Here is a 57671-nt window from a genome sequence, read left to right as displayed (position 1 = left end):
AAAATTATCGGAGAAAAGCAACTGCCAATGCCTAAAGTTTTATCGTATACACAAATTAAACGGGATAGTATGATGGAAGGTTAAATAAAAAAATTAATATAAAGAGTGCGAAAAAATTCGCACTCTTATTTTTTAAAATAGGTTGACACTTAATGATGGTGATGATGTCCATGATGATGCCCATGGCTATGAGTATGGCCCTTGTGATTCGCGAATATTTTTTCTATATCACGTTTATGCAAATCGTGTGCTTCACAAGAAGAATCAATTTCAATCGTGACATTATAAACTTGATGGTGTTCTAATAAATGACGAATGTCATGTTTTGTTTCTTCTATCAATTGAGTATCATCGACACAAATATGTAAAGTGGCATTGTTTTCAAGACCATCCATCGACCAAAGATTTATTTGATTAATGGATCGGATATTATCATGTTGAGCTATTTCATTTTCTAATGTATTTAAGCAGATATCTTCAGGAACAGCATCAAGAAATATTTTCAAATTGGTCCAAAATTGTGGCAAAGCTCGGCTTAAAATAAAGATTGAAATCATGAGTGAAAGCAAGGGGTCTAAGAAATACCAATTAGTAAAACGTAAGATAATTGAAACTGCTATAATAGCTAACCAGCCTAAGATATCTTCTAGGAAATGTAAACTAAGGATCGCTTCGTTTTTGGTTTGTCCACGGCTGACGACATAACTAGCGATAAAATTGATGATAATGGCAATGATACCTAAAATTAACATTCCGTTATAATTGACGGGTTCAGGATGAATTAATTTAGGGATATTATTAAGGGTAACAAAAAAAGAACCGATAATTAAAATAAGGGCTGTAATCATCGCACCCAGTAAACTGAATCGTTTATAACCAAGAGAAAATTGATGATCTTCCTTACGGTTAGAAAAATTTTCTAAGAAAGCCGCAATCCCAATCGCTATTGCATCACCGGTATCGTGCACAGCGTCCGCTAGTATAGCGCTAGAATTAAAAATTCCTCCATAGATAAATTCAATTATCGCAAAGCTTAAATTCAAAATAAAGGCAATCAGTGTATTAATATTTGATTTCATCATGAATCCTCCTAGTAAGCTGATGTTTATATTAATAGTGTAAACCATCCCTTAATAGGAGAGTCAAGACTTTTGTTTATCATCTCACATTTATACAGTATAATAGGAAGTGGGCAAGAAGTAGAAAATCGATTGATCTTCGCTGCGTTTGTTCACCCCTGCAAAGTTGGGAGTAGACCAGAAGTAGAAAATCGAATGATTTTCGCTTCGTTGGCCTACCCCCGCACAGTTGGGAGTGGACTAAAAGTAGAAAATCAAATGATTTTCGCTTTGTCTGTCCACCCCCGCACAGTTGAGTAGGTCTCAAGCAAGTCATTAAGACGCAGATTGAGACCACTCAACCACTGCGCTTTTAATTTAATAACAATACCTTGATTGAGTTTACCAAATTTATCTTTAACCTCATTAAGACGCAGATTGAGACCACTCAACCACTGCGCTTTTAATTAACGCACAATAACGTGATTGAATTTTTCAAGATTAATCTCAGCTAAATTATGACGCCATTTGAGGACACTCAACCACTGCGCTACTAATTAACGAACCATAAACTTGACTAAATTTAACAAGTTTATGCCCAGCCTCGCTAAAACATTATCAAACAGTAGAAATGAGGAAAATCATGGAAGGATTATCGAAAAAATTAAGTGATATCAACGTTGAAATAATCGGCGTAAAAGAGTATCACGATAAGTATCAATACCTTATGGAAGATAACCATTTTTTTAATTTTAATAAGCCTGTTAAACACACCAAAATATATGATATGTCTCATTATGCATATGGAGCCCTTTTTTTACCAAAGATTCAGCAACGTAGCGAACAATCTTGTTATTTTTATTTAGATGATGCGAGATTCATCATTATTGAAGAGCATGATTGGATGAAAGACTTGCTTAATCAAATAGCGAATGAAATAAATACTATTGAGCTTACGAAACCGATTCAAGTATTATTAATGATTATTGAAAAAATGATTTATTCACAAGAAAAGTATTTGGATGAAATTGAAGAAAAGTTAGATCAGCAAGAAGAAGCTATGTTAAATAATGATGGTGAATATCAGCCCGATTTAGATCATGAATTTCATAAATATGGCAGAGATTTATTAGCATTTAAACGTTATTACCAACAATTATCTGAATTTTGCGATTTGTTAGATGAGTATTTTCAAGAAATTGTGAAGCCAATCAGTCGAAAGAAATTACAATATTTAAGCCTGTATGCGAAAAGATTAAAAGATGATGCATTGGATTTAAGAGAGTATGTGATGCAATTGCGTGAAATCTATAACGCAGATGTTTCTAATAAGCAAAATCGGACAATGCAAATATTGACAGTGGTGACGACGGTTTTTGCACCGTTAACCTTATTGACAGGATGGTATGGCATGAATTTTAAACACATCCCTGAATTAGAACCTCCTATATCCTATCCGATACTCATTATGGTCGTCATTGGAATCGTGATATTTGAAGTGTATATGATTAAGAAGAAGAAATGGCTCAATTAATTCGCTAAAACACGAATTATCAATAGCGTTTTCATAGGTATTTTTCTAAATTTTTCTAAATATAAAAGATTTTCTTTTCTATCTTTCGTTTTTAGTGTATGATGTATCTGGACAATGAATAAGAGAACAAATGTTATAATCGTTCTATCAACGTCTAAATTCATAATGGAAAGTGTGAAAAGCTTATGGCAAGAAATGTTGGAACAGTTGCTCGTGGTATCCGTTGCCCGATTATTCGACAAGGAGACGATTTAGCAAAAATCGTTGTAGATAGTGTATTAGAGGCAGCTGCTAGTGATCATTTTGAAATTGGTGATCGTGATGTCATCGCAATGACTGAATCTATCGTTGCACGCAGTCAAGGTAATTACGCATCAGTTGAAGCAATTAGTAAAGATGTCCGTCAAAAATTAGGTGGCGAAACAGTTGGGGTTATTTTCCCAATTCTTTCACGTAACCGTTTTTCAATGATTTTAAAAGGAATTGCATTAGGTGCTAAAAAAGTTGTTTTAATGTTATCTTATCCAAGAGATGAAGTAGGAAACCAATTATTAACGGAAGATCAATTAGAAGAACATAATATTGATCCTTATGCTACCGTAATGAATTTAGAAGAATATCGTCGTTTATTTGGCGAAAACTTGCATCCATTCACTGGTGTAGATTATGTCGAGTATTATGCAGAAATTGTGACAGCAGCTGGAGCAGAGGTAGAATTTGTATTTGCGAATCATGCGAAAGAAATTTTGAACTATACTAATAAAGTTATTAACTGTGATGTGCATACCCGTCAACGCACTAAGCGTATTTTAAAAGCACAAGGTGCAACCGTTTATGGATTGGATGATTTATTAACCGAATCCATTGATGGTAGTGGTTATAACGCTGAATTTGGCTTATTAGGATCAAATAAAAGTACAGATGATAGTGTCAAGCTATTCCCACATGAATGTACCGATTTAGTTAAAGATGTTCAAGCACAAATCCTTGATAAATTAGGTAAACATGTAGAAGTGATGGTTTACGGTGATGGTGCCTTTAAAGATCCAGTAGGACAAATCTGGGAACTAGCTGATCCGGTTGTTTCACCAGCCTTTACCGATGGTTTAGAAGGTACGCCAAATGAATTAAAATTAAAATATTTAGCTGATAATGAATTCAGTGAATTATCAGGTCAAGATTTAAAAGATGCGATTGCGTCGCGTATCAAAGAAAAGGATCAAAGTCTAGTAGGTCAAATGGATTCAGAAGGAACAACACCTCGTCGCATTACTGACTTATTAGGTTCTTTATGTGATTTAACGAGTGGTTCAGGCGACAAAGGAACACCGATTGTATTAGTTCAAGGATATTTTGATAATTATACACATGATTAATTGTTTTATTCTTAAATAAGAGATTAAAAGGCTCGAAAGACCCAGTGGTTTTACGAGTCTTTTTTTGCGTAATTGAGCCATATTTGAAGAACCACGGATTAAATATTCCTGATAGATAGCTTTATTTTTTTAGTTTTCACAATAGATGATTTATAATAGTTTAAGAAAGATTGTGGGGTGGTAACATGCGATATTTAGATAGTCTCGTACAAAAACAATTTATTCCTTCTTTAGCACTTAAGTTTGGTTTTAAAAAAACAGGACCTGAAACATTTGAAATCAATCTTCCTTTAAAAACACCCGATTTTGAAGTTCAAATTATGATCGATCATAATGAGATAAAGTTAAAGGTGTTTGAATTACCAGAAAGACTAGAGTACTTACCTTTCAATTTAAACGAGGATGAGGGAGGTAGTTTTGTTAATCAAATTCGTTCTGATGTGGATGAAGTGGTGTATCAAGTTATCGAATCATGTTATCAACTAAAGGATTATCGAGAAAGAGTATTTGATTTTGTTAGGGCTGAATTGAATACAAAGTTAGAGACGCCTTGGGCTAAGCATCCAGAATTTTATGTAATGAAGACAGCTAATCGTCAAAAATGGTATGGATTGATGATGCGTATTTCATATCAATTATTGGATCCACAGCAGTCAGGTATAGTAGATGTATTAAATCTTAAAGCCCCGCCTTTGAAAATCGTTGATTTAATAGATTATCAGACTTTTTATCCAGCATATCATATGAATAAGAAGCATTGGGTGACTGTGGTAGTGGATGAAAAGATTAATCTAAAGCAATTACAGGCATTAATCCGACAAAGTTATCAATTGGTGGAAGGTTGAGTAAATATAACTAAAAATATTATGAATTCGTTTGAAAATAGGTCGGATTTGTGTTGATACAACTGAATCGGATAACTTACCGACCAATAGACAGTACTATCTTATTTTTTTATGTCGAAAGGTGATATTTTTGTTAATAGTCTCAAATATATTTATAATAAAAGGTAGAACGTTAATATTGAGGAGAATCTAAGATGCTAAAACAATATAAGTTTGACGGTAGCGAAAAATTAAATAAAAAAAGATTCCAACCAATGCGGCAGAGGATAAAGTAGAACGCGAAGAAATTGAGGCGAAATTTTCCGAAAATTTATTGAAAATGGAAGAACTCCAAGAAAAACTATATGCGGATGGTCGTGAAGGTGTCATTGTGGTGATTCAGGCTTTAGACGCTGCCGGTAAAGATTCAACCATTAAACATGTGATGACGGGGTTTAACCCACAAGGCGTTTACGTGGAAAGTTTTAAAGTTCCGAGTGAAGAAGAAGCAGCTCATGATTTCTTATGGCGTATTCACCGACATGTGCCGGAGCGTGGCGATATTGTAATCTTCAATCGAAGCCATTATGAAGAGGTCTTAACTGTGCAAATTAATGATATTCATAAAGGCTATCGTTTAGCTGAACGTGTGAAAAATGATAGTGATCAGGAATTCTTCAAAAAACGTTATCGTCAAATTCGAGATTTTGAAGAATATTTATATGAAAATAGCTATCGAATCGTCAAAGTTTATTTAAATATTTCAAAATCAGAGCAAAAAGAACGCTTTTTAGAACGGATTGAACGCCAAGAGAAGAACTGGAAGTTTAATGCAGGTGATTTAGATGTGCGTGATCAATTTGATACTTATTTAGAAACTTATGAAAAGGTGATAAATGAAACAGCTACAAAACATAGCCCATGGTATGTTATTCCCGCCGATCAAAAGTGGTATACGCGTTACTTAGTGTCTGAAATTATGCTCGATTTATTAAAAGAAATAGATCCACAATTTCCAGAGGTGTCAAAAGAACAAATTGAAGCCATGGAAGAAAGTAAAAAACGTTTATTAGAAGAAAAATAAAGAGAAAAATTGTTACCCAAAATAGAAGAGGGGTAGGTATAGGAAGCGAAAATCATGGGTTTTCTTCTTCTTACCTACTCCTCTTGTTTTTCGTATCAAAAATAGTACTGGTGAGTGTTTTGTTAACAAGCTTAATCATTATACCATTAGGATGAACGAGCCATAATGTGGATGAATGTATCAATTTTTAACCCACTCGCCAATTGTTTAATAAAGCATTGATTAACCCAATTAAAAATCAGTTTTTCTCTAATAATGAATGTTGCGTGCGATCAATTAATAAAGCCCCAAGAGGTGCGGTAATGGTGATACCAATGACCGCCACTGATAGGATAAGTGGCCCTGTATTTAAGCCAACGGCTAAAGGAATAGCACCAATTGCTGCTTGCACCGTTGCTTTTGGTAAATAGGCAAAAATACAAAATATTTTCTCTTTAGCCGACAGTTTAGTGCCAAGTAAACTAAGGTAAACGCCCAAACTTCTAAAGATTAAGGCTGATAAAATAGTTAGTACAGCTTTAAATCCAACAATACTTAAATAGCGAATATCAACGGCTGCGCCCACTAACACAAATAACAATAATTCTGAAGCAATCCATATATTACCAAATTGTTTAGATAATTTTGTCGATTGAGGTATCGGACCACGCATTTTTATTACGCTCGCCATACTCATGACGGCCAGAAGACCCGAAATCGCGATGGAGTTAGATAACCATTTTTCAATCGCTACGAGTATAAATGAAATAGCAAGCATTATAATGACTTTTTGAATCTCAGTTAAGCCAATGTGTGCATGAGCCCATTTGAAGAAAAGAAGTAACAGCCAACCTGTTAAAACACCTAAGCCAACGCCGGCGATAATTGAGATAGGAATATTAAAAATATCTTGATAATGGATGGTGCCACCTTGTGCCATGCTTAAAAAAGCAGTAAATAATATAATCACCACAATGTCATCACATGAAGCACCCGCTAAAATGAGTTGAGGAATTTTCTGATTCGTACCGATTTTTTGTTCAATCAAATGTATCATTCTAGGTACGACCACGGCAGGAGATACAGCTGCCATGACAGCGCCCATGACAGCTGCATCAATAAGAGGAATACCTAATAACCAAGGGGCTATCAGTAAATAGCCAATAATTTCAATTGTTGCAGGCAAGAAACTCATCAGAACGGCAGGGCGTCCGACTTGTTTTAAATCCGATAAATCTAAGGTGAGCCCAGCTTTAAGTAAAATAATGATTAATGCCATTTTTCTTAAATCTGCTGAATTTTCGAGCAAAGCAGGTTCAAATGCGTTCAGTAGATAGGGTCCGAGTAAGACACCGGCAAGTAACATACCAATAATACGCGGCAAACCAATTTTTTCAGCAATCGTTGCCATTAATAAGCCGCCTAGAAAGACGAAAGCTAAAGATGTTAACATAAATTAAGCTCCTTCATTTATAAATTTGTTTCACGAAGGTATCCATAAAAAAGATGACCCCCGTGACATGCCAAATAAAGCGTCACAGAAGTCATCAGCAAATAACTGCGGTTTAGGTAACTTACCTAGGGAGAACCTCATTCCCTTTTGTTAATTAAGTATAGCAAAATCACGGTGGATGTCAATATCGGGTATCGTATAATGAATGCTCATTAAAAGTTAGACGATGATAATGAAAAAACAAGCTTTCAACGGACCTGAGTATATAAGATAGCTTTTTTAGAGGAATAGGAAACTTTTTTTAAAAATAGAAAGCGAAATATTATAACGCTATTTATTGTAAGGGATTACACTTGCTATTGTATTGGGGATTTGATATCTTTTTCTTGAATGGAAAACTTTAGGGAGGTTTATCATGGAAAAGTTTAAAGCATATGTGGTTAGAGAAACAAATGGCGAGGTTACCTATAAAGTAGAGGAACTGAACCGTCAATTTTTATATCAAGGCAATACCTTAATTAAGGCGGAATATTCTTCATTAAATTATAAGGATATGTTGGGTTTTAAAACTAAGGGAGGCGTTATTCGGCATTATCCAATGATACCTGGGATAGATGTAGCGGGTGAAATAGTCGAAGATCAATCGGGGAAATATCAAAAAGGTGATAAAGTCATCGTGATGGGAAGTAATATGGGAGTATCGACGACCGGTGGTTATTCAGAATATGTATCAGTTGATAGTGATTGGGCGGTGAAAGTGCCAGAGGGCATGACGACTAAAGAGGCCATGATTTATGGAACAGCTGGCTTTACTGCCGCTTATGCCTTGTTGTCACTGATTAACCATGGGATGGATGTGAATAAACAACCTCATATTTTAGTCACGGGAGCGACAGGCGGAGTGGGCTCCGTTTCTTTAGCAATCTTGAAAAAGTTAGGTTTTGACAAGATAACAGCTCTAGTAAGGAAAGATTATCAAGAAGAAATTGCCTTAAAATTAGGAGCCACTGAAGTAATTTGGCCAGAAGATTTAGGAACTGTTAAACCTTTAGCTTCAGCAAAATGGGATTATGTTGTAGATAATGTAGGGGGTGAACCGGCAGCAATTGCTTTAACTCAAATTGCCAATAATGGTGCGATGTCGATGTGTGGCAATGCGGCAGGTATTCAATTTAACACATCTGTTTTACCGATGATTTTAAGAGGAGTTACGATATTTGGAATTGATTCACTAGCAAGACCGGTGGCATTACGTAATCAAATTTGGGAGTTGTTAGCGAATGAATGGAATGTCATTGACTCATTATTAGTCAATGAAGTGCCGTTTGATAAGTTAGACGAACCTTTATCGAAAATACGTGAGGGACAGCATTTAGGACGAACCTTAGTTGCGTTTTAAAACTTAGGAAAAATGACTCATAGCTTTCCGTAATGATACGTACTTAAAAAGTAGGTTATAGTATAGGTCATAGCAAAAATTTTGTTGTCGAAGCTATAGGTTTCAAAGGGTGTTTGATAAAATTCCATACAGTTTCTTTCTACTTTTTAGATAGACAATATACGGAGCTGATATATAATATATGTACCTATTATTTTAGACAGGATGATCGTAAATGAGTTATTTATATAAAAGTACCTTTGAGACGCCCATTGGTACCATGACTAGTTTGGTGGCAGAAGACGGAATCTACTTTTTGCAGTTCGCTGATAGCCTGACATCAAAACAAATCGAGCGAGTTCAAAAGCATTTTCAACGGAAGATTATTGAAAAAGATCATTCGATGAATTTGAAAGTAAAACAAGAGCTATGCGAATACCTAGAAGGAACAAGAACTGAGTTTACAATTCCGACAATCATGAAGGGGACGGTTTTTCAAACAAAGGTATGGCAAGCATTAAAAAATATTCCTTACGGTACAACCTTAGATTATCAAGGGTTAGGTAAAGAAATTGGATATCCAAATGCTAGCAGAGCCATTGGTAATGCCAATAGTAGTAACCTAATTATGATTCTCATTCCTTGCCACCGTGTAATAAGGTCCGATGGCTCAATAGGCGGATATGCCGGTGGAGTGAGTAGGAAGCAATACTTATTAACTTTAGAAGAAAACTATATCGTATCAAAGAACCATTAACCATTATAAAGTAAATTAAATAAAGAGGACAATAGTAACACCGGTTGGTGATTGACTATTGTCCTTTTTGACTGTAGACAAAACTCATTTCATTCACTTGAGGATTTCGTTCCTGAGGAGCTTCCTTTAAGAAAAATTGAGACATTGTTTATGAATTATGACTGTATTTAGATGAAAACAATAGGTCTATCATTGACAACAACGAATTGCAAGGGGGGTACCAAGAGGGTAGAGAATCAAATGAAGAAAGAAACGAGTATAAGGGATGATGAATTTTAACACTTTTCAAGATAAGTTTAATTAATTTATTAAAAAAACTTCTTATATTATATTAAAGATACCTGCATAATGATTTTTATAACTAATATGGCTTGTGTTACTAGTGTGTCATAAGGTATTACAGATGAAATTAGTCCGATTCATGTTTATTTCCTTTTTGAAAAAGTATATTATTTTCAGTAGAATCTATGTTAAACAAACTATTTAATATTTTATTCCAAGGTATAAATCTAAGGATTATAAAGACAAGGTATGGGAATAAAATGTTACCAAAAGTTAAGTTCCTAAATTTAAAAAATAGAAAGTCAAGAGTATCGATAACACCAATAGTTAAAAAAAAGTATGCAATTTTATTTTTCATAATTTGGTACCCTCCTGTTCTTTAATGAAATAATTATAACAAAAAGAGTAAGCGTTTGCAAACGTCTATTTCTTAATATATTTTGAATTATAAAATTAAGTTAGACTTTTTATCTTAAACACAACAAAGCTTTTTTCTTACTTAAACATAAAGACACAGGCAAATATGTTGGTGTTGAGAAGCTAGAAAGGCTTCGTCTTATATTATCAGGGATGTTTAATAAAAATAAAGAGCCTATTTGTTTGAAGTTAACTTAAATTGGTTTGTATTCAATTTAAAAGGACAATAGTAACACCGGTTGGTGATTGACTATTGTCCTTTTAACTATTTTTTTGGGACAAAACTTTTGCGAATGATTAATTCAGAATTAAGTAAAACGGTTTTAGTTGTTTTTCGGTTATAGACAATTTGATCAACTAACATATCAATGGTAGTCTTTGCTATCTCTTCAGCCTCAATTCTGAAAGTAGTTAATGGGGGGAGACAAATTTTGAGATATCATTATCGTTAATGCTAATGATTTCAATATTATCCGGAATATTGATTTGCAATTCATTAAAAGCTTGTAAACAGCCGATTGCAATCGTATCAGATGCAATAAAAATCGCTTCGGGTAGATCATCTTTCCATTTTGAAATATTATTATTTACTAGATTATAACCTTGTTCTACAGAAAAGCGTCCTTCGCTCAAAATATATTTTTCATTAAGTAGTCCCAAAGTTGAAAGATAATGACGAAAAGTTACCTCACGACTATCCATGTCAATCGTATCATTAAAATGATTGTAATATTTTCCACCGATAAAACCAATTTTTTGATAGCCTTTTTCTCTAAAATAATCAATCGCTTTGACTGTCATCCGATCGGTATCGGGCTTCACAGTATCAAAATAATCGGGTTCGGGATTAATTTCTAAAAAGACGCCATTAGTATAGCTATTTTTTAATTTTTGTATTTCTTTTTCAGAAAAAGAACCCAAAGCAATAAAACCAGAAATATTTTTGGGAATAGAATCTAGACCTTTGTCTTGCTTGATTGTAAATATTTCCATATTATTTAATTTTGCATATTTCTCTAAATTAATTTTCAGATTGCGAAAATAAACGTCTTGCAATTCTTCCTCATCACTTATCCAAGATAGTACTGCAATTTTTTCAAGTGTCGTTTTAATCTTAGAGCGATCATATCCTAAAGTTAGGGCAGTATGGATTATTTTTTGTCTGGTCTCTTCGGTTATGGATAAGTTTTCGTCTCCTTTAAGTAGGCGAGAGACTGTCGCTGAAGAATACCCAGAATGGTATGCTATATCCTTAATTGTTGTCATTTGTTACCTCAATAAAAATTATTTTTATATTAGTTAGTAAAACTATTTATTAGAATTATAACGTTTTTATCATGGTTATGCAACTATATCCAAGATAATTGGTAAAAATATTTACTAAATAAATTAAATTCTTTAAATAAAACTATTTACAAATAAAACGTTTTCTTATATACTTAGGATAATAATAGTAATAAAGGAGCCAGACAGATGAAAAAAATATCAAGTTTATTGCTTAGCAGTTTAGTCGTTTTAGGGTTAGCAGGATGTGGACCAAAAGAGAATGATGCAACAGTAACTTCAAACGATCTAAGTACAACAGAAAATTCTGAACCAACAGAACTTTTAGTTTGGGAAGATCAAGCCAAAGGTGTAGGGATTGAAGATGCAATTAAAAAATTTGAAGAAGAAAATAATGTAAAAATCACGATGGTAGAAAAATCTTACGCAGACCATATAGAGGATTTACGTTTGGACGGACCAGCAGGAACAGGCCCAGATGTGATTACTATTCCGAGTGATCAAGTAGGGACTGCTGTGACAGAAGGATTACTGAAAGAATTAACCGTAGATGATGAATTAAAAGGAATTTATACTGAAGCAGCTATGCAATCGCAAACTGTTGATGGAAAAGTATACGGACTGCCAAAAGCGGTAGAAACACAAATTTTATTTTACAATAAAGACTTAATTTCAGAAGAAGAACTACCGAATACTACTGACGAATGGTTTGAGTTTTCTAAGAACTATTCTGATGGTGAAAAATATGGTTTATTAGCACTATGGGATACACTTTACTATGCTCAAGGGGTAATGGGAGGATTTGGATCTTATGTATTCGGCGAGAAGGACGGAGAGCTTAACCCAGAAGATTTAGGTCTTGCTAACGAGGGTGCTATCGAAGGAGCTGAATATATCAAAAAGTTCTATGACGAAAAAGTATTCCCATCAGGGATTATCGGCGAACAAGGTATCAATGTGTTAGATTCATTATTTACTGAAGGAAAAGCTGTAGCGGTAATCTCTGGTCCTTGGAACGTTGAACCTTATAAAGAAGCAGGCATTAATTATGGAGTTAAAGAATTACCAATGTTACCTAATGGCGAACATATGGGCTCATTCATTGGTGTCAAAAGTTATAATGTAAGTAGTTATACAAAACACCCAGAATTAGCAGAAGCATTTGTTAAATTTATTGCGAATGAAGAAAATTCAAAAGTTCGCTATGAAAAAACAAAAGAAGTTCCAGCTGTGCTAGCGCTAGCTGAAGACCCAAGTGTTCAAGAAAGTGAAGCGGCAGCCGCGATTGCTTTACAATCACAATATGCTGAATTGATGCCAGGTATCACTGCAATGAACTCTGTATGGATACCAATTGATCAAGCACTTCAAACAATTGCAACAGGAAAAGCTGAGCCAAAAGATGCATTAGAGCAAGCAGTAGAACAAATTGCTAACGATATAGAAGCAACGACTCAACAATAATCAGAGAAATTCATGGGCGACGAATCTTTCGTCGCCTTTAATAAAGGTAGGTGTAATGATTATGAGTGATCAATCTTACTCATCAAAAAATGCAAAAAATGCCACAATTCTATCAGTAGTTCCTGGATTGGGGCAGATTTATAATCGACAATATATTAAAGGGCTTATTTTTCTCGTTATTACAGTTTCTTACTTCTTTGTATTCAAAGATTTATTGAATATGGGTATTTGGGGATTATTTACCTTAGGAACAGAGTTACCTCGTGATAATTCAATTTTCCTTTTAGCTGAAGGTTTGGTTGCGTTGATAGTCCTAATATTCGGTTTAGGATTTTATTATTTAAATTTAAAAGATGCTTTTCGTAATGGACGCAAGATAGATGAAGGCAATGCGGTGAACAACATTGTGGAGAGTTACCAGGCATTATTAAGTGAGGGATATCCTTATTTAATGAGTAGTCCCGCTTTTTTCTTATTAGTATTTTCTGTAATTTTTCCAATTTTATTTAGTATTGCATTGGCTTTTACTAATTACGATTTATATCACTCAGCGCCAGCGAATCTAGCTGATTGGGTGGGGCTTGAAACATTTGCTAAAATCTTTACTGTTGATATTTGGCGAGAGACATTTTTTAATGTATTGGGTTGGACGGTTATATGGACTTTAGTCGCTTCAACTTTACAAGTTTCAATTGGTATTTTGTTAGCCATTGTCGTTCACCAAAAGGAGTTAAAATTTAAAAAATTATTCCGAACCATACTTGTTTTACCATGGGCTGTTCCAGGTTTTGTCACGATTATGGTGTTTTCCGGAATGTTTAATGATACTTTTGGAGCGATTAATAATTCCATTTTAAGTTTAATTGGAGTTTCCCCAATCCCATGGTTGACCGATGCAAATTGGACTAAAATTGCATTATTAATGATACAAGGATGGTTAGGATTTCCATACATCTTCATTGTGACGACCGGAACGTTACAATCTATTCCAAACGATTTGTATGAAGCTGCCACCATCGATGGAGCAAATGGTTTTCAAAAATTTAGAAAAATTACCTTACCATTAATTTTATATTCGATGGCACCAATCATTATTACGCAGTATACTTTTAATTTTAATAACTTTAATATTATTTATCTATTTAATTCTGGAGGACCAGCTGTTCCAGGATCAACAGCTGGTGGTACCGATATCCTTGTATCGTGGATTTATAAATTAACGATGCAAAAGAGTCAGTATGCGTTGGCAGCAGCTTTAACTATTTTACTCTCAATCTTTGTAATTGCGATTGCTTTATGGCAATTTAGAAGAACGAATTCATTTAAAGAAGGAGGTAGATCGTAGTGGAAAAAACACATTCCTTAACAAAACAACGTCGTACACGACTTCTGTCAACTTATTTATTATTAATCATTGTTTGTGTGGTTATTATTTATCCATTATTATGGACTGTTGGTGCTAGCTTTAACCCAGGAAATAGTTTAATCTCAACGAGTTTAATACCTAAAAATGCTTCATTAACCCATTATAAAAGATTGTTTGCTAATGAAGGAACTCTTTTATATGGTCGTTGGTATTTGAATTCTTTGAAAATAAGTTTCTTTACAATGATTTTGTCGTTAATTTTTGTTTCAATGACTGCGTATTCTTTTTCGAGATTTCGTTTTAAAGGTAGAAAAAATGGATTAATGCTCTTTTTACTATTACAAATGATACCCCAATTCTCAGCCCTAATTGCTATCTTTGTTTTAGCACAAATGTTAGGGTTAATAAACAGTCATTGGTTATTGATACTAATTTATGTAGGTGGACAAATTCCTATGAATACCTATTTAATGAAAGGCTATTTTGATTCGATACCAATCGATTTAGATGAGAGTGCAAAAATTGATGGCGCTAAAAATACGCGAATATTTTTACAGATTTTATTACCATTATCGCGTCCGATGTTAGCAGTAGTAGCGATGAATGGCTTTACTGGACCATTAGGTGATTTCGCATTATCATCGGTTTTACTAAGACAACCAGAATATTATACCTTACCAATAGGCTTATATAAATTGGTTACTGATAAGATGGGAGCAAGTTATACAACTTTTGCTGCTGGAGCTATTTTGATTAGTATTCCAATCGCATTAGTGTTCTTGTCATTACAAAAACATTTTGTTTCTGGGTTAACAACTGGAGGAACAAAAGGATAGGAGAATGAAATGAATAAATATATGAGTGAGAAAAGGTTTTTACATGGTGGAGACTACAATCCCGATCAATGGTTAAATTATCCAGAGATATTAGAAAAAGATATTGAATTGATGCAAAAAGCGAATACCAATACATTTTCGATAGGAATGTTTTCATGGGCGACACTTGAGCCTGAAGAAGGTCAATTTAATTTTGAATGGTTAGATAAGATTATGGATGATATTGCGGGAATAGGTGGCAATGTTATTTTATCAACTCCTAGTGGGGCTAGACCAGCTTGGATGTCGCATAAATATCCTGAGGTGTTGCGTACAAATGAACGACGTGAAAAAATGTTACATGGTGGACGTCATAATCATTGCTTTTCTTCACCGGTATATCGAGAAAAAATAGCGATTATCAATAAACTTCTAGCAGAGCGATATAAGAACCATCCGGCTCTATTAATGTGGCATATTTCAAATGAATATTCTGGTGAGTGTCACTGTGATTATTGTCAAGCGAATTTTAGACAATGGGTTAAAGATAAGTATAAAACTTTAGATGAAGTTAATTATGCTTGGTGGGGACCGTTTTGGAGTCATACAATAACAGATTGGGATCAAATAGAGTCTCCTTCACCTATTGGTGAGAATGCAGTGCATGGTTTAAATTTAGACTGGAAAAGATTTGTGACCGATCAAACAATTGATTTCTATGAACATGAGATTAAAGATATTCGTCAGATTACCCCGGATATTCCGATTACCACTAATTTTATGGCGGATACAGATGATCTTATTCCTTTCCAAAGTCTAGATTATGCTAAATTTTCTCAGCATGTCGATATTATCAGTTGGGATTGTTATCCAGCTTGGCATAATGATTGGGGAACTACTGCAGATTTAGCAAGTAAAGTTGGTTTTATTAATGATCAATATCGCAGTTTGAAACAAAAACCTTTCTTAATTATGGAGTCAACTCCAAGCGGTGTTAATTGGCATAAAGTTAATAAAACAAAGAGACCGGGAATGCATCTGTTGTCCTCTTTACAATTTATTGCACATGGTTCTGATAGTAATCTTTATTTCCAATGGCGTAAATCGCGCGGTTCAAGTGAAAAATTTCATGGCGCAGTCGTCGATCATGATAATTCTGAAAATAATCGTGTGTTCCGAGAAGTCAGTCTTGTAGGCGAAGTGCTTGAAAAAATACAAGAGGTTAAGACAAGTGATAAGCATGCAAAAGTTGCGATGATTTATGATTGGGAAAACAAATGGGCATTAGATGATGCACAAGGTTTTGGATTAGAAACAAAACGCTATCCACATACATTACAAGATCATTATCGCTATTTCTGGGATCGTGATATTGAAGTGGATGTTGTGACTAAAGAACACGATTTATCGAAATATAAGTTGGTAATCATACCAATGCTATATATGATAGATGAAAGTACTATGATCAAGTTGCAAGAATATGTGCATTCGGGCGGTATTTTAGTTTCTACTTACTTGACAGGATTAGTAAATGAATCGGATTTAACTTATTTAGGTGGTTGGCCTGAGCCTTTACAAGAATTATTTGGCATTTCTGTTCTTGAAACGGATACGTATTATCCAAGTCAATATAATCAAATAACATTTTTAGATGGAACCACTGTTGAGACTAAAGACTATCAATCAGTGATTGACTTATTATCAGCTAAGACTTTGGCAAGTTATGAAAAAGATTTCTATGCAGGTACTCCAGCTGTTACTGTAAATACATTTGGAAAAGGTCAAGCGTACTTCATCGGGGCGAGAACGGAAGTATCATCTTTAAATACTATCTATGATGCGATCATCGAGGAGTTTGATTTAAGTAATCCCTTTGTTGTTAATGGAAATCCAGTTGTATCTGTTCAATCTAGAACAAAAAATAATCAAGATTATTACTTTGTGATGAACTTTTCTGAACACCCACAATCTATTACCGTAAAGGAGGAGACAGTGGATATTATTTCTGGTGAAACCCAAGGTAAAAATATTTCACTACCAGTCTATGGAGTTAAGGTCTTAAAAAGACGTTAAACACAAAGAAATCATAACAGTCTGAGCAAAAATATTAAAAATTCAATCAAGTTATGGCTCATTAATTATACGCGCAGTGGTTGAGTGGTCTCAAACAGTGCAGGAGTGGGTAGACGAAGCGAAAATTTTTCAATTTTCTACTTCCTACCCACCTACTATTCGAACGAAATGTAAGCGGTAACTCAACGTGAAAGGAGCGTGAAATATTAATTTTGAGGTAATCGCAATGACAAAAATAAGAAGGAGGCCGATGAAATAATGAGAATGAATGCAAAAAAGCTTTTATACATGTTAGGAACATCTTTAATGATTGCAATGCCAAATGCGACGGTTTCTGCACAAGAGGTTGATAGTAACAATCAAGTTATCTCAAATGAATTAATTAATTTAGAATCTAGGACAAGTATAGAACTAGCAATGGAAGAGAAAGTTGATGAAGATAGTAAGGAAGTGGTAAGGGAAACTAATCATGAGGAAGCAATCGTTAGTACTCTAATAGAAAATATACCGCCTGCAGAACAAACTGAAGAAAAGAATAATGAAGAGGTTATTGAGGAACTTACAGAAAACTCTATGAATGAAGTAGATAATATTGAAAATAATGGAGTTGAGGATGAAGATATGGCAAGTAGTTCTACAAAAGTAGTTAATGAAAGCAGTTTGGCTGAGGAAAAAATCACCGAAAATACTTTAATTGAAACAATAGCAAATGAGACACCTGATGGTGAAGAGTCAGGAGAAACGAAGGAGACCGACTTAGAAAAAGAAAATAACGAAACGACTCCAGCAGTTACTATGAATGATGAACAAATTTCAGACGAACTAAGTGATGTTTTACCAACTGATTTTTATGTTGAAAAGGTAGAAGACTTACCGGATGATTTCATAAAGGGAGTTGATATATCAACTTTGATAGCTCAAGAGCAAAGTGGTGTAAGATATTATGACTTAAATGGAAAAGAAGTGGATTTGATTGATTATTTAGCACAAAACAGTGTCAATTATATTCGCATAAGAGTATGGAATAATCCTTATGATAGTGATGGTAATGGTTATGGTGGAGGCAATAATGATTTAGATAAAGCGATTGAAATTGGAAAACGTGCAACTGAGGCAGGGTTAAATGTTTTAGTTGATTTTCATTACTCAGATTTTTGGGCGGACCCAGGGCGTCAGTTGGCTCCAAAGGCTTGGCAAGAGATGACCGTTGATGAAAAAGCCACGGCTCTTTATGAATATACTAAGGATAGTTTGTTGAAGCTGAAAAAAGCGGGTGTCAATGTGACGATGGTGCAAGTAGGAAATGAAACGACAGGTAGTGGTATTGCGGGTGAAAAAGGTACTGAAAAATATCAATTATTTAAAGAAGGATCAAGAGCCATTCGAGAAATTGATCCAGGAATCCAAATTGCCCTTCATTTTACTAATCCTGAGAAAACAGACACTATACTTAATTTTGCTAAAGAATTGTCTGATTATGCTATTGATTATGATGTATTTGCAACAAGTTATTATTCATATTGGCACGGAAAACTAGAAAATTTAACGAATGTTTTACAACAAATTAGTCAAGATTATAATAAGAAAACATTAATTGCCGAAACGAGTTATGCTTATACTCTTGAAGACGGTGATGGTCATGGGAATGTTATCGGGTCTACGTCAGATACTGATTTGGGAGGCTATGAAGCAACGGTTCAGGGCCAAACCAATAATATTCGAGACGTCATTGATGCAGCGAATAAAGCCGGTGCGTTGGGTATTTTTTATTGGGAACCAGCTTGGGTCCCCGTAGGCAAACCAAATTGGGAACAGAATCTTCCTATTTGGGAAAAATATGGGTCAGGATGGGCTTCTTCTCATGCGATAGAATATGATTCGAATGTAACAGAATCAACGTATGGTGGTTCTGCTTGGGATAACCAGGCGCTATTTGATTTTAATGGTAAAGCATTACCTTCTATAAAAGTCTTTGAATTAGTAAATAATGGCTATGGTGAGGTACCAGAAAGAGAAATAATAGAAGAACCAAAAGAACAATTTGAGAGTTTATTAGATAACCCTAGCTTTGAGGAAGAAAATCTTAATAGTTATACAATTAGTGAAGGATATGTTTCGCGTTTAAATGATACACCAAAAGATGGCGAATATGCTCTGCACTTTTGGTCTGAGCAAGCGATTGATTTTGATGTTGAACAAAAAGTATTTTTAGCACCGGGAATGTATCAGTTTAATTTATTGATGCAAGGAGATCAAACGGGGCAGAGTGAAAATATTTATGCATTCATTAAATATCCTGATGGTATGTTGTTAACTTCAACGATTAATTTAAAAGGCTATGCGAATTGGCAGGAAGCTAATATTGAGTTTACACTTAAAGAGTCTACTGAACTAATTTTTGGATTACACGTGACTGCTGATGCTGAAGCCTGGGGAACGACTGATAATTGGTTATTAAAGAAAACAGGCGATATTGCTCAAGAACCTTCCGAAAAGGACAATGAAGAAAGTCCAATTGATGAAAACTTGGCTGAAGAGGAACCAAATGAAGAAAATCCAAGCGAGGAAAACTCAATTGAGGATGAAATAACAACCGATAATGAGAATATTGAAATAGAACAAGAGGCATCAGAAAATGAATCTAATTCAGAAAGCACCGTAGATTCTACTTTAAAACCAGACTTATCAGCCAATGATCTAATCTATTCTAGTATGTTACCTAATACCGGATCGAAAAAACCTGTTTGTCTGATGTTATTGAGTTATATATTATTAACATTAGGAACATTTTTGGTTTTTAACAAAAAAAGTTCCTAAAAATAGTTTTGGTAAATTGAGAATGTCAAAGGAAGAGCAAATTGATAAAAAAGTGTCCATCAATTATATTGATGCAGTGGTTAGGAGACGAAAATTAGATGAATTTCGCTTTGTTTCCCCCTACCTTTGCGAAAGTATCAAATTAGTCTTAAAATATAGATTGATGTCTCAATCACTTGACTGAATTTATCATGTTTAGCCCCATTTCCATTAAAACAATAATAGAAGTCATGTAGAAATATTCCATTTTTACTTGACTTCTTTTTAATTTGCGTAAACGTTATGAGAGAATTAGAAAAATTACTTCTAAAATTTGATTGTAATTATCATCAATCCTATATAATAGATAAGAGAATGAATTGAAACGTTTAAGCAGAACAATGAATATAGTAAAAAGCGGGCGAGTAGCAAATCAAATAATTTACTACTTGCCCGCCTGTTATTATGTTATCTATCTCCGTTATATACGGTATTACGAACGATTACATAATCCACTTTACGGATAGAGTCTAAATCTTTACCGCCAGCGTAAGAGATAGAAGATTGTAAGTCTTGTTGCATTTCAATTAAGGTGTCAGATAAGTGTCCCCGCGTTGGGATTAATTCAATTTTTCCTTCGACGTTTTTACGTTCACCTTTTTGGAATTCAGAAGCACTTCCGAAATATTCTTTAAAGATTTTACCATCGATTTTACGAGTTAAACCAGGACTTTCTTCGTGAGCGGCTAATAACGAGCCAATCATTACCATGCTTGCACCGAAACGTACTGATTTAGCAATATCGCCATTATGACGAATACCACCATCAGCAATAATAGGTTTGCGCGCTGCTTTAGCACATAAACGAATTGCTGCTAATTGCCAACCACCAGTTCCAAATCCTGTTTTTAATTTAGTAATACATACGCGTCCAGGACCTACGCCAACTTTAGTAGCATCGGCACCTGCTAATTCTAATTCACGAACACCTTCTGGCGTTGCGACATTACCTGCAATTAAGAATGTATCAGGCATTTCTTTTTTGATGAATTGAATCATTTTAATGACATCGTCAGAATGCCCATGAGCAACGTCGATAGTAGTATATTCTGGAATTAAGTTTTCAGCAACTAATTCGCGTACGAAATCATACTCATATGGTTTAATACCAACACTGATAGAAGCAAATAAGCCCTTATCTTGCATCATTTTGATAAAAGGTTTACGACCTTCTTCATCAAAACGGTGCATGATGTAGAAATAATCATTTTCAGCAAACCAAATCGCTAATTCTTCATTGATTACGGTTTGCATATTAGCAGGAACTACAGGGATTTTGAATGTGCGCGGTCCAAATTTTATGGAGGTATCACATTCTGAACGGCTACTTACAATACATCTATTAGGGATTAACTGAATATCTTCGTAGTCAAAAACTTCCATTTTATCTAAATAACTCCTTTTAATTTAATCTTACGATTATTTTGTTGGGTACATTGCTGCAACACGTTGTTGTAAATCTTTATCTTCAACGTATTCTTCGTATTTTGTATTAATACGGTCAAAGGCGCCAGTTGGTGTTAATTCAATTACTCGGTTACAAGTCGTATTTAATACTTCATAGTCATGAGAAGCAATTAAAATGGCGCCCTTAAATTTAATTAAACCTTCGTTTAATGCGGTAATAGACTCTAAGTCTAAGTGGTTCGTCGGTTGGTCCATAACTAAAACATTAGCTTTAGATAACATCATTTTCGATAATAGACAACGAACTTTCTCACCACCAGAAAGCACATTAACAGGTTTCATTACGTCTTCACCTGAGAAAAGCATACGGCCTAAGAAGCTGCGTAAGAAAGTATTATCTTGTTCTTCCTTAGCTGCATACTGTCTTAACCAGTCTACAATATTTAGATTTACTCCGTCAAATTCATCTCCAGAATTACGAGGTAAATATGTTTGAGAAGTGGTGACACCCCATTCAAATGTACCGGAATCGGGTTCATCAACCCCCATAAGAATATTAAAGAATGCAGTGACAGCATTATCATTACGACTTACAAAGGCTACTTTATCATCACGTTGAAGTGTAAAAGTGACGTTATCTAATACTTTCTCACCATCAATAGTTTTTGATAATCCTTCGACACGTAGTAAATCATTACCAATTTCACGTTCAGGGGTAAATCCAACAAAAGGATAGCGACGTGAAGAAGGTTGAATATCATCTAAGGTAATTTTATCTAATAATTTTTTACGCGATGTGGCTTGTTTTGATTTAGAGGCGTTCGCAGAGAAGCGCGCTATAAATGCTTGTAATTCTTTGATTTGTTCTTCTTTTTTCGCGTTTTGGTCTGCAGCCATTTTTGCAGCTAATTGACTTGATTGTAACCAGAAATCATAGTTACCCACATAAATTTTAATTTTACCAAAGTCCACATCGGCCATATGTGTACACACAGTATTTAAGAAGTGGCGGTCGTGAGAAACGACAATCACAGTATTCGGGAAGTCAAGGATAAAATCACTTAACCAATCAATAGCTTGAGCATCTAAACCGTTGGTCGGCTCGTCTAAAAGTAAATTATCAGGTTTGCCGAATAAAGCTTGGGCTAGTAAGACTTTAATTTTATCTGCTTCAATTAATTCACTCATTTTTGAGTAGTGCATTTCAGTAGGGATACCAAGACCTTGTAGCATATTGCTCGCTTCTGATTCAGCTTCCCAGCCACCCATTTCAGCAAATAAACCTTCTAGTTCACCCGCTCTAATACCATCTTCATCAGAAAAATCTTCTTTCATATAGATAGCATCTTTTTCTTTCATTACATCATAGAGCTCTTTGTGTCCCATCATGACTGTTTCAATGACATTATATTCTTCGAAACCATAGTGGTTTTGGCTTAATACCGCTAAACGCTCATTAGGGTCCATCGTAACAGAACCTGTCGTCGGTGTAACCTCACCAGATAAAATTTTTAAAAATGTTGATTTTCCAGCACCATTTGCACCGATAACACCATAGCAGTTGCCAGGGTTAAATGTAATGTTTACTTCATCAAACAATTTACGATCCGGAAATTGTAAGCTGACATTAGAAACATTGATCATTCAGATATTTCCTCCTTTATGGTTCATGTGTTTTGAGCAAACCCAAAACATCCAAAGATATCATACCATAAATTATTCATAAAGCGAGTAAAAGAAACTAAAACTTTATACAATTTAGCTTGATTTTTTCTCAGAAACTTCACAAATATTTTTTATACTTAAAATACTAAGAGGAGGGATTTTAAATGAAACTGAAAAAAATGGTAATAGTATCATTAAGTACAATGGTTTTTGGTAGTTTTTTTCCTAGTTTTGTAAATGTCATTGGCCATACCGACAATGTGTATAGTGTATTCGCACAAGAGGATAAATTAGCCCTATTAGCTAAGATAAAAACAAGCCTCTTAACACAAGAACCCATCGTAGAGACACAGTTAGCAAAAGTAGATAATGAAGATCTTTTAAAATTTTATGAATCGGCGTCTAATGCAACTCCATGGCAAGATATTTATCATTCCATTGCAAGTCACTACTCGCAATTAGGATTGATTTCAGATTCAGCAGAAATAGCAAAATTTAAGAGCATATTAGCGGAAATTATCAGTACGACTGGAAAGTCAGCAGAGGAGTTAAAAAATGTTGATCCAAAAGCATTAATTTCTGAGTATGATAGTGCGAAACAAGCCTATCCAGATGATGCGACAAAAGCCATACAAGAGGTTTTGGCAAATGTGGATCTTAATTATGGAAAATTATCAGAGGGTGAACGCGCTGCAGTCAAAGCGGCTGAAAATGCCTTGGTAGAAACCACGACGGTTGCACCAGAAACAACAGTAACTGAAGCTGAAACAACACCAACAACCGAAGTCGAAAACATAGCGGATACAATCATGGAAGATCCAGAGACAACCTTATCCGAGGATATATCCGACGAATCATCTGAAACGACCACCGTGGAAAATTCTTCAGTTGAAGCAACAGAAGAAACGGTAACGGAACCAACCACTGTCGAAATGAGTCAAGAAAGTACAACAGAAGAAACAGAAGACACAACCGTTGAAGAGACTATTAGCGATACGAGTTCCGTCGAAACATCTGAAGAAAGTGTAGTGGATGAAACAACCGTCGAAGAAACGGTCGCTGAAGAAACAACTACAATTGAAACAACTTTAACATCAGAAACTACCTCAGTTTCCCAAGAAATCGAAGAAGAACAGTTTAGACAAAAGCTACTTGAGAGAACCGATATTACCGCCGAACAACTATCCAATATTACGTCAGAAGAATTAAGTAAGATTAGTGAAATTACAGGATTGCCACTCACTGCTACCGATGATAATAATCTAAAAGTGTTCAGAAGAGCGTTAGTGACGTATTATCCCGAAAGATTCACTACCCAACAAATTTATGATGTGGCTAACACATTACGTGAATTTGCGATTGCCCATACACCGATGACCCAAGCTATTGCAAGTCAAATTCCAGATGAAGACTTCCTTCAATGGAGTCGAGAAGCCAATCTACAAGGTAATGATGTCACATATCCATTTAAACAAGCTTATAGAAATTATCCTCAATTATTTGATCAATTACTTGAGAGTACTATTAATAATTTAACCACTAAGACAGCTTTGACACTAGAACAATTAAAACATATTGATTCTTTACTGATGATGTTATTAAATTGGGAAGTGGCAGCCAACATATCGACTTATGAAGTAGTTGAAAAAATATTATTGGAAAATTACCAAAGTAAACAAACTGATACCACAACCCTTCAGAGCAACACCACCACCGAAACAACGCATGAAATGTCAACAACATCAGAACCAACCACTACTCAAGCATTACAAGTGAGTAAAACAAAACAAGTTCAAAAAGGTTTATTACCACAAACGGGTGAACAAGACTCTTTATGGATCGTTATCGTAGCACTCATATTAGCCGGAGGAGGGTTTATTCTTATCAAGAATAAGCGAAAATAGACATTAAATAATTTTGGTGTTTGAGATATAGACTTTCTCTGTTCAAAGTCAATCTTTGTCTACCTGTTAGTTATAATATGACTCATTTTTAATTAAAACCAAAATAATAAGAGTGAACTCAAACTGCGTTTAATGACTCATTTATGACCTAATAAACTTTGGGGTGGGCAGACGAAGCGGAAATCAATCGATTTTCTACTTCCTGCGCACTCCTATTCGTTTCTTTAAGTTTAATCATAATTTAATATTAACTAACTCTACAAAACGGGAAAAATTTTGTATAATTGAATTTAGTAAAGAGAACTCAAGCAAAGGAGTCGTATAGATTGATAATAAACATGATCTCTAAAGGAGAGGAAGTCAAAGGGCAAGGTGTCGGAAGTGCCTACTTTGAGTTAATCAAACTAATTGAATTAAAATTATCCGATAAAATAAAGCTAACTTATAATAATGCGAAAGAGGCTGATTTTAATCATATTCATACGATTCATCCCAAATGTTTTTGGCAAATGAAAATATCGAAAAAGCCATCATGCATGCATGTCCATTTTTTACCTGAAACAGTAGAAGGTAGCATCAAATTGCCTAAAATTGTTCAATCTTTTTTTATCACTACTTCATTCATTTTTACAAAGCTGCAGAAGAGTTAATCGTGGTGAATCCTATTTTTATCGAACCTTTAAAGCAATATGGTATCGATAAAGAGCGAATAACATATATCCCCAATGTAGTAGCGACGAAAGATTTCTATCCAAAAGAGATTAATGAACCGAGTGAGCTCTTTAAAAAACACAATTTATCATTAGATAAATTTACAGTCATAAGTGTAGGGCAAGTACAAACCCGTAAAGGAGTACTTGACTTTATTGAAATAGCTAAACAGTTACCAGAAGTGCAGTTTATTTGGGCAGGTGGGTTTAGTTTTGGAAAGATTACCGACGGCTATGATCAATTAACGGCTGTTATTAAAAATCCGCCTTCCAATGTAAAATTTGTCGGGATTGTAGACCGTGAGCAAATGAATGAGTTATACAATGCGTGTGATCTTTTACTAACGACATCTTATAATGAACTGTTTCCTGTCTCAATTTTAGAAGCAGTCAATAGCGGATTGCCGATTTTAGTGAGAGATTTAGCTTTGTATGAAAAAATTTACTTTACTGATTATTTAAGAGCGAATAATAATGAAGCATTTGTTGACTATATTAAAGAATTGATGACCAATCCTGAAACAATGGCTAAAGCGAAAGCAGCATCAAATAAAATAGCCACTGATTATTCTGAAGAGAATGTTGCACAACTTTGGGATGATTATTACACTCGATTTTTTAAACGATGGGTAGAATAATTTAAAACATAATAAAAGGAATCTGCAGAATTAAGTGTGTTCAACACGTCTTAAATGCAGATTCCTATTTTAATTTTATGATCGAATGATGATAGGCTTAAACTTGATTAACTCAATCAGGTTATTGTTAGTTCATTAAATGTGCAGCGGTTGAGTGGTGGGCAGACAACGTCTTAAAGACTTGTTTAATACCTATTCAATTATGCCAGGGGTTTCAGGGGAGGCAAAAATCATTTAATATTCTCCTTTTGGTCCACTCCCAATGGTGACTTGGCATAGCAGACGAAGCGAAAAACCTCTCATCTTCTTCGGCTGGCCAAGTCTCATAAGTGTTGCAGTTTCTATTTATCAGGCTGATAAAAGCGTAAACGTAAAGCATTCAATAGGACCGTGATTGAACTAAAACTCATTGCTAAAGCTGCGACCATTGGATTGAGTAAAGGACCATCAAAGAGTCCAAAAATAATCCCCATTGCTACCGGGATGCCAATGACATTGTAAGCGAAAGCCCAGAAAAGATTTTGTTTAATATTACGTAGGGTTTGGTGACTTAGATCAATAGCGGTAATCACGTCACTTAATTCATTGTTCATTAAGATAGTGTCGGCTGATTCAATAGCGATATCCGTTCCTGAACCAATCGCTATCCCGATATCAGCAATGGCTAAAGCAGGCGCATCGTTGATTCCGTCACCTACCATAATGACTTTATGATTTCTTGATTGAATTTTCTTTACGACATTACTTTTATCTTCGGGAAGCACTTCACTAAACACTTGATCAATCCCGACTTGTTGCGCAATCGCATTAGCCGTATGGTGGTTATCTCCGGTTACCATATAGACTTGTAATTTCATGTCTTGTAGTCGTTTAATCGCTTGTTGACTATGCTTTTTAATTGGGTCCGCGACAGCGATAATTCCAGCGTATTGCTGATTGATAGCAACATACATCGGGGTACGACCTTGTGAAGCCATCTTTTTGGCTTGTTGTAAAGCTTCTTGAGGGATTTCGACTTTGCCTTCAAATAAACTTTGATTGCCAATTAATACCACTTGCTTATCAACGGTGGCTTTGACACCTTGTCCAGTGAAGCTGTTGAAATCAGAAACTGTTAGATTAGTGTGGTAGCCTTTATCTTTGGCGTAACGGACAATCGCTTCTCCTAATGGATGTTCCGAACTGGCTTCGACTGCTGAAACCAGTTGAACAAATTGTTCTGCATTAATAGTATCGGTGGTTACGATGTCGGTTACGGTTGGGATTCCTTCCGTAATAGTTCCAGTTTTATCTAATAAAATGGCGTCTGCTTTGTGCAATGATTCTAGAGCCGCACCGTTTTTAAATAAAATACCATTTTGAGCCGCTTTTCCTGTTCCTACCATAATGGCGGTTGGTGTCGCTAAACCTAATGCACAGGGACAAGCAATAATAAGGACACTAATAAAAATTTTAAGGGCAAAATCAAGACTTGAACCTAGAACGAAATACCAAGTTAAGCCGCTTAAGATGGCGATTAAGATGACGGTAGGTACAAAATAAAGCGAGATGGTATCGGCTAAGCGAGCAATTTCTGCTTTTGAACCTTGAGCTTCTTGTACGAGCCGCACGATTTGTGAAATTAAGGTATCTTGTCCGATTTTAGTAACTTCATAGGTGAACGAACCATTTTTGTTGATGCTTCCACCCGTTACAGTATCCCCAACCTTTTTATTGATTGGTATACTTTCACCGGTAATCATCGATTCATCAACCGCTGATTCGCCTTTAATAATGTGACCGTCCACTCCTAAACTTTCACCTGGACGCACGAGTAAGTGATCACCGATTTTGACCATCGAAAGCGGGATGGTTTCGATTTGTCCATCTGATTTTACACGACGAGCTTCTTCTGGTGCTAAATCCATTAAGTTTTTGACGGCAGCACTCGTTTTGCCTTTTGCGATGTCTTCAAGATACTTTCCAAGTGTCATTAACGTTAAGATCACCGCGGCTGATTCGAAATAAAGTTCTAAATGACCTTCGCTATGAAGGCGGTTGGTTAATATAAGAAAAGTCATGACAACTCCTTGGATAAAAGCTGCACTCGTTCCGACTGCAATTAAAGAATCCATATTGGGAGCTAAATGCCATAGTGCTTTGAAACCGCGAATAAGGATGTGGCGACCTAACCATAAAACCGGTGCAGTTAACAACAATTGAGTGATAACATTGGCATTAGGATGCTGGTGCGCTTCTAAATAAGATGGAATAGGCAATCCCACCATCGGCGCCATCGTCAAATAAAAGAGCGGCAGGGTAAATAGCGACATTTGAATTAAAAGTCGTTTCTTCTGTTTCATTTCGGTTTCTTTTTTAGCTAGATTTTCTAAATATTGGTCTTCTGCGGATAAGATAGGTTCTGCAGAGTAGCCAAGATTATTTACTGTATTTTTAATTAAGGATTCGTTAAACTGCTCTTTCCAGATGACGGTCATTTGTTCAGTAGTTAAATTAACGCTCGCTTCTTGTACTTCAACCAATTGATTAATTTTTCTTTCAATCTTACTCGCACAAGCAGCGCAAGTCATCCCGCTAATTTGATAGTTTTGAACGTTTGAATGGTTAGGGACTGTAGCAGTGGTGTTTTGGTAAAGCTCATATCCTAAATCCGCGACGTTTTTTTGCATGGTGTCAAAATCAATTTTTTGTTCGTCAAAGTCAACAGATGCTTTTTCGGTCACTAAATTGACAACAGCTTCATGTACTCCCTCCATCTTATTGAGTTTTCTTTCAATTTTACTAGCGCAAGCAGCACAAGTCATTCCATTTACACTATAAGTAGCTTTCATGTCTTCCTCCTTTTGATTTAATTGTTTAGGTCTTAGACTATTAAATCATATCCAGCTTCGTCAACAGTCGCTTGCAAATCTTTTTCAGTTAGTAAACTTTCATCGTATTCAATAACTGCATTGTTCTTTTCAAGTGATACATCTACATGATGAACCCCTTCTAATTCCGTTAAAGCTTTTTCAATTGAATGAACGCAATGTTGGCAACCCATTCCTTCGATAGCAAATTCTTTTTTCATAATACATTCCTCTTTCTATTATTCAATGATGACTGTGTGATGTTGGCAAGTACATTGTCCCGGAGGACATTGACATTTTATAATTTCAGGTGCATTTTTCATTTTTTCTTCAATTAATTGGATGAGCATTTGACATTGTTCTTGAGATAATGTTTCGTGCTGAATGAGCTGCTCAATATGAAGTCCACGATCTTTGGTGCAACTTCGTGCCATAATCTCGCCTAAGTCAGTTTGTAAGGCTTGGTTGGCGCTAATCGTTGCTTGATAAAGCATTGGCTTAACAGATGAGTCTTGTTTAAGATAGCCTTTTTGAACGAGGCGATTCAGTAAAGATTTGATCGTCCCTTCTTTCCAGTCCAAAATATTTGTTAAAGTATCAATAATTTCACGACTAGTTAAAGTACTTTTGGCCCAAACGACGCGCATTACTTCCCATTCAGCTGATGTGATAGTGGCGTTTTCCATTATTTCACCTCCTGGTTACGTTTGTAATCTACAAATATAGTTTACATTTGTAACCTATGTTTTGCAAGTTTTATGCTTAAAATTTTTTAAATAAGCATTAAAGTTAGTTTTGGAGTATGATAGTGGGGGAAGGTAGTTGATTAGGAAGGAGTAAACTAAAAGATGAAGGAACGTTATTTAACTAAAAGTGCGGTTTTTTTACTAATCCAACGACCAGATGGTAAGTATTTATTTCAACGACGTCAAAATACCGGCTATCAAGATGGCATGCTGGATTTAGGCGCTTCAGGTCATGTAGAGGCGGGTGAGACGGCCAAAGAGGCAGCAAAGCGAGAACTGATGGAAGAGACAGGATTAAATATCGAATTAAAACGTCTAAAATTTAAGTCGATCAATCATCGTAATACTGATGGTCAAGTTTATTATGATTTTTATTTTTTGGTCCAGATAAATGATACGGAAAGCATTCAAGTGAAAATTATGGAGCCGCATAAAAATAGCCAGATGTTGTGGTTAGCAAAAGAGGATTTTACGGACCAAATTATCGATTACAATCGCGTCGTTATTGATAATTTAGACCAAGGCATTTACTATCAAGAAATCGGCTGGGAACACAACATATAGTGTTAGATAATTCTATTTAATACTAAATATGGTAATCTTATGTTTACTTTTACTAGACTAGGTGTTATCATAGTTAAGTACAAAAGGAGGAATCAAAGGTGCTTGTGGTGTATATGTCATTAACGGGACAGACTAGAAAATTTGTAAAAAAATTAGACTGGCCAAGTATCGAATTGACTCCTGAGATGCCCATAGTCGAAGTAGACGAGCCTTATATTATTGTCGCACCCACTTATGAAAAAGAAGTGACAGATATATTATGGGAATTCGTTGAGACTGGAAACAATCAGTCTTATCTTCAAGGCGTGGCAGGTAGCGGTAATTTAAACTTTAATTCACTTTATTGTTTTACAGCGAAAGATCTCAGTCATGATTTTAATGTTCCGATATTATTGTTATTTGAGTTTCAAGGACGTCCAAGTGATGTTCAAAAATTAAAAGATGAGGTGGAGAAACTTGGAAAAACCAGTATTAGCGACTAAGCCGAAAGAAATAACTTATTTTAAATTAAATAATGAGTTGAATCGTCCGGTTAATAATCAAATTCCATTACATAAAGATAGAGAAGCAGTTCGTGCTTATTTCCTAGAACACGTTAATCCTAATACCGTCTTTTTCTATACTTTAGATGAAAAATTAGAGTATTTAGTGGATAATGACTATCTTGAAAGTGAATTTTTAGAAAAATATTCGCGTGAGTTTGTTAAGCAAATGATGAAAGACACTTATGCGATGAAATTCCGTTTCAAATCTTTCATGTCTGCGTTTAAATTTTATACACAGTATGCCTTAAAAACCAATGATGGGCAGCGTTATTTAGAGCGTTATGAAGATCGTATTGTTTTTGCATCATTATATTTAGCGGATGGCGATGAAGAATTAGCTAAAACTTTACGTGATGAAATGATTGCTCAACGTTATCAGCCAGCAACGCCTACTTTCTTAAACGCTGGACGTAAACGTCGTGGAGAATTAGTTTCATGCTTCTTAATCCAATTGAGTGACGACATGAATAGTATTGGTCGTGGGATTAACTCGGCTTTACAACTGTCACGTATTGGCGGTGGGGTTGGTGTTAACTTATCGAATTTACGTGCAGCAGGGGACCCAATTAAGAAAATTGAAAATGCTTCTAGTGGGGTTGTACCAGTCATGAAATTATTAGAAGATAGCTTTAGCTATTCTAATCAATTAGGGCAACGTAATGGTGCAGGTGCCGTCTATCTAAATGTTTTCCATCCGGACATCGTATCATTCTTATCAACTAAAAAAGAAAATGCGGATGAAAAAATTCGTGTTAAGACCTTATCATTAGGTTTAGTCGTACCGGATAAATTTTATGAATTAGCAGCGAATGATGATCCGATGTATTTATTTAGCCCTTACGACATTGAACGTATTTATGGTAAACCATTCTCATATGTTGACATCACGGAGCAATACGACAATATCGTTAATAACCCTGAAATTCGTAAATCGAAAATTTCAGCTCGTGAATTAGAAAATGAGATTAGTAAATTACAACAAGAATCAGGTTATCCGTATATTATTAATATTGATACTGCTAACCGTAGTAACCCAATTGATGGGATGATTACGATGAGTAACTTATGTTCTGAAATTTTACAAGTCCAACAACCTTCTCTTATTAATGATAAGCAAGAGTACGAAATTTTAGGAACAGATATTAGTTGTAATCTTGGTTCAACCAATATTCCAAACATGGTAAATTCTCCTGATTTTGAAAAATCAGTCGATGCGGCCGTGCGTGCTTTAACATTTGTTACGGATAATTCAAGTATTGAGGCTGTTCCGACGATAAAAAATGGAAATGATAAGGCTCATACGATTGGTTTAGGTGGTATGGGGTTACATACATTATTTGCCTTAAATCAAATGCATTATGGTTCTCCAGAATCGATTGAATTAACCGAAGCGTATTTTTATGCTTTGAACTACTTTACCTTGGTTGCAAGTAATAAAATTGCGACTGAGCGTGGTGAAGTATTCTATAATTTTGAAAAATCTCAATATGCTACTGGCGAATATTTCGATCGTTATATTGAAAATCCATTTACGATTCAAAATGAAAAAGTGGCTCAAATTATGAAAAATGTACCGATGCCAACCGCTGAAGATTGGGCTCAATTAAAAGCGAAGGTCCAAGAAACTGGTTTATACCATCAAAATAGAATGGCGATTGCGCCAACTGGCTCTATCAGTTATGTCAATGAGACGAGTGCATCACTCCATCCTATCACTCGTTTAATCGAAGAGCGACAAGAGAAGAAAACCGGTAAAACTTATTATCCAGCTCCTCAATTATCAAACGACACGCTACCATATTACAAATCGGCTTACGATATTGATATGCGTAAAGTAATTGATGTCTATGCCGCAGCACAAAAACATATTGACCAAGGAATGTCATTGACTTTATTTATGCGAAGTGAGATTCCAGAAGGATTGTATGAATGGAAAAATGGTCGAACGAATAAAATGACTACGCGTGACTTGAATATATTACGGCACTATGCATGGAATAAAGGCATTAAATCCATTTACTATATCCGTACCTTTACAGATGATGGCGAAGAGTTAGGAAGTAATGCATGTGAGTCTTGTTCAATTTAATCTTTTAAGGAATACTAACTGTTGCAGTAGAAATACTCTGACAGTTAGTAAGCTTAATTAAATTGAACGGTATTTTTGATAAAGCATTAAGGAGGACATTATGGCATTAGAAAATAATAACTATATCGCAATCAACTGGAATCAGATTGAAGATATGGTAGATAAATTAACATGGGAAAAGTTAACCGAACAATTCTGGTTAGACACACGGATCCCATTGTCTAATGATTTAGACGATTGGCGGACACTATCTGCTGCTGAAAAAGATATGATAGGCAAAGTTTTTGGCGGACTAACTTTACTTGATACTTTACAATCAGAAGATGCAATTGAGCGACTACGTCAATCAATTCGTACTCAACATGAGGAAGCAGTCTTAAATAATATTCAGTTTATGGAAAGTGTCCACGCAAAAAGTTATTCTTCAATCTTTAGTACATTGAATACTAAAGCTGAAATTGAATCGATTTTTAATTGGACAAATTCCAATGAAGTGTTACAATATAAAGCTGCTAAAATTAATGATGCTTATAAAAATGGAACGGATTTACAAGCGAAAGCAGCCAGTGTATTATTAGAATCATTTTTATTCTATTCAGGATTTTTGCACCATTGTATTATTTAGGTAACAATAAGTTAGCAAACGTAGCGGAAATCATTAAATTAATTATTCGTGATGAATCCGTTCATGGGACTTATATCGGCTATAAATTCCAATTAGGATTTGATCAATTATCCGAAGCAGAACAAGAAGAATTAAAAGGATGGGTTTATCAATTAACTTACGATTTATATCAAAACGAAGTGAAATTCACTCAAATGATTTATGATGCGATTGGATGGACAGAAAAAGTTAAAACATTTGTGCGATATAATGCAAACAAAGCGTTACAGAATTTAGGGTTTGATCCACTATTCCCTGATACAGCAGAAGATGTGGATCCAATTGTGATGAATGGTATCTCTACAGGAACCAGTAATCATGACTTCTTCTCTCAAGTTGGAAATGGTTATTTATTAGGAACCGTTGAAGCGATGGAAGACAATGATTATCATCAATGGATGAAGTAAAATATTTAATATAGTAATCAACGCCATTAGTGACTCGGATGTATTTTGAGTACTAATGGTGTTTTTTTAGATAAAGAGCATTTGGGCATAAGACGGTAGTATTCCTACAGACGATGTCGGTCAAGTTGGAGGTAGGCAGAACAGCAAACTTCCAATTTTCAACTTCTAGATCATCTCACTGAAATTGGCGTACAATTTACTTTCCTATAATAAAATCATGTAAAGTTAATGGGAATTCCAAAAATATTATGGAAAAAATACTATCTTTACTTAAATTTTACGACTTTTTTTCTTAGTTTAAATAGAGGGAATGTAAACTGAGAGTATCGAACAAAGTATTCAAGGAGTGTGAAGTATGCGTATTGCTTTAGTCACTGAGACTTTTTTTCCAGCAACCGATGGGATTTGTACCCGATTGGGACAAATGGCTCGGATCATGAAACAATTAGGCCATGAAATATTAATTGTATCCCCAGATTTGGGAGTAGACAATTATGATGGAATCCCCATCACTAAAATAGAAAGTGTGACGGTACCTTTTTACCCATCTAGACCATGGGCGCTACCTTCTAGAAAAATACGAGAAGTTCTTTTACAGTTTAATCCGGACATCGTTCATGCGGTGAATCCATTTTTGATGGTAACATCTGCGGTGTATTATGCTAAAAAATTACAGATTCCACTATTGACTTCTTACCATACGCATATTCCTCAGTACTTGGATCATTACAATTTACCATTATTAAAGCCTGCTGTATGGGAATATATTAAATTATGGCATACTGGCTCTGATATCAATTTGACTGTCTCAACATCACTACAAGTCGAATTACGAGAGCAAGGTATTCCCGTTGATGGCACGATGCCGAGTGGTGTGGACCTTTCAATGCGTAGTCCCAAATATTTTGATGAAGCATTATATCAAAAGTTAACTTTTGGTTTGAAAGACCAAAAATTATTGGTTTATGTCGGTCGCTTAGCATCAGAAAAAAGTCTCGATCAATTAAGAGAAATTTTTAATTATCGAGATGATGTTTGTTTATCTATCGTTGGTGATGGTCCCGAACGCGAAAATTTAAAAAAACTATTTGCAGGGACTAAGACGACATTTAACGGTTTTAAACAAGGTGAAGAACTGGCGACATATTTTGCAACGGGAGATGCCTTTATATTCCCATCGACCTCGGAAACATTTGGTTTAGTTATCTCAGAAGCGATGGCTAGTGGCTTACCAGTCATCGCAGCTAGTAGTGGTCCAACTTTAGAGCAAATAGAAGATAATGTTTCAGGTTTGGTTTATGAACCTGGAAATATTCAGAGCCTTCTTGAAAAAATAAATGTATTAGATTTACCATTACAAGTTAGAAGAATTAAAGTAACGGCATTAAGAGTTGCTGAAGAAAAGACATGGCTTAAAGCAAGTCATCTATTATTAGATTCCTATCGTCAGGCGATTGAATTGTCAGATGTTAAGTATGGCCGTATGCAGAAATTATCAAATTAGATCGAGATATTAAGTGAATTAAAGGCGATTGAACAGAGTGTTATGCAAACATACATCCTTTGTTAGATGAATTTAAATTGATTCGAAATATTGTTGATTGTTAAACGATTACTACTTTTTATGTTGCGATGTAAAAAACATCTGTCTTGTGAATAGATAGTACTTAATAGCAAATTCTATCGGTTAAAACGCTATGAGTGTTATAATGATAGAAATTAAATAAAAGTAGGTTGAAACCATGAAAAAACTTTTAAAAATTCTAGGCATTATCTTTGTGGGATTAATGATCACCATTATTTTGGGGTATTACAATTTTAGATATACTGCTGAAGATGTAGGTGTCAAAAATAATATGACACAGGATGAATATGGTTGGTTTGTTGATGTACCCAATGAACAAGCCACCATAATCATGTATCAAGGAGCTTTAGTTGATGCAAAAGCTTATTTACCATTAGCAGCCTCAATTGCGGAAAAAGGGTTTGATATTTATATAATGGATAGTTGGTTTGATTTACCTATTTTTGGTATCAATCAGGCGCAAAATATCATAGAACGCGAACAATTACAAAATGTTATCTTAATGGGACACTCTTTGGGTGGTGTCGTCGGGAGTCAAGTGGCATTGTCTAACTCCAATGTTGAAGGCGTAGTCTTATTAGCCAGTTATCCAGCAGAAGGGACAGACTTATCTAATAGCACCATGAAGGTCTTGTCTATCGTAGGCAATCAGGATCAGGTGATTAATCGAGAAAATTATGATAATAGTGAAATACGTCTACCAGCTACAACCCAGAAGGTGGTCATTGATGGGGGAAATCACAGTCAATTTGGGGATTATGGCTTTCAAAAAGGAGATGGCATCGCCACCATTAGTAAAGAAGCTCAATGGCAACAAGTTGCAGACGAAGTTTGTCAAATGTTTTCTAAATAAAAATGAGTGAAGTAGATGATGGCAGAAGTTAAACAATATTTTGAACAATAAACGGATGAAGCGTGACAAAAATTATTTCAGTATCGTGAAAGGATACTAGAAGCTGTGCCAGATTGAGAAGGACACGTCGCTTATGAAATATCAATATATCAGAAAGGAAAGAACTTGATTTATTTGGCTGCATTTAAACATCATTTAGGAATTTACCCAGGGAGAAAAGCGATGGGTCAATTTGAACAAGATTTGAAAAAGTTTAAAACATCTAAGGGCACCATATAAGTACCAATGGATCAAGTAGACTTGATGTTGAAAGAATTGTTACCAGCCGTTGTCATTGGATGTCGCTCAATTTTAAACGAGCAAAAATAGAAGTTTATATTTCGCTCATGATGTAAAAATGTCGTAAGTAGCTAATCTTGGATATTAGAAAGTCCCGTTAAGCTGTTTATTTTGAACGGGTTTTTTCGATTATCAAAAAATAAAATTTTTTGGACTGATTTTCGCCAAAATTTTCGAAAAAAAGTAAAAAAAGTATCAGTTTTGAACAGGTATCCAAGAGATGACAATTCAAATACAAAAAAAGCACAGTAGAAATTTAAGATATTACCGAACATATTGTGTGCATGCTACTCAAACTTATGAATAAAAATATGACAATAAAAACATGAGTTTTGTAAAATTGAGGCTATTTTAAGGACATATTTCAAGGTGTTTGTAAATTTTAAGTGGATTTAATGTTACAGAATGATTACAGAACGGCAAAATGAGCTGTTTTTTATTACACTTCAATAACAATAACAGACAGTAACGTTAAAGATGGCTTACAGTTTGCCTTATTTCCTGATATTCTCCTAATCTTATTGTAGAATAATACTGTGATAAGATTTTTGGGATTTTAATGCCCAATTTCTATAAAAGGAGAATTTATATATGAAGAAATCATTAAGAATAGCTGCGGCGACGATGTTAGCATCGACTTTAGCGTTTAACTTAAATACAGTAGGAGCACAAACTTGGACACATCGTTCAGTTAATCAAGTAAAAGAAACATTAGCAAATAATGAAGATGGCTTATATGTTATCCAATGGGGTGACACTTTAAGTACAATTGCTGAAGCAACAGGTCATTCAGTTGATCAATTAGCAAACTTTAATGCAATTGCGGATGCAGACTTTATCACAGCAGGCTCTGTATTATATTTTGATGATGCAAACCAAACAGTAACCTATGTAGATAATGCAACAGATCAAGCTTATACTTATGATTTAGTAGAAGAAACACAAGTTGTAGCTGAAGTGACTGAAGCACCCGTTGTTGAAGAAACCGTAGCAACAGAACCAACTTATTATGTTGATGAAACCCCTGAATGGGTTGAAACACCGGCAGTTGAAACAACAGAAGCAGTTGTTGAAGAAACAACCGCAGCGCCAGTAGTGGAAGAAACCGAAGCAGTTGTTGAAGAAACGACCGCAGCGCCCGTTGTAGAAGAAACCGAAGCGTTAGTGGAAGAAACAACCGCAGCACCCGTTGTAGAAGAAACCGAAGCGTTAGTTGAAGAAACGACCGCAGCACCAGTAGTGGAAGAAACAGAAGCAGTAGTTGAAGAAACGACCGCAGCGCCCGTGGCAGAAGAAACTGAAGCAGTAGTTGAAGAAACGACCGCAGCACCAGTAGTGGAAGAAACAGAAGCAGTCGTCGAAGAAACAACAACTGCACCGGCAACAAGTGGTGGCCAATACAACGAATATGGTGGTATTATCTCTGATGCCAAAGAGTGGATTGCCATGCGTGAATCAGGTGGTCAATATGAAATCTGGAATCCAACTCAAACATATTATGGACGTTACCAATTAACAGCATCATATTTAAATGGTGATTTTTCACGTGAAAACCAAGAACGTGTAGCGGATGAATATGTCTTAAACCGTTATGGTTCATGGGAAGCAGCATTAGTATTCTGGCAAGCAAATGGTTGGTACTAAGCGTATTTACCTAAAAATTTAATTTTAATAAAATCTGGTAGGATGATTGAGTTTTTATACTGATTATCCTACCTTTTTTGCTAGCTAAATTAGTTTACTAAAGATTCAGAAAAGGCTACAATAGACTGTAAGTATAAAAGGAGCGAAGAGTATATGACATTTAAATTAATAGAAACTAGATCATTAACTGATATACAATCAACCGGTAAATTGTATCAACATGAAGAAACCGGAGCCCAAGTATTACGCATTGAAAATGATGACCCTAACAGAGCTTTTACTATTGGGTTTAAAACACCACCTTATAATGACAATGGGATTGCGCATATTTTAGAGCATTCCGTTTTAAATGGCTCAAAAAAATATCCGTCGAAAGAACCTTTTGTAGAATTAATCAAAGGTTCTTTGAACACCTTTGTTAATGCAATGACCTTCTCAGATAAAACCATCTATCCTATTGCTTCGACGAATCAACAAGATTTTGAAAATTTAATGAGTGTTTATTTAGACGCTGTTTTTCAACCGAAATTATATACCGATAATCAAATATTACAACAAGAAGGTTGGCATTATCATTTAGAAAAACCTGAAGATGATTTAATCTATAAAGGGGTTGTCTACAATGAAATGAAGGGCGCAACGGCTTCAGCCGAGCAACGTCTTTACTTTGAAATTGTGAAAGCTTTATATCCAAATACTTTATACGCTTACGAGTCAGGAGGTTTGCCAAGTGCCATTCCTTCATTAACACAAGAAGAGTTTACTGAATTCCATCAAAAATACTATCATCCAAGTCAATCAATGACGGTTTTATATGGGGATTTAGATGATGACAAAGCGTTTAGTATGTTAGAAGAATATTTCGAAGGAGCAGGTAGAGACGCAGAACAAGTTGACCTAGCCATTGATGTACCTTTTGTCAAAAATGCTAATATTGAAACAACGTATTCGATTACCGATGGTGAAGATCCGACTGATAAAGATTATTTAGCTCTTGCTTGGCATTCGAATGTAGCGGAAGATATTTTAGAAGGCTTTGCTTTAGATGTCGTGATGGATGTGTTATTTGGAAATAATCAAGCGCCTGTAAAAAAAGCTTTATTAGAAGCGGGAATTGCTGGGGATATTAGTGCTGATCGTGATCAAATTGGCTATTTTAGCATGATTAATATTATCGCTAAATATACCTCTGTTGATAAACTAAAAGAGTTTGAAAACATCGTGATGAATGCTTTACAAAAGGTAGTAGACGAAGGTGTAGAAAAAGAATTAATTGAAGCTGCTTTAAATCAAATCGCATTTCGTCAAAAAGAGTTAGTTATCTCAGAAAGTAATCCGCGTGGTGTTTTATATGCGATGACAGCATTCCAAACATGGTTATATGATTTTAATCCGATGGATAATTTAGAATTTGATCGTTACTTGAGTGTATTACGTGAAAAATTTGAAAATGGTTATTTTGAAGAACTGGTTCAAATCTATTTATTAGAAAATGATCATCGCGCGACCATTTCATTAAAAGCCGATCCAGGATTAAATGATAGACAAGAACAAGCTTTACATGAATCCTTACAAGCGTATAAAGCAAGTTTATCTGAAGCTGAAATTAGTGAATTAGTAGCGACTACGCAAGCTTTAATTGAACGTCAAAGTACGCCCGATACCGCCGAAGATTTAGCGAAGATACCGGCTCTAGCTAAAGAGGATTTAACGACTGAAACGGAAGAATATCCTTTAGAAGTAGCGACTTTATCTAATGGCAATCAGTTCTATCATGCACCGCAATTTACCGCTGGTATTGACTATTTAGATATATTGTTCAATATTGAAGATTTTACTGCAGATGATTTTATTTGGTTAAACCTTTTATCACGTTTATTAGGTAAATTACCAACTAAACACTATTCAAGTAAAGAATTATTAACTAAAATTGATTTATACACCGGTGGTGTGGGTGGTGCTGTGCAAGTTTATGAACAAGAGGGCGACAATAAAGCTTATTTTGTTGTTCGTGGTAAAGCTTTAGAAGAGATGGATAATCATTTGATTGAGTTAATGCATGAATTGACCCTTCATACACAATTTGATGATGTTGAAGAAATCATTAAAATTGTACAGCGAGCGATTTCAGGTTTTGAGAATAAAATTGATTATCAAGCCCACGCTTTAGCTTCGCAACGTGCCCTAAGTCAAGTGAATGCAACAGCAAAATTAGCGGAAATAATAGGGGGTATTGATCAATACCGTTTCTTGAAAGATATTTTGAAACAACTTAAATCTGAAAATGCTCATCAAGTTGTAGAAAAATTAGTTTCTTTATACCGTCGCATTGGCAATCAAACACGTCTAAATGTCTTTTATATTGGGGATGAAGAACGTAAAGTTCATTTAGCTAATAAAATTGAAACAACATTCGCTGACCTTCCAACTGAAGCCATAGGAGCTAAACAAACGTATCAACCTGGTATTCAACAAAAAGAAGCATTTGTGACAGCTCAAGATGTTAATTATGTTGGATTAGCAGCGGTCTTACCGGAAGCGTTCAAGTTATCAGGAGAATACCATGTATTGGGCAAAGCCTTGCGTTATGATTATTTATGGAATAATATTCGTGTAAAAGGTGGCGCTTATGGAGCAATGTATAATTTAAGACGTAATGGTTCGTTGACATTAGCAAGTTATCGTGATCCTAATATTACTCAAACGCTTAATGTTTACCATGATATTCCACGTTTTATTGAACAGTTGGAAATTAATGAGATGGATTTATTGAAATATATGATTGGTACGATGAGTGATTTAAATCAACCAATATCAGCAGCTGACAAAGGGAACATGGCATTTGTTTATTATCATATTGGTGTCGATCAAGCGGAGCGTAAACAAATTAAAGAAGAGGTATTAGCGACCACAATAGATAAACTTCATCGTTTGCGAGCAACTTATCAGACCTTGTTACAAACCCCTGCGATAGCGGTGATTGGTAATAAAGCACAAATTGAAGCAGTGAAAGACCAGTTTGATGTTATTCACGAATTATATTGATGATTAAATAAATTGAATAGTCAACAACTTGCTTTATATTAAGTTTAAAAGATTTGCGGCTGTTTAGCACATCCGGTAAATTAAGTAAGTTAATAGAGAGCTCTTTGGGAGTGGCAAGTGAATTTTCTCTTGCCCACTCTTTTTTATTAGGGCGATTGTAAAATTAAATGAAACATACTTGCTTACTATTTACATCTTTAGCTATAATAAAATAGAAGACAAGTGAAGGAGTTATTATGAAAATCAATCGACAAAAAGTTTTAGTTTGGGGCTTAATTTTAGCTTCTATTTATGTTGTGTATCGTTATTGGGGAGTAGCTGAAGAAATATTAATGACGGTATTTGATGCTTCAAAACCATTTTTTGTGGGTGCGATGATTTCTTATATTGTCAATATCCTAATGGATGGTTATGAAAATTTGATAACGCGTTTTGTATCATTTCAACCAGTCTTAAAAATGAAACGGAATTTGAGTCTGTTTTTAGCTTATTTGACCTTTGCGATCGCTATTATCGTCATTTTGGGGATTGTCATTCCGGAGTTAATTCGAGCGGTTCAATCATTACTTTCAATTGATCCCAAAACGATTCAACAAATTTTTAAATCAATGGAAGATAATGGGATCATTAAACAAATCATTGGTTTAATCCAAGGTGATACGAGTGGGAATGTTGATATTGTTTCAACGATTACCGGGTATGTGCAACAAATTCTAAGCTCTATTGGGAATTTACTGTTAGGTATCTTAACATCAGCAACTGGTATTTTCTCGACAGTTATTAATGTGTTTATGAGTCTTGTTTTCTCTATTTATGTTTTAATTAGTAAAGATAAACTATCGGTTCAATTTACCAATGTACTAAAAGCGTATGTACCGGATTGGTATCAAACGATAGAAGCGACTATCGATGTGTTTAATCAATCTTTTAGAGGATTCATCGTTAGTCAAACAATTGAAGCGGTAATATTAGGTGGTTTGAGTTTTGTTGGCATGTTAGTTTTAAGATTACCGTATGCGTCAACAGTGAGCATTATGATAGGTAGTACTTCTTTGATTCCGCTGGTTGGGGCGTTTATTGGCGCCATCATTGGGGTAGTTTTAATTTTAACTCAATCGGTTTCACAAGCCTTTATCTTTGTGATTTTCATTATTGTCCTACAACAGGTTGAATCGAATTTGATTTATCCTCGTGTAGTAGGCGGTTCGGTTGGTTTACCTCCGATGTGGGTATTGGTTGCTATTTCAATTGGGGGTGCTATTGCGAATATATTCGGGATGTTTGTTGCGGTCCCAATAGCAGCAGCGCTTTATAAATTGTTCCGTGATGACTTACGTAAGCGACTAGCAAACCAAACACTGACTTAATCTATATAGAATAAAAAGGACTTTCATCAAAGTGATAAGCTAGCTGAAAAGCAAATACTGGCAAAAGTTTCTACAGCAGTATTGTCGATTCAAAAAGCATCTTACCAATGGTGAAAGTCTTTTTTGTAATTTTGGAAAATTTTAAGGGAGGGGATTAAAGTGAAACAAGTTGAGAAATATAGTTATCTTATATCCGGTTTATTATGGATTATTGTGGGGCTTTTTTTAATTATCGAAAAGCAATTATTTGTGGTGAACATCTCAATTTTATTTTCTAGTGTGTTGCTTATCATCGGGATTGGCCGATTGGCCAAAGTAGTTGTGCCTAAGCGTGAACGCAATTTTGAACAAAGGCTTGTTTTATTAATTACCGGTGCGAGTGATTGGGTGCTTGCCTTTTTGATTTATTATTTTCGATTAAGTTGGCCAGCATTTTTATCAAAAGCTATCGGTTATTATCAACTTTTCATAGGGGGGTCGCTATTTATTAGTTGGTTATTATTGAGGCGTGATCGCGTAACGGGACGAGTTAGCATTCTTTTGGCCAGTGTGATTAATTTAATTTGGGGAGTGGCCAGTATTGCGATAAAAAGTAGTGAGACAGTTGACGGCGTCGTAGCTAGATTAGGTTTTTATTTAGTTTTCATTGGGTTGACAATCTTGATGGATGCTCGGGACTATTATCTTTCGCAACGAACAAAAACAAGAGTAAAACGGCGAATTCGTGTTCCGCTACCGGTTATTTTTACAATCCTTTTACCTAAAAAAATGTTGGATAAGATTAATCACTTTATTCAAGAAGAATTATCGATGAGTGAATGGACCAGCCCAGAATTGAAGGAAACTGATAGACAGCCCGTTTTGAAAGTATTTATTCATGTGGGGGAAGACGGTTTTAATCAGATGGGGCATGTAGATTTAAGTTATAAAGGGCGCGTCTATGCCTATGGCAATTATGATATCGACTCTGAGAGATTATTAGGTGCAATTGGTGAGGGTGTATTATTTAGCTTAGATGATCAAGATTATATCGACTATTGTTTACAGGATAATAAAACGCTTTTTGAATATCGACTCGTATTAACTGCTGCTCAAGAAGTTGAGTTTGAAAAGAATTTAAATGATATTTTAAAGAATACTCAAGCCTGGGAACCTACTTCATCCACACAATTAGCCAGTTATCTGGGTAAAATGACCCAAAAATATAATGTGGATACTTTCAAATTCCAAAGCTCTCGCTACAAAACATATTTTGTTTTAGGGACGAATTGTGTGTTGTTGGCCGACCAATTGATTGGAGCCAGCGGCTTGGATATATTAGCCATGGTGGGGGTTTTAGCCCCAGGAACCTATTATGATTATTTCGAAAAAGAGTATCAAAAACCCAATTCCATTGTAGTCGGGAAAACCATTCACAATCCGGTTTTAAATGAATTAATGTTGCCATTATCCAATGAAAAACCTTAAGTATGGGAGTGGGCCAGAAGTAGAAAAATGAATAATTTTCGCTTCGTCGGCCTACCCCCGCACAGTTGGGAGTGGACTAGAAGTAGAAAATTGAATAGTTTTCGCTTCGTCTGTCCACCCCCGCACAGTTGAGTAGGCCTCAAACAAGTCGAAAGACACAGTTTGAGGCCACTCAACCACTGCGCTATAAATTAACGCACAATAACGTGATTGAATTTTCAAAGATTATACTCAGCTATCTTAAGACGCCATTTGAGACCACTCAACCACTGCGCTATTAATTAAGGAACAATAATCTTAACTAACATTTTCAAGTTTATGCCCAGCCTTCTTAATATAACAGTGCATATAAGAGGTAAAAGGAAAGAATACATTATGAATACACCAAGAAAGCTGATCGATTAATTTTTTGAACTGTCAAATTCAGCTAGAAATTTTTACCTAACACATAATACGATTGCTTTTTGTCTTGTTGATATTTAAATTGATTGTTCGAAAGTTATAAACAAGGCTGGCCTAAGTTAGAAATCGACTATCAATAGTGAAGTCCATAATATTGTGTAAAAAGAAAAATAAAGTAAAAAAATTTTAAGTATATTTTAAGTTCAGTTCATATACTTTCATTAGATTATTGAGTAAGGCTTTTATTCTCTCCCAACTAGTAATCGCCACTCAATAATCAAAATGGATTAACTCCCAAATATAGATGCCCAGTAGACCCCATACTATTGGGCTTTTTTGTTGTGTAAAGGAGCCTTTCAGTTTGTAATTATGGCACAAATTCGGTAAAATTTTAAGGGTACATAAAGTAGTATTATGGAGGATATTATGAAAAGCCAAGTAGAACATTATTTACCTTTTGATGAAATATTATTACCTGAACCTTATCGAGCAATTGAAATTCCGTCTTGGGAAGCGATCATTAATCCGGTAGTTCAAGGCGTTATTACATTTTATAATCATCAACATCAAACGAAAGAAACAGAATTAACGGATGAGATGGTTAAAGCTTTGGATAATCCTGAATTAAAAACAGTTCACCAAGTCAAACAATATGCGATGACTGCATTTCAAGAGAGAGAAAAAGAACGTAAATTTCAATTTGACATATTTCCTTATTTATTAGTATTTTTTGCGAATACAACTCAGACTGTGATTAATTCAGATGAGGAAGAAGCTTATTTCATCGCGATGACCGATAATTATAAGGAAGATGCAGAGAAAGCGGGAATTTCTTACGATGAATTTTTACAAAATAGTTTTGGTTTAACCTCAAAACAAGAAGAAGAATTGCGCGAGCGAATCCATGAATATTTTGTCTATAAATTGATTGCGATTGATCGCTTTGGTGAAGAGCATGGAGAGTTAGATATAGACAGCTATGACGCTTATATCCAAGAACAGGTATTGCTTCAGGGTGTGGATGAAATTGATTTGCGTGAACGCCTGCCATTTAATGTGTTTCAAGATATCTATCCTGAAATAGTATTAACAGAAGAATTGAAAAATTATTTTAAAGATCAAATTATTTTCAAAATTGTTTCAGAAGCATAATAAAGTAATCATTGACGAGATGATAAGTGTTAAATATTTTCTAGACGGTTAAATTTGCTGAGCTGATTGATATTTTAGTAAGTTTGCCATTAGAGTACGAGGTCGAGTAGGAAATGAGTTTCTTGCCTGACCTCGTTTTTGTGTCAAATAACGTCTATTTTACATTATTACTGTTAAAATCGGTCTCATAAAATTGTTTCAGGTCATTGAGAAATCATTATCAAACGAGAGATAAAGAGCGTAGTTATAAAACCATGATAACAACCAATCCTGTTTTCCTGATCAATTAGTATTATAACTTAAAATTCGTCAAGAAAATAAAGGTTTAGATGGTTCGATAAAACGAGAACTTAATGAGGGAGTGGGGAAGAAGTAGAAAATCAGTTAATTTTCGCTTCGTTTGCCCACCCCCGCACAGTTGGGAGTGAACCAGAAGTAGAAAATCAATTGATTTTCGCTTCGTTTGTTCACCCCCGCAAAGTTGAGTAGGCCTCAAACAAGTAGAAAAACGCAGTTTGAGGCCACTCAACCACTGCGCTTTTAAATATCGAGCAATAACTTGATTGAATTTTTTATGCTTATACCTAAGTCATCAAGGCGCAGATTGAGGCCACTCAACCACTGCGCTTTGAATTAAATAGATATTCCTGAACAGAATTTAAAAAGTCTTTGCCCAGCCTCACCGTATTCTGATATAATTATTGTCAACATAATAAGAAAGAAGGAATCAATGATGGATATCAACGAAAAAATCCTGAAACTCCTAGAACGTGACAGTCGTTTAACTCACCATGAAATTTCAGTGTTATTAGGCGAAGACGAAGCGTTCATTACCAAAACGATTAAAGAATTAGAAGAGAAGAATATTATTTGTGGTTATACTACTTTAGTGAACTGGGAAAAGACGAACAGTGATATGGTTTCGGCGATTATTGAACTACGAGTAAATCCCCAAAGAGGGCAAGGTTTTGATCGGATTGCTGAAAAAATTTATAATTTCCCAGAAGTCAAAGCCATGTATTTAACTTCCGGTGGCTATGATTTCTTAATTGAAATGCAAAAAGCACCGATTCGTGAAATTGCGAATTTTGTTTCCTCTCGTTTATCCATCATTGAAGAGGTGCAATCAACGGCTACTCATGTTATTTTGAAAAAATATAAAGATCATGACACCCTATTTATTGAAAAAGAACATGATAAAAGGGAGTTTATTTCATGAGAAGTTTTCTAAATCAAAAAGTACAAGCTATTAAACCGTCCGGGATTCGTCGTTTTTTTAATTTAGCAAATGAAATGGAAAATGTTATTTCATTAGGTGTAGGAGAGCCCGATTTTGATACACCATGGCATGTACGTGATGAAGGAATTTATACGGTTCAGAAAGGACGTACCTTCTATACAGCCAATGCAGGTTTATTAGAATTAAGAACCGCAATAGCTGAAAATATTTTTCGTTTACAAGGTGTAAAATATAACCCTGACACACAAGTATTAGTGACCGTTGGTGGCAGTGAAGCGATAGATTTGGTTTTTCGGGCAACGATTGAACCGGGAGATGAAATCATCTTTACAGAGCCTTGTTATGTGTCCTACTTGCCAACGATTGAATTAGCGGGCGGCGTTCCGGTGGCTATTCCATTAAAAGAACAGAATCAATTCCGTTTAACTCGAGAAGAGTTAGCGGCGGCTATCACTGATAAGACCAAAGCACTCGTTTTATCCTTTCCTAATAATCCGACTGGGGCAGTCATGGCAAAAGAAGACTTAGAAGCAATTGCCGATTTAATAATTGAGCATGATCTTTTAGTGATTACGGATGAAATCTACGATCGCCTTACCTATAACGAAGATGAAGAACATGTCAGTATCATTCGCTTACCTGGAATGGCTGAACGTACGGTTTACATCAATGGTTTTTCTAAAGCTTATGCGATGACGGGCTGGCGTTTGGGTTACTGTGCTGGTCCTGAAGAAATTCTCCAACAAATGACCAAAATCCATCAATTTACCATTATGGCAGCTCCTACCATGAGTCAGTATGCCGGTTTAGAAGCTTTGCGTTCAGGTGAACAGGATGTTCTAGAGATGCGCGAAAGCTATAATCAACGTCGCCGTTATTTATTATCTGAGTTCGAACGTCTTGGTATTCCCTGCTTTGAACCTTTGGGGGCTTTCTATGTCTTCCCCAATATTTCGCAATTTGGCATGACTTCAGAGGAATTTGCGATGGATTTACTCCATAAGAAACAGATTGCGGTCGTACCAGGTACCGCCTTTGGGGATAGTGGAGAAGGCTTTGTTCGTATCTCTTATGCTTATTCCATTGCCGAATTAAAAATTGCATTACAACGTATCGAAGAATATATTATTGAAATGAAAGGGAATCAAAATTGAGTAAATTACCATTAAGAACCGAACTACCTGTTACAGAGACATGGGACTTAAGCTTATTATTTAAAAATCAAGCTGAATACCTAGCGGCTGTTGCAGAAGTGAAAGCGTCAGTGACTCACTTTAAAGAACAATATCAAGGGAAATTAACGAACGAGACCATCATTATTGAGTCATTAGCTAATTTGGAACAAATTAAACGTCAATTGTCAAAAATTTATGGTTACGGATCTTTAGGATATGAAGCGGATAAGTTGAACGCTGATAACGAAGAAAACTATCAAAAATTGCCTGCGCTAAGTGAATTTGTGGGTGCCACTTTATCTTTCTTTGATTCAGAATTGTTAAGTTTAGAAGAGAATGTCCTTCAAGCGGTGATGAAGTCCGATGAGGGAGCGCCGTATCAATATTATTTACAAGCCTTATTACGTGAAAAACCACATCGTTTATCAGCTGAAGTGGAAACTGTGTTAAGTAGCTTAGAAGGGACCTTATCTAGTCAATACCCACTTTATTTGACCTTAAAATTCCAAGATTTAACTTTTGATGATTTTGAAGCAAATGGCAAGACTTATCACAATAGTTTTGTTTCATTTGAAAATGATTACGAGAGCCATCCTAATCAAGAGATTCGTCATGCAGCGTGGGCTTCATTCCATAAAGGATTAGCGACCTTCCAACACACCGCTGCCGCAAACTATATTAATCATGTTAAAACTGAGAAAAAAATGGCAACACTTCGTGGTTTTGATTCCGTGATTGATTATTTATTATTTAGTCAACAAGTGACCCGTGAAGCGTATAATCGACAGATTGATGTGATTATGTCAGAGTTTGCACCGGTAATGCGCCGTTATGCACGCTTATTACAAAAGGAACAAGGATTAGCTTCGATTAGCTTAGCTGATATTAAAATGCCCTTTACCCAAGAAGAGCCTCAACATATTTCGATTGCTGAGGTGCGTAAAATGATGGAAGAAGTCTTCGCGGTATTTGGTGAAGAGTACTTATCGATTGTAAAAAGTAGTTTTGATGAACGTTGGATCGATTTTCCAATGAATCAAACGAAATCAACCGGTGGTTTCTGTTCGCCAGTTTATGATGGCCCGGGCTATATTTTATTAAATTGGAATGGGTTATTAAGCGAAGCATTAGTTTTGGCGCATGAATTAGGCCATGCGGCTCATTTTGGCTTAACTTATGATCGTCAATTAATGATGACTCCAGAAGCAAGTTTATATTTTATCGAAGCACCTTCAACAGCCAATGAAGTGATTACTTGTCAATATTTATTAAATCAGCCTCTAGAAGCTGCTCAAAAACGGGTCTTAATTACAGAGTTTATTGCACGTACTTACTTCCACAATATGGTAACTCACCTATTAGAAGCCGATTTCCAACGGAAGGTTTATCTGGCAGTTGATCAAGAAGAAGTCTTAAATGCCGAAAAATTAAATGATTTCTTTAAAGAGACCTTAGAACAATTCTGGGGTGAAGAGGTCGTGATTAATCCTGGTGCAGAATTAACTTGGATGCGTCAACCTCATTATTTCATGGGCATGTATCCCTATACGTATTCAGCTGGATTAACGGTTGGGACACAAATTGGCCAACGCATTGCTAATGGGGAAAGAGATGCCATCGAAAGTTGGTTAGCTGTTTTAGCAGCTGGTGGTACATTAGGGCCATTAGAATTGACGGCAAAAGCAGGTGTTTCAATGGAAAATGCGGATGCATTGCGCAGTGCGATTCAATACGTCGATGGTTTATTAGATCAAGTGGAAGAGTTAGAAACACAAAATTAGCTTGAAAAGTTACCACAACTCTTTATCTAAAATCGAATCATCATCACAAAAAGATATTTTTGATAATCAATGAGGAAAGTGAAAATACTATTTAAAGACAGATAAACAACTGGGGAAAAGTCTTATAAATAACCGAGGAGTATTAAAAAAAGTGTCCTATCCCCATAAATCAGGTCTTTTGATTCAATTTTTTTAGCGGCTTTTCGCCTGTATTGTACAGGTGATAGGCCGCTTAATTTTAGGGTATTTCTGTCTTAAGGACTTGTTTGACATTTACTTAACGGTGCTGGGCTGCCAACCGAAGTGAAAATCATTGTTTTTTTACTTTATGCCATTCTTAAGATAAATGAATTCACATTGTTAGCCTAAGTAAAAATACGAACAAATATTCAATTTACATTATTTTCACAATAATTAAATAGTAATCAATAATCATTTGTTTTATAATGAAAAGCTGGAGTGAGTTTCAAAGCGAAATTTGTTTGTGAAAAGCACGTAAATTCTAGCATTAATTACTGTTAATTTTCTACAAATATAGTATTCTATAGTTGTATGTAGATAGAAGGAGTGAATTTAATTGACCGAAACAGCAATCCAGTTTTGGAGTGGACTCAACACGATAGGTGGCAATATTATTAGTTTACAATATAAGAACTATCGTATCATTACAGACTTTGGTGCAATGGTAGGGGCTAATGTAGATGATTTACTCAATCATAGCTTGACCTCACAATTATTAAAAGAAGAAAAATTACCTAAAATACCAGGTCTTTATTCAAAACAAGGATTAAAAGATGTCGAATTGGAATCATTTGAGGATAGCGATGTGGAGACGATTATTTGCTTGTCTCATTTACATCTCGATCATTTAGGGTCATTTGGTCAACTTAGTTCTACCATACCTATCTATGCTTTAAAAGACTCGGTCGAGTTTTATGGGCATTTAAAAGAAAATGAATTATTACCTTCGTATGATGTTGATTGGCACCCGGTTGAAGACTTTGGTACGATTCAACATGGTCCTTTTATGATTCAATTTATTCCGGTTGATCATGATACTTTAGGTGCGGCGAGTATTTTTATTACAGCTCCTGATGTTAAGGTGATTTACTCGGGGGATTTTCGCTTATCAGGCTTCCATCCGGAAAAAGTACTGACCTGGGCACAAAAAGCGCGAGCATTTGATGCAGACATTTTATTAATCGAGGGTACGACTTTCAGTCATGTGGGGGCAGAGCCAAGCGAAGCGGATTTAAGAATCGAACAAATGACCCGTAATTTAATGGCTAAAAATGAACAACAATTACTGACGAGTCTCAAAAAGGAAATGGCTAAAGCGACTGATAAATTAGTGGCTTTTAATGGCTATCCTCAAAATATTACGAGATTGATCCGTTTTGCGAGAATCGTCAATGGCCATGGCCGTCAATTAGTCTTAGATAAACGTTATTATCAGTTAATGAAAGCTTATTTAATTCAACCGTTAGCTATGACGTATATTGGTGAAGGTGGTATCACCATTGAACAGATTAATGAAGCCCCTCATCAATACGCTTTGCAAGTCGATATTGAAGATTTAACAGCACTATTCGCAGTGAAACCGGGCCTTTATTTCCATTCAAATGGCATGCCATTAGGGAGTTACGATCCGACTTATGAACCGTTTGTCCGTCGTGTGGTGGATTATGGATGGGAATTTGTGTTAGCGAATGCGGGAGGACATGCGTCCCCGAACGATTTATTATTAGTGAATCGGGTAATTAAACCGAAACTAGTGGTGCCTTGGCATACTTACCAAACTAAACTTTATGGCGAAGCTATTGCAGCCCAAGGACAAAATGTTTGGTGGCCATCATATAATAAAACTTATTATTGGTCGCAACTTTCGGAAAAATTAGGAGCAAAAAATGAAAAAAATTAGTTTTTTGATGACAAGTGATACCCATGCTTTTTGGTTAAATCGCTTGACACATCCAACAGCAAATTTATTTAATACAGCAGGTACCATTGAAGCTGTTCGTCAACAACGTCAACATCCAGTCGTCACCATCGATTTAGGCGATTTTATTCAAGGCTCTTCCTTTGCTACTTATTGTAGCCAAGAAGTAAAAGATGGCAGTTGTTTTGCGCGTGCCATGAATGCCTTGAACTATGATTTCCAAATCATTGGGAATCACGAATTTAATTATGGACCAGACTATCGAGATAGTATCTTAACGAAACTTGATTCACAAATCTTATTAAGTAATATTGTTCGTGAAGCAGACGGTCAACCGTTTATTGGTCAACCGTATCAAATCATTGAACGAGAGGGTGTTAAAATTGGCGTAATTGGCGTTACGACCCATTACATCCCCATTGGGAATTACCTAAACATTATGAAGGATTAATCTTTTTAGATGCATTTGAGACAACCAAAAAGTATGTGGCTGAATTACGTCCATTAGTGGATGTGGTAGTGGTTGCTTATCATGGAGGATTTGAAAGTGACCTCGAAACATTCTCACCTTTAGAAGAATGGACGGGTGAAAACCAAGGGGCTAAGATGTTACAAGAAATTGAGGGCATTGATGTATTGCTAACTGGTCATCAACATCGGGTTATTAACCAACAAGTGAAAAATACCTGGACCGTGCAACCGGGTCATGCTGGTGAATTTGTCGCGGAAGTGATTTTAGAATTAGATGAGCAACATCAAATTATCCATCGTGAAGGCTATTTACATGAGACAGCGCAATATCCAGCTTTAGATAAATTACGGCCACAATTGGAGCCGCAATTATCAAATGGCCAAGCGTGGTTGGAGACAGTTTTAGGCCATGCACCTATTGTGCAACCGACACATGATATCTTTTTAGCGCGTGTAAATGGGCATCCATTTTTAGAATTATTGAACCAAGTTCAATTACAAGTAACGGGTGCTGATTTTAGTGGTATTGCTTTAGTTAATGAGCATTTTGCTGATTTTCAAGGCGATATAACGAATGAAATTCTATTAAAAGCTTATCCTTATTATAATTTGATTACCAAAATAAAATTAACGGGTCAAGAAATATATGAGGTCATGGAATACAATTTAGAATACTTTGAATTGGATGCGAATGGACAAATGATAGTCAATCCGGAATACATTTCTCCTAAACCACGCCATTATAATTATGATATTTATTCAGGTTTTAAAACAATCGTTGATGTCTCCAAACCCAAAGGACAACGAGTTATTGAGTTGATTGATGAAAGAACCAATCAGCCTTTAGAAAAAGAGCGGCTTTATCAGTTGGCCGTCACTCAATACCGTGCGGTTGGTGGGGGCGATTATACCATGCTGACTCAAGATAAAATAGTTGAAATAACGCAATATGATATTGCGTCTGAATTGGTAAAAGCATTAAATACCTTTGATGAAAAGAAATGGGATACGATTAATCAACATTTTCAACATATCGAATGGTTAAATCAGAAAAAATGAATACAGATGAGGTGTAATTGTGCAAGTTAGATTTGAAAATGTCACCATGCAGTTTGAAGATAAAAAGGTCCTCGATAATATTAGCTTTACCTTGCCTAGTCATGAATTGATTTCTTTTTTAGGCCCTTCAGGTTGTGGAAAATCAACCACTTTATATTTGATTTCAGGATTATTAACGCCTACTTCAGGAAAGATTTATTTTGATGATTGCGACGTCACTAAGTTGGATCCAGTAAAACGTCAAGTCGGATTAGTTTTTCAAAATTATGCCTTATACCCTCATTTGACAGTGTTAGAAAACATTATGTTTCCATTAATGATGAGCAAGATGCCGAAAGCCAAGCGAATCGAAATTGGAAAAAAGATGGCAGCTTTAACACAAATTGACGATCAACTTGATAAATATCCACGTCAATTATCGGGTGGGCAACAACAACGGGTAGCCATTAGCCGGGCTTTGGCGAAATCTCCGTCGGTCTTATTGATGGATGAGCCATTATCCAATTTAGATGCGCGTTTGCGAATTGAAATGCGTGAGGAAATTCGTCGTATTCAACAAGAAACAGGTGTAACGACTGTGTTTGTAACCCATGATCAAGAAGAAGCGCTAAGTATTGCGGATAATGTGATGGTCTTAAATCAAGGTGAAATTCAACAAAAAACAGATCCCGTTACTTTATATAAAGAACCTAAAAATCTTTTTGTGGCGAAATTCATCGGTTCACCCGTTATTAATACTTTTACTAAAAATTCACCTTCTTTAAATCATGAGGCATGGCTATTTGATCATGAATGGGAAACGATTGGGATTCGTTCTGAGCATTTTACATTAGGAAGCGCAGAAGATTATTTACTACAAGCAACGGTTGAGAGAATTGAACATGTGGGGAAAGATATTACGACGCATATGATATTCGAGGGTGAATCCTTTACGGTTACCGATTTAGATTTAGATGTAACAGAAGGTAGCTTGGTGTACTTAAAAGTTGCACCAGAAAAAATAATGTTTTTTGATAAGACAACTGCCAGAGTTGAGGTAGTGAATCATGAATAAAAAACCGACGCTAAAAAGCACCTTACAAGCATTGCTTTATTTGGCACCGATGTTAACATTTATTGGTATTTTTACCATTTATCCTATTTTTAAATCAGTGGCGATGAGTTTTTATACTAATTTTAATTTGTTTACGGGTGAAGTTAAATCGCGAGGATTGGAAAACTATCAAATCGTCCTCAGTGATCCTAAATTTCATCAAGCTCTAAAAAACACGTTTATTTATGTTATTGGGGTCGTACCAACGAGTATTTTTATCTCATTGATGATCGCGTTAATGTTAAATAGTATTCCGTTTTTAAAAGGTTTCTTTAGAACCGTTTATTTCTTGCCTTATGTGACCAGTACAGTGGCCGTTTCGGTGGTGTGGAGTTGGTTGTATCATTCACGCTATGGTTTCTTTAATTATATTCTTAGCTTATTTGGAGCAGATGCCGTCAACTGGTTAAATTCACCTGATAATGCGTTGCCGGCCGTGATGATTATGGCGGTATGGAAGAGTTTAGGTTTTAATATTTTACTATTATTAGTAGGTTTAGGTAATATCAATGAGAATTACTATAAAGCCGCTAAAATTGATGGGGCGAATGCTTTTAATCGCTTTATGAATATCACGATTCCCTTATTAAGACCGACTTTATTTTTATTGTCGACCTTAGGGGTAATCAGTGGTTTTAAGGTGTTCGACGAAGTCTTTGCTTTATTCAGTGGTAGACCTGGACCCGCAGGATCGGCAACCACTTTGGTTTACTATTTATTTGAAAAATTCTATGTGAAATTCAAATATGGTCAAGCAGCAGCGACCGGTATTATTTTGTTCTTGATTGTTTTGGTCATTACTATGGTTCAAAATGCCGGCAACCGCTACTTTGAAAAGAGGGGTGGCTAATATGAAGGGGTTTTTTAAAAACATTTTATTATATATGCTATTGTTTTTAGGTGGCCTGTTTATGGTGTTGCCTTTTTATTGGATGTTAGTAACAAGTTTAAAATCAGCAGGGGAAGCTATTGCGATTCCTCCTACTTGGTTACCTCGGAATTGGTTATTTTCAAATTATGAAAAAGCGCTGAAGGTAGCCCCATTCGCTCGCTATTTTTTAAATAGTTTATTGGTCACCTTGACGACCACAACGGGCGAGTTAATTACGAGCATTTTGGCAGCTTTTGCCTTTGCTAAACTAAAGTTTTGGGGTAAAGATGTATTGTTCATTATTTTATTAGCTACCATGATGGTACCTGGTGAATTAATGACCATACCTAACTTTGTAACGTTAGCAAGTTGGGATATGATTAACACCTATTGGGCTTTGATTATACCATGGCTTGCAAGTGTTTTTTCAGTCTTTACTTTAAAACAATCATTCCAATCGATACCAGATCAGCTTTATTATGCCGCTAAAACCGATGGTGCGAGTGACTGGCGTTTCCTATGGGAAATGATGGTGCCTTTATCTAAATCATCGATTATTGCGGTTATGATATTGAAAGTAATTGGTAGTTGGAATTCGTTTATGTGGCCATTAATTGTCACAAACGATAAGGCATTACGTACATTGCCGGTGGGACTACAAGCTTTTACGACCGAAGCCGGAACTCAATTTGAGTTATTAATGGCAGCGTCAACCTTAGTAGTAGTTCCAATGGTTGTCATTTATCTGTTCTTGCAAAAATATATTATGCAAGGTATTGCAAGTTCTGGTCTTAAAGGCTAGATGACTTAGGATTTATTTTCTGGGAGGAAAACATTAATGAAAAAATTACGCACATTAGCGGCAACTTTATTAGCAGCAACAACTTTAGGCTCTTTTGTTCCATCAGCAAATGCGCAAGAGAAAGTGCAAGTAACTTTTTGGCATGCGATGAATGGTCCACATCAAGAAATGTTAACTAAATTAGTTGAAGAATTTAATGCTTCACAAGAAGGGATTGAAGTTGTTGAACAAAACCAAGGTGACTATTCTACTTTACAACAAAGTATTATGGCTTCTGGTGTATCAGGCGATTTACCGACAATTGCTCAATTAACAGCTTCAAACACGCCGGATTTCATGGATCAAGGTTTATTATTACCTTTAAATGACTTATTAACACCTGAAAACGGCTATACGGATGAGTTAAAAGAAGGGGTTTATGAAACTTTCTTAAAAGGTGCTACTTTTGATGATCAAATTTATGCTTTACCATTCTCGAAATCAGTTCGCTTAATGTTTGTCAATAAAACAATGTTGGATGAAGTGAATGCTGAAGTTCCAAAAACTTGGGATGAAGTATTGGCATTAGGTGAAAAATTAGATGAAGCTGGAATTGAAAAGCCAGCAATGGGATTTGAAAACGAGTTAACCATGGAATATGAAACAATGGCTCGCCAAAATGGTGCAACTTGGATTGCAGATGATTTATCGCAAGTTGATATGTCTTCTGAAAAAGCGATTGAGCCACTTCAATTCATTAAAGATTTATTAGCGAATGAACATGCACGTACAGCAGGTGAAGATGGCTATATGTCTGGTCCATTTGCTGCTGGTGAAAGTGCGTTATATATTGGTTCTTCTGCTGGTTTACAATATGTATTACCGGGTGTAGAAGAAAGTGGTATCGAATTAGAAACTGCACATATTCCGGTCTTTGGTGATGGTGAAGAATTAACCTTATTTGCAGGTAATGATTTAGGTATTTTCTCTTCTGCATCTGAAGAACAACAAAAAGCGGCAGTGCAATTCATGTCATTCTTATTAGAAAATACTGACCGTTGGGCGATTGCGACAGGTTATTTACCTGTTACAAAACAAGGAGCAGAATCTGAAGAATGGACTCAATACTTAGAAGAAAATCCACTTGTTAAAGCTGCCTCTGAAGAATTAGAATTTGGTAAGGCACAAGCTGCCTATGTTGGAGCTAGTGAAGTTTACT

46 protein-coding genes, 2 pseudogenes and 1 riboswitch (2 of these 49 only partly in view) are annotated in these 57671 nt (G+C 35.5%); of the genes and pseudogenes, 37 read left to right on the top strand and 11 right to left on the bottom strand.

The window, feature by feature from the left end; genetic code table 11:
- A protein-coding gene (locus LB888_RS03640) for a GNAT family N-acetyltransferase (protein WP_318753657.1) crosses the window boundary here: on the top strand, positions 1-84 show its final stretch. Its footprint begins 495 nt before the window's first position; only the last 84 of its 579 coding nucleotides appear in the window; its start codon lies off the left edge, out of view; it ends in the stop codon at positions 82-84.
- 65 nt (positions 85-149) lie between these two features.
- Here LB888_RS03640 and LB888_RS03635 read toward each other — a convergent pair whose 3' ends face one another.
- Positions 150-1079: a cation diffusion facilitator family transporter gene (locus LB888_RS03635; RefSeq protein ID WP_318753656.1), complete on the bottom strand. Its 930-nt coding sequence runs from the start codon at positions 1077-1079 to the stop codon at positions 150-152.
- A gap of 72 nt (positions 1080-1151) precedes the next feature.
- On the opposite strand from LB888_RS03635, the gene LB888_RS03630 reads away from it, so the two are divergent.
- On the top strand, positions 1152-1379 hold the full coding sequence (locus LB888_RS03630) for a hypothetical protein (RefSeq protein WP_311920764.1): 228 nt from the start codon (positions 1152-1154) through the stop codon (positions 1377-1379).
- Here LB888_RS03630 and LB888_RS03625 read toward each other — a convergent pair.
- Positions 1334-1510 (bottom strand): hypothetical protein, encoded by a 177-nt coding sequence (locus tag LB888_RS03625; RefSeq protein ID WP_318753655.1) that lies wholly within the window; start codon positions 1508-1510, stop codon positions 1334-1336. The genes LB888_RS03630 and LB888_RS03625 overlap by 46 nt on opposite strands.
- A gap of 191 nt (positions 1511-1701) precedes the next feature.
- Between LB888_RS03625 and LB888_RS03620 the strand changes: the two genes are divergently transcribed.
- The 4 genes from LB888_RS03620 (at position 1702) to LB888_RS03605 (ending at position 5876) form a co-directional block, all read left to right on the top strand.
- Entirely contained in the window at positions 1702-2592 is an 891-nt protein-coding gene (locus LB888_RS03620; RefSeq protein WP_318753654.1) for a CorA family divalent cation transporter, read from the top strand.
- Between the two features lie 185 nt (positions 2593-2777).
- The gene (locus LB888_RS03615) at positions 2778-3968 is read left to right on the top strand and encodes a coenzyme F420-0:L-glutamate ligase (RefSeq protein WP_276647709.1); all 1191 of its coding nucleotides are present in this window, start codon (positions 2778-2780) and stop codon (positions 3966-3968) included.
- A gap of 185 nt (positions 3969-4153) precedes the next feature.
- Complete coding sequence (locus LB888_RS03610; protein WP_318753653.1) at positions 4154-4813, top strand: MmcQ/YjbR family DNA-binding protein; 660 nt, start codon at positions 4154-4156, stop codon at positions 4811-4813.
- A 244-nt stretch (positions 4814-5057) separates the two neighbouring features.
- A complete protein-coding gene (locus LB888_RS03605; protein ID WP_318753949.1) occupies positions 5058-5876 on the top strand; it encodes a PPK2 family polyphosphate kinase in 819 nt (272 codons plus the stop codon).
- 238 nt (positions 5877-6114) lie between these two features.
- Here LB888_RS03605 and LB888_RS03600 read toward each other — a convergent pair whose 3' ends face one another.
- Positions 6115-7308 carry a cation:proton antiporter gene (locus tag LB888_RS03600; protein ID WP_318753652.1) on the bottom strand — a complete coding sequence of 398 codons (1194 nt, stop codon included), beginning with the start codon at positions 7306-7308 and terminating at the stop codon, positions 6115-6117.
- A gap of 78 nt (positions 7309-7386) precedes the next feature.
- Positions 7387-7462, bottom strand: a riboswitch (Fluoride riboswitch).
- Between the two features lie 261 nt (positions 7463-7723).
- Between LB888_RS03600 and LB888_RS03595 the strand changes: the two genes are divergently transcribed.
- Together LB888_RS03595 and LB888_RS03590 are read left to right on the top strand one after the other, a co-directional pair.
- Entirely contained in the window at positions 7724-8707 is a 984-nt protein-coding gene (locus LB888_RS03595) for a YhdH/YhfP family quinone oxidoreductase (RefSeq protein ID WP_276646496.1), read from the top strand.
- A gap of 214 nt (positions 8708-8921) precedes the next feature.
- Positions 8922-9443, top strand: coding sequence for a methylated-DNA--[protein]-cysteine S-methyltransferase (locus LB888_RS03590; protein ID WP_318753651.1), 522 nt, complete (start codon positions 8922-8924; stop codon positions 9441-9443).
- 409 nt (positions 9444-9852) lie between these two features.
- Here the strand turns inward: LB888_RS03590 and LB888_RS03585 are convergent, their stop codons facing one another.
- Positions 9853-10083, bottom strand: a complete 231-nt coding sequence (locus LB888_RS03585) for a hypothetical protein (RefSeq protein ID WP_318753650.1) — start codon at positions 10081-10083, stop codon at positions 9853-9855.
- A gap of 324 nt (positions 10084-10407) precedes the next feature.
- Positions 10408-11408, bottom strand: a pseudogene (locus LB888_RS03580) (LacI family DNA-binding transcriptional regulator).
- Between the two features lie 207 nt (positions 11409-11615).
- Between LB888_RS03580 and LB888_RS03575 the strand changes: the two are divergent.
- The 5 genes from LB888_RS03575 (at position 11616) to LB888_RS03555 (ending at position 19961) form a co-directional block, all read left to right on the top strand.
- Positions 11616-12890 carry an extracellular solute-binding protein gene (locus LB888_RS03575; RefSeq protein WP_078756163.1) on the top strand — a complete coding sequence of 425 codons (1275 nt, stop codon included), beginning with the start codon at positions 11616-11618 and terminating at the stop codon, positions 12888-12890.
- 61 nt (positions 12891-12951) lie between these two features.
- Positions 12952-14235: a sugar ABC transporter permease gene (locus tag LB888_RS03570; protein WP_311920752.1), complete on the top strand. Its 1284-nt coding sequence runs from the start codon at positions 12952-12954 to the stop codon at positions 14233-14235.
- Positions 14235-15092 carry a sugar ABC transporter permease gene (locus LB888_RS03565; protein WP_276646507.1) on the top strand — a complete coding sequence of 286 codons (858 nt, stop codon included), beginning with the start codon at positions 14235-14237 and terminating at the stop codon, positions 15090-15092. Before LB888_RS03570 ends, LB888_RS03565 begins: the two co-directional genes overlap by 1 nt.
- A gap of 9 nt (positions 15093-15101) precedes the next feature.
- Complete coding sequence (locus LB888_RS03560; RefSeq protein WP_078756160.1) at positions 15102-17144, top strand: beta-galactosidase; 2043 nt, start codon at positions 15102-15104, stop codon at positions 17142-17144.
- A gap of 258 nt (positions 17145-17402) precedes the next feature.
- The gene (locus LB888_RS03555) at positions 17403-19961 is read left to right on the top strand and encodes an arabinogalactan endo-beta-1,4-galactanase (protein WP_318753649.1); all 2559 of its coding nucleotides are present in this window, start codon (positions 17403-17405) and stop codon (positions 19959-19961) included.
- Between the two features lie 447 nt (positions 19962-20408).
- On the opposite strand, the gene guaC is transcribed toward LB888_RS03555, so the two are convergent.
- Complete coding sequence (guaC, locus tag LB888_RS03550) at positions 20409-21383, bottom strand: GMP reductase (protein ID WP_066123565.1); 975 nt, start codon at positions 21381-21383, stop codon at positions 20409-20411.
- A gap of 36 nt (positions 21384-21419) precedes the next feature.
- Entirely contained in the window at positions 21420-23051 is a 1632-nt protein-coding gene (locus LB888_RS03545) for an ABC-F family ATP-binding cassette domain-containing protein (RefSeq protein WP_078756158.1), read from the bottom strand.
- Between the two features lie 185 nt (positions 23052-23236).
- On the opposite strand from LB888_RS03545, the gene LB888_RS03540 reads away from it, so the two are divergent.
- From LB888_RS03540 to LB888_RS03530, 3 genes are all read left to right on the top strand, one after another.
- Positions 23237-24976, top strand: a complete 1740-nt coding sequence (locus LB888_RS03540; RefSeq protein ID WP_318753648.1) for an LPXTG cell wall anchor domain-containing protein — start codon at positions 23237-23239, stop codon at positions 24974-24976.
- 326 nt (positions 24977-25302) lie between these two features.
- The gene (locus tag LB888_RS03535; protein ID WP_318753647.1) at positions 25303-25626 is read left to right on the top strand and encodes a hypothetical protein; all 324 of its coding nucleotides are present in this window, start codon (positions 25303-25305) and stop codon (positions 25624-25626) included.
- Positions 25627-25631: 5 nt separating this feature from the next.
- Positions 25632-26324 carry a glycosyltransferase family 4 protein gene (locus LB888_RS03530; RefSeq protein ID WP_318753646.1) on the top strand — a complete coding sequence of 231 codons (693 nt, stop codon included), beginning with the start codon at positions 25632-25634 and terminating at the stop codon, positions 26322-26324.
- Between the two features lie 341 nt (positions 26325-26665).
- Here the strand turns inward: LB888_RS03530 and LB888_RS03525 are convergent, their stop codons facing one another.
- The 3 genes from LB888_RS03525 to LB888_RS03515 are packed head-to-tail and all read right to left on the bottom strand — an operon-like array spanning position 26666 to position 29859.
- Positions 26666-29155, bottom strand: a complete 2490-nt coding sequence (locus LB888_RS03525; RefSeq protein WP_318753645.1) for a heavy metal translocating P-type ATPase — start codon at positions 29153-29155, stop codon at positions 26666-26668.
- A 32-nt stretch (positions 29156-29187) separates the two neighbouring features.
- The gene (locus LB888_RS03520; protein WP_101812918.1) at positions 29188-29394 is read right to left on the bottom strand and encodes a heavy-metal-associated domain-containing protein; all 207 of its coding nucleotides are present in this window, start codon (positions 29392-29394) and stop codon (positions 29188-29190) included.
- An 18-nt stretch (positions 29395-29412) separates the two neighbouring features.
- Positions 29413-29859, bottom strand: coding sequence for a BlaI/MecI/CopY family transcriptional regulator (locus tag LB888_RS03515; RefSeq protein WP_318753644.1), 447 nt, complete (start codon positions 29857-29859; stop codon positions 29413-29415).
- A gap of 162 nt (positions 29860-30021) precedes the next feature.
- Here LB888_RS03515 and LB888_RS03510 point away from each other — a divergent pair, with 162 nt between their 5' ends.
- From LB888_RS03510 to LB888_RS03465, 10 genes and pseudogenes are all read left to right on the top strand, one after another.
- Positions 30022-30483 (top strand): NUDIX domain-containing protein, encoded by a 462-nt coding sequence (locus tag LB888_RS03510; RefSeq protein ID WP_318753643.1) that lies wholly within the window; start codon positions 30022-30024, stop codon positions 30481-30483.
- Between the two features lie 98 nt (positions 30484-30581).
- Positions 30582-30965 carry a class Ib ribonucleoside-diphosphate reductase assembly flavoprotein NrdI gene (gene nrdI / locus LB888_RS03505; protein WP_318753641.1) on the top strand — a complete coding sequence of 128 codons (384 nt, stop codon included), beginning with the start codon at positions 30582-30584 and terminating at the stop codon, positions 30963-30965.
- Positions 30940-33117: a class 1b ribonucleoside-diphosphate reductase subunit alpha gene (gene nrdE / locus LB888_RS03500; RefSeq protein WP_318753640.1), complete on the top strand. Its 2178-nt coding sequence runs from the start codon at positions 30940-30942 to the stop codon at positions 33115-33117. The genes nrdI and nrdE overlap by 26 nt, the downstream gene beginning before the upstream one ends.
- Positions 33118-33217: 100 nt before the next feature.
- Positions 33218-34188, top strand: a pseudogene (gene nrdF, locus LB888_RS03495) (class 1b ribonucleoside-diphosphate reductase subunit beta).
- 355 nt (positions 34189-34543) lie between these two features.
- Positions 34544-35692 (top strand): glycosyltransferase family 1 protein, encoded by a 1149-nt coding sequence (locus LB888_RS03490; RefSeq protein WP_318753639.1) that lies wholly within the window; start codon positions 34544-34546, stop codon positions 35690-35692.
- 238 nt (positions 35693-35930) lie between these two features.
- Positions 35931-36626, top strand: a complete 696-nt coding sequence (locus LB888_RS03485) for an alpha/beta family hydrolase (protein WP_318753638.1) — start codon at positions 35931-35933, stop codon at positions 36624-36626.
- A gap of 930 nt (positions 36627-37556) precedes the next feature.
- The gene (locus LB888_RS03480) at positions 37557-38609 is read left to right on the top strand and encodes a LysM peptidoglycan-binding domain-containing protein (protein WP_318753637.1); all 1053 of its coding nucleotides are present in this window, start codon (positions 37557-37559) and stop codon (positions 38607-38609) included.
- Between the two features lie 153 nt (positions 38610-38762).
- Complete coding sequence (locus LB888_RS03475) at positions 38763-41654, top strand: insulinase family protein (protein WP_318753636.1); 2892 nt, start codon at positions 38763-38765, stop codon at positions 41652-41654.
- Positions 41655-41890: 236 nt separating this feature from the next.
- A complete protein-coding gene (locus LB888_RS03470; protein ID WP_318753635.1) occupies positions 41891-43021 on the top strand; it encodes an AI-2E family transporter in 1131 nt (376 codons plus the stop codon).
- A gap of 159 nt (positions 43022-43180) precedes the next feature.
- Complete coding sequence (locus tag LB888_RS03465; protein WP_318753634.1) at positions 43181-44488, top strand: hypothetical protein; 1308 nt, start codon at positions 43181-43183, stop codon at positions 44486-44488.
- 51 nt (positions 44489-44539) lie between these two features.
- On the opposite strand, the gene LB888_RS03460 is transcribed toward LB888_RS03465, so the two are convergent.
- Positions 44540-44710, bottom strand: coding sequence for a hypothetical protein (locus LB888_RS03460; protein ID WP_318753633.1), 171 nt, complete (start codon positions 44708-44710; stop codon positions 44540-44542).
- A gap of 606 nt (positions 44711-45316) precedes the next feature.
- Here LB888_RS03460 and LB888_RS03455 point away from each other — a divergent pair.
- The 11 genes from LB888_RS03455 to LB888_RS03405 all read left to right on the top strand — a co-directional run.
- Entirely contained in the window at positions 45317-46042 is a 726-nt protein-coding gene (locus tag LB888_RS03455) for a hypothetical protein (protein WP_101812907.1), read from the top strand.
- Between the two features lie 730 nt (positions 46043-46772).
- A complete protein-coding gene (locus tag LB888_RS03450) occupies positions 46773-47261 on the top strand; it encodes an Lrp/AsnC family transcriptional regulator (protein ID WP_318753632.1) in 489 nt (162 codons plus the stop codon).
- A complete protein-coding gene (locus LB888_RS03445) occupies positions 47258-48436 on the top strand; it encodes a pyridoxal phosphate-dependent aminotransferase (protein ID WP_318753631.1) in 1179 nt (392 codons plus the stop codon). Before LB888_RS03450 ends, LB888_RS03445 begins: the two co-directional genes overlap by 4 nt.
- On the top strand, positions 48433-50238 hold the full coding sequence (gene pepF / locus LB888_RS03440; protein WP_318753630.1) for an oligoendopeptidase F: 1806 nt from the start codon (positions 48433-48435) through the stop codon (positions 50236-50238). The genes LB888_RS03445 and pepF overlap by 4 nt, the downstream gene beginning before the upstream one ends.
- 577 nt (positions 50239-50815) lie before the next feature.
- Positions 50816-52159: an MBL fold metallo-hydrolase gene (locus tag LB888_RS03435; RefSeq protein WP_318753629.1), complete on the top strand. Its 1344-nt coding sequence runs from the start codon at positions 50816-50818 to the stop codon at positions 52157-52159.
- Positions 52146-52628, top strand: coding sequence for a metallophosphoesterase (locus LB888_RS03430; protein WP_318753628.1), 483 nt, complete (start codon positions 52146-52148; stop codon positions 52626-52628). Before LB888_RS03435 ends, LB888_RS03430 begins: the two co-directional genes overlap by 14 nt.
- Positions 52629-52663: 35 nt before the next feature.
- A complete protein-coding gene (locus LB888_RS03425; RefSeq protein ID WP_318753627.1) occupies positions 52664-53707 on the top strand; it encodes a 5'-nucleotidase C-terminal domain-containing protein in 1044 nt (347 codons plus the stop codon).
- 19 nt (positions 53708-53726) lie between these two features.
- Positions 53727-54761, top strand: a complete 1035-nt coding sequence (locus LB888_RS03420) for an ABC transporter ATP-binding protein (protein WP_318753626.1) — start codon at positions 53727-53729, stop codon at positions 54759-54761.
- A complete protein-coding gene (locus LB888_RS03415) occupies positions 54751-55650 on the top strand; it encodes a sugar ABC transporter permease (RefSeq protein WP_318753948.1) in 900 nt (299 codons plus the stop codon). The genes LB888_RS03420 and LB888_RS03415 overlap by 11 nt, the downstream gene beginning before the upstream one ends.
- A 1-nt stretch (position 55651) precedes the next feature.
- The gene (locus LB888_RS03410; protein WP_078756452.1) at positions 55652-56473 is read left to right on the top strand and encodes a carbohydrate ABC transporter permease; all 822 of its coding nucleotides are present in this window, start codon (positions 55652-55654) and stop codon (positions 56471-56473) included.
- 36 nt (positions 56474-56509) lie between these two features.
- Positions 56510-57671, top strand: the 5' portion of a protein-coding gene (locus LB888_RS03405) for an ABC transporter substrate-binding protein (protein WP_318753625.1). Its footprint extends 104 nt past the window's final position; 1162 of the gene's 1266 nt are visible here — the first part of the coding sequence; the start codon lies at positions 56510-56512; its stop codon lies off the right edge, out of view.

Source organism: Globicatella sp. PHS-GS-PNBC-21-1553, from assembly GCF_033564055.1.
Classification (GTDB): Bacteria; Bacillota; Bacilli; order Lactobacillales; family Aerococcaceae; genus Globicatella; species Globicatella sulfidifaciens.
This window is presented reverse-complemented; position numbering and strand designations above follow the sequence as displayed.

Excerpts from the sequence above, each read along its gene's own strand:
- LB888_RS03635 (WP_318753656.1), bottom strand. The coding sequence starts at position 1,079 with ATGAAATCAAATATTAATACACTGATTGCCTTTATTTTGAATTTAAGC.
- LB888_RS03620 (WP_318753654.1), top strand. The coding sequence starts at position 1,702 with ATGGAAGGATTATCGAAAAAATTAAGTGATATCAACGTTGAAATAATC.
- LB888_RS03615 (WP_276647709.1), top strand. The coding sequence starts at position 2,778 with ATGGCAAGAAATGTTGGAACAGTTGCTCGTGGTATCCGTTGCCCGATT.
- LB888_RS03610 (WP_318753653.1), top strand. The coding sequence starts at position 4,154 with ATGCGATATTTAGATAGTCTCGTACAAAAACAATTTATTCCTTCTTTA.
- LB888_RS03600 (WP_318753652.1), bottom strand. The coding sequence starts at position 7,308 with ATGTTAACATCTTTAGCTTTCGTCTTTCTAGGCGGCTTATTAATGGCA.
- LB888_RS03595 (WP_276646496.1), top strand. The coding sequence starts at position 7,724 with ATGGAAAAGTTTAAAGCATATGTGGTTAGAGAAACAAATGGCGAGGTT.
- LB888_RS03590 (WP_318753651.1), top strand. The coding sequence starts at position 8,922 with ATGAGTTATTTATATAAAAGTACCTTTGAGACGCCCATTGGTACCATG.
- LB888_RS03585 (WP_318753650.1), bottom strand. The coding sequence starts at position 10,083 with ATGAAAAATAAAATTGCATACTTTTTTTTAACTATTGGTGTTATCGAT.
- LB888_RS03575 (WP_078756163.1), top strand. The coding sequence starts at position 11,616 with ATGAAAAAAATATCAAGTTTATTGCTTAGCAGTTTAGTCGTTTTAGGG.
- LB888_RS03570 (WP_311920752.1), top strand. The coding sequence starts at position 12,952 with ATGAGTGATCAATCTTACTCATCAAAAAATGCAAAAAATGCCACAATT.
- LB888_RS03560 (WP_078756160.1), top strand. The coding sequence starts at position 15,102 with ATGAATAAATATATGAGTGAGAAAAGGTTTTTACATGGTGGAGACTAC.
- LB888_RS03555 (WP_318753649.1), top strand. The coding sequence starts at position 17,403 with ATGAGAATGAATGCAAAAAAGCTTTTATACATGTTAGGAACATCTTTA.
- guaC (WP_066123565.1), bottom strand. The coding sequence starts at position 21,383 with ATGGAAGTTTTTGACTACGAAGATATTCAGTTAATCCCTAATAGATGT.
- LB888_RS03545 (WP_078756158.1), bottom strand. The coding sequence starts at position 23,051 with ATGATCAATGTTTCTAATGTCAGCTTACAATTTCCGGATCGTAAATTG.
- LB888_RS03540 (WP_318753648.1), top strand. The coding sequence starts at position 23,237 with ATGAAACTGAAAAAAATGGTAATAGTATCATTAAGTACAATGGTTTTT.
- LB888_RS03525 (WP_318753645.1), bottom strand. The coding sequence starts at position 29,155 with ATGAAAGCTACTTATAGTGTAAATGGAATGACTTGTGCTGCTTGCGCT.
- LB888_RS03520 (WP_101812918.1), bottom strand. The coding sequence starts at position 29,394 with ATGAAAAAAGAATTTGCTATCGAAGGAATGGGTTGCCAACATTGCGTT.
- LB888_RS03515 (WP_318753644.1), bottom strand. The coding sequence starts at position 29,859 with ATGGAAAACGCCACTATCACATCAGCTGAATGGGAAGTAATGCGCGTC.
- LB888_RS03510 (WP_318753643.1), top strand. The coding sequence starts at position 30,022 with ATGAAGGAACGTTATTTAACTAAAAGTGCGGTTTTTTTACTAATCCAA.
- LB888_RS03490 (WP_318753639.1), top strand. The coding sequence starts at position 34,544 with ATGCGTATTGCTTTAGTCACTGAGACTTTTTTTCCAGCAACCGATGGG.
- LB888_RS03485 (WP_318753638.1), top strand. The coding sequence starts at position 35,931 with ATGAAAAAACTTTTAAAAATTCTAGGCATTATCTTTGTGGGATTAATG.
- LB888_RS03480 (WP_318753637.1), top strand. The coding sequence starts at position 37,557 with ATGAAGAAATCATTAAGAATAGCTGCGGCGACGATGTTAGCATCGACT.
- LB888_RS03475 (WP_318753636.1), top strand. The coding sequence starts at position 38,763 with ATGACATTTAAATTAATAGAAACTAGATCATTAACTGATATACAATCA.
- LB888_RS03470 (WP_318753635.1), top strand. The coding sequence starts at position 41,891 with ATGAAAATCAATCGACAAAAAGTTTTAGTTTGGGGCTTAATTTTAGCT.
- LB888_RS03455 (WP_101812907.1), top strand. The coding sequence starts at position 45,317 with ATGAAAAGCCAAGTAGAACATTATTTACCTTTTGATGAAATATTATTA.
- LB888_RS03450 (WP_318753632.1), top strand. The coding sequence starts at position 46,773 with ATGATGGATATCAACGAAAAAATCCTGAAACTCCTAGAACGTGACAGT.
- LB888_RS03445 (WP_318753631.1), top strand. The coding sequence starts at position 47,258 with ATGAGAAGTTTTCTAAATCAAAAAGTACAAGCTATTAAACCGTCCGGG.
- LB888_RS03430 (WP_318753628.1), top strand. The coding sequence starts at position 52,146 with ATGAAAAAAATTAGTTTTTTGATGACAAGTGATACCCATGCTTTTTGG.
- LB888_RS03410 (WP_078756452.1), top strand. The coding sequence starts at position 55,652 with ATGAAGGGGTTTTTTAAAAACATTTTATTATATATGCTATTGTTTTTA.